Source organism: Pseudomonas spirodelae (assembly GCF_034653255.1).
In the GTDB taxonomy this organism is placed as follows: domain Bacteria; phylum Pseudomonadota; class Gammaproteobacteria; order Pseudomonadales; family Pseudomonadaceae; genus Aquipseudomonas; species Aquipseudomonas spirodelae.
Genome location: NZ_JAYEET010000057.1, coordinates 1 through 56,608 on the forward strand (window position 1 = coordinate 1; position 56,608 = coordinate 56,608).

Consider the following 56,608-nt stretch of genomic DNA (forward strand, 5'->3'; position numbering starts at 1 on the left):
CAACTGGTGACACTGTTCGCGCTGTCGAATCTGTGGATGGCGCGCAGACATTTACTGACGAATGCGGGAGAGGTGCGCCTGTAATGCGGGGAATGGCTGCCGCGAGGTGCTTGCGGCGGCTAAAAACACAGAAATAAGCGGGTGATCTGATCGCTTTTGATCGATTTGCCGCTTTCAAAATCGGCGGAGGCTGAAGTTAGCCAGAAATACATGACTACTTCAGACCATCCTTAGGTTGTTCGCGCAGCCATGCCTGGTGACAAGCTTTGCAATACAACCTATTAAATCCTCTATTCCAGGCAAGCACAGTTCTCTCGTCGTGACTGGAGACTGCACGGCATTTTGAACATGAAAATAATTTGTTTTCAGGCTGTTTCTTTCTATTTAATGAGAAAAATAAAACTACTAAAAATATTGTGCCAGGCACTAAGGAAGACTCTGGCGCACCTGTTCTTATGAATAGGCCTAGTGAGACGACAAGAAGTGCAACCAAAATAAAGTAGGCAAAATAATCTAGCGCATCCTTCGTAACGGGTTTCGTAACTATTCTTTTAGAAGTGCTTGGGTTTGCAAGTGATACACCTTCAAGTAGCACATGGGTTGCTTTGAGGCGACCTTGGGAGTCTTTGGCTGCTTCAAAAATAACCACATCACCAACTTCAGGTTTGCGCGCTGCCTTTTTGACACTTGAAATGTGGAAGAAAACTTGTTCGCTTTTACCTTCAGGAGTGATGAAGCCGAAGCCTTTGTCATCTTTCCATGAAACTATTTTCCCTTTCATTCTTGTGGTGCTCTCGTTTTTGATGGTGTTCTTAAAGTTTACTAATAGTCTTTTTTAGAGCGTCCCAGTGAGCGAAGCGAACGATTTGAAACATTTGTTATGCTTTTACTTCCCAGCGCTTACCTGTTTGGTCTATGACAAATGCCTTTGATACAGCGTATGGTTCTTCTCCGCGATTAAGAAAAATATTAAAATTTCGCTCTGACTTTGGCGGCAAAGCTTCGATATTTGAAGTCGAAGATTCTTCCATGTATTGCCCCTTAACTACATGTGCAGTTCGCTCTGTACCGGACTGAGTTACAATACCGACTTTAGCCAATGGGGCATTGATGCTGCCACTGTTTCTAACAGTCACGGTATAAAACTCAACCATGCTAGGCCCATGCCATGCTTCTTTGTTTTTGGTTTCCTCTAGAGTGCGAAGATTTTCTACTTGCTGATGGTGTGCAGCACAGGACAAAACTAAACTAATGTGTTCTTTTTTGCGGCTATGCCGATATGAAAGATAGTTGATGAGTAGAGCAAACGAGCCAGTAACAGCACCAAGTAACGCAAGCCAGTTCTGAGTGAGCCAACTTTCCACTTTACCTCCGAATGCCTAACTATTAATTAAGCGACATGCTGTCGCATAACGTCGAAAAGAGCGTCGTATAGCGCTCCCTATTTATCTGTAAATACTGCGCAGACTAACTATTTAGTCTGCACGCACGAGATTGCGATGGGTAAACGCGACATGAGTTACATGCACATTACTGGTGCGCAAGGCGTTGTGTCCACGGGTGGTGGTGCTGTGGTGGCGGGACGGCGTGCCGATATGTGCTTGACCTTGCCACAATGGCAAGGCTGAAGGTGAGGGTGAGTCAACAACCACTGCCCTTTAAGGAGCACGCGATGATTACTTTCGACGTACAAGGCATGACCTGCGGACATTGCATAAAGGCGATTACCCAAGCAGTGCTGGCCGTGGATGCAGCTGCCAAGGTGCAGGTCGACCTGCCGTCACAGCGGGTACAAATTGAGTCGGTTGCCGGCGAGGCGGAACTCAGCCAGGCCATTGTGCAGGCGGGCTATAGCCCGGTTTTATTGACTGGCGAGCCGGCCATCAGTACGCCGGCCAAGAAGGCCGGTGGCTGCTGCTGTAGCTGAGCCGGGGCAACGCCGTGCATTGATATTGATCAATACGCGCCGATGACACAGACGTAGATTTACGACCTAATCATTGGAGGTTCGCATGAACACTAAACAGCTTATCGCCACCCTGGCATTCACCTTTGTGGCCGGTGCGCAGGCCGCGACGCCTGCTATGCCGGGCCAGCAGGCGGCTGATGGCGCTGCTGCAGTTGTGGCGCCACAGTTCGACGCTGGTAAATTCGATCAGCACATCAAGGCGATGCAGGCCATACACCAACAATTTATGGCAGCCCGTACACCTGAAGAACGTGATGCGTTACGTCAAACCGGCATGGCTGCCATGCAGGATGGCATGACGATGATGAAGCAGATGCCTATGGGGGGCGACATGCCTATGGGCAAGCATATGGGTGGCATGGGCATGGCCAACGGTATGCCGATGGACTGCGCCGGCGCGGACCGGCGCACGGAGATGATGGACATGATGATGAAGCTGATGAATGACCAGCAGCTGCCGGCCAAGCAGTAAGGCCGAGCACTCAAGCATATGACTGGGCGAGGAGTGCCCAGTCAGGGGCAGGGCGGGCGAGGCTGAGCTAGAGGCCCTTGCCCAACATCTGCCCGTTGATGGTTTTGCCGTATAAGTTGACGCCGTCATTGGCGTGGTACTTGTCGCGGGTTTTCTCGACTGAACCATCGATCAAACGCGGGTCTTGCGGGCGTTCGTGGCTGTTCATAAAGGCGGCCACATGCCAGGCATCCTCATCGGACAAGGTGCCGCCTTTGCCCAGCGGCATGTTCTCTTTGATGAACGCTGCGGCGGTGTTGATCCGGTGCATACCGGCGCCCCAGTTGAACGAGTCTGCCCCCCACAGTGGGGGGAGCACGTAATCCTCGCCGGCTTTCTGCCCCTCGCCATTCTTGCCGTGACATACCGCGCACTGTGCTGCGTAAACCTTCTCGCCTTGGGCAAGGTCGAATCCGCCCTTGGGCTCTGGCACTGATGGATAGGCGCGGCCTGGCAGCTCTTGCCCGGTGGGTGCGCCGGTTGCAAGCCAATAGGAGTAGGCGGTGAGCGCGGCGATCACCGGGCCGTTGGCTTCAGGGGCTTTGCCGTTCATGCTGAATTGAAAGCAGCCCTGTAAACGCTCGGTGTAGCTGTTGACCTTGTCGTTTTTCTTACGGTACGCCGGGTACATGGTGTACGCCGCCCAAAGCGGCGCAGAGTTGGCTTTGCGGCCCTGCTCCAGGTGGCAGTTGGTGCAGGCCAAGCTATTACCTACATAGTCTGGCGCGTGTGTTTTAGTGTCGACGAAGATGGCGCGGCCTTGCTGTACCAGCTTGCCAAAGGCGTTATCTTCAAGCTGGCTTTCCAGCGGTGGCTGGAAGGCCGCGTTGCTGGCAGGAACCGCTGCGGCGGTGGTGATTTGTGATTGATCATCCATGGCGATGTCCGCTGCATGCGCTGGGGTGGCCAGTGCGATTAGCAACAAGGCGCTTGTGGGGGCGTTCATTGGCCGGCTCCTGTTTCGGTCAGGGTGGCGAAGTACTGCGACACGGCATTGACCTCGTCTTGGCTGAGGCTGCGGGCGATGTGCCCCATCAGGTCGTTGGGGTCATTCTTGCGAGTGCCTTGCTGCCAAGCGACGAGCTGCGCAGACAGGTACTGGGCGGACTGCCCGACAAGGGGCGGAAAGGTCTCGCCAACGCCTACACCGCTTGGCCCGTGGCAAGACACGCACTCAGGAATATTGCGCTCCCAGGCACCACGCAATGCAAGCACGGCGCCTAACTCTGCCGCCGGCGCGGCGCGGCTAATGCGCTCGACCTGTGGTGACGGCTTGTTGGCGAGCAGCGCCGTTACCGCGTCTGCTTCTTCGGCAGTCAAGGCGGCTGCTATCGGTTGCATGATCGGGTTGGCGCGTGCGCCGGAAGCAAAATCAGCCAGCTGTTTTTTCAGATAACCGGCGGACAGGCCAGCCAGCCGCGGGAACCCGGCAGCGGCCAGGCCTTCACCCTCGGCACCATGGCAGGTGACGCAGGCCATCGCCGCCGGGTTGCTACCGCCTTTGCTATAGACAGTGGCCGCATCGGCTGCGTGGGTAGGCAGCGCTAGCGCCAGAAGCAGCCCGGCAAAGGGCCAGTGAGCGAGGTTCATGTAGCCTCCACATGATATTCAGGTAACGGCACTGGGCTGCTTGGTCGTGGATTAACACTTCGCGCAGAGCGCCCGATAAGTGATTTCAGCGGCTTGGTGCTCGAACACCTTGCGATTGCTGCAGGGCGCTCACTCAAGCAAGCGGCGTCCGGGTTGCTTTAGGCCGTGTATTTACCTTAGACGAGATGCAGCGCCCGACTTAAGTTTGCGGGCGCCGTGTGTCGTGTCAGCAACAGCCGAGCATTGACCGTTCCTGTCACGTAGCCTCGCACAAGTGGGTCATGGGCCTGCTGCGTATTATTTGTCGCAGCGTTAACGGCAAACGCATAGGCGATATATGCGGGCGTCGGCTTGCGCTGTGATCAGCAGATCCGGACGAGAGGCGGGGGGATGTATGGCGGCGGATGTGGGGTTGCAGAATTCGGCGGCAAGATGGTGCTCGCTTATCGCCGCGAGCAAGTAGCTGTTTTGCGCCAGAGTGTTCTGGCATCTGCCTCGGTTGGTAGGCGTTGCGCCTGGTCTACAGCCGCTGCAGGCAGCGGCTATTTCAACCATTAGGGCGATACAGTATTGCTTCAGCCGTTGCTCTGATCGGTGTTCACGGACGCGTCAGCCTGTTCCTGCTTGGCGGCCTGGAACGCTTGCAGCGATGCTTCGCGGGCTTGTTCCATACGTGCGAAGGTGCGATCAGAGCCGCCTTCGGCCATGGCCAGGCTGGAGACACTTAGAGCAGCCAGTACGAGAAGGGTGTTCAGCGATTTCATTTAGGTATTCCTCATTGTTTCGGTAAGCCCCTGCTAACAGCGGGCGTTGAGTGTTGCGTTCGAAACAAGATTAACCAGGGCACCCCGTCAGTAAGCTGAAGCTGGGGTTACATTTTCGTAATCCTGCGCATGCTTGCTGAGTGCGCTCATGCAGGGGGCATTTGTCGGGTATGTATGGGCTTAGCTCGGCCAGCGTCACGGCACGCGGCCTGATAAAGACCGGGCTAATGGCGGCAGTCAGGCAGCGTTCGCGTTATCCTGAGCGGCCTTTCTTGTGTTGAAGCCTGGCCATGCTGGTTATTTCCAACAGCGTTCATCTCCCCGATGACGAAATCGAACTGACGGCCATCCGTGCCCAGGGCGCGGGCGGGCAGAACGTCAATAAGGTCTCCAGCGCGATGCATTTGCGCTTCGACAGCCAGGCGTCATCCTTACCGCCGTTCTACAAGGAGCGTTTGCTGACGCTGCGCGACAGCCGTATCACCGCCGAGGGTGTGGTGATCATCAAAGCCCAGCAGTACCGCACCCAGGAGCAGAACCGCGCCGATGCCCTGGAACGCCTCGCCGAGCTGATCCGTAACGCCGGCAAAACCGAGAAAGTCCGCCGCCCGACCAAGCCTACCCTGGGCTCGAAAAAGCGCCGCCTGGAAGGTAAAACCAAGCACGGGGCGATCAAGGCTGGTAGAGGGAAAGTCGATTTCTAAACGTTGCGCCTGAGCGGCAGGGCTTTCGTTGCATGGCACGCGGCATTGCATCTTCGGCACTGCCAGGGCCTTTGCAAGGCGAACCTCGCTGGCCGGGTGGGGTCTGCTTTAAAGGGTGGACGCTGCTGTACCTGGGCTAATCTACCTGTGACCGATGCATAACGACTGTTAACGCAAAGGAGTAAGCAGATGAAAATTCATGCCTATTTAACCTTCGATGGCCAATGCGAGGCGGCGTTTAAATTCTATGCCGATTGCCTGAACGGAAGCCTGGAGTTGATGCGTTTCGGTGAGGGCCCGGAGGCAGGCAGTGTTCCAGCGCAATTCCACGATCGGGTCATGCATGTGAGCCTCGCCGTGGGTGATCAGCTGCTGATGGCGTCCGACACCTGCCCAGGCATGGGCACGCCGTATGAGGGCATCAAGGGCTGTTCGATTTCTCTGCAGGTGGAGAACGTGCCCGAGGCCGAGCGCCTGTACGAAGCGCTGTCTGCCCAGGGCTCGGTGCAGATGGAGCTGCAGCCAACGTTTTGGGCCACGCGGTTTGCCCTGTTCACGGACCGCTTTGGCGTGTCTTGGATGATCAATTGCAACATTGATGCGCAGATGGGCTAAGCCACTAAGCCAATACGCAACAGCCCGGCCATGGGCCGGGCTGTTTGCATACAGGCTCAGTTCAAACGACTAAGCCCAGTGCGCGGTCGAGCTTTTCTTCCGGGTCGCTGACGGCCGCAAGGAACTCATCGCCCCAGCGGCGGATATCGTTATAGCTGACGATATCGAACAGTTCACGCAGGCGATCCTGGGCTTCCGCCTTGGGCATGTTGAGTGCCACATAGCAGGTTTGCACCATATCCATGGGGTCGTGCGGGTTGGTCAGTAGCGCGCCTTTGAGCTCAGCGGCCGCGCCGGCAAACTCCGACAGTACCAGTACGCCACGCCCACCGAGCAAGCCTTGGGCGGCGACGAATTCCTTGGCCACCAGGTTAAGGCCGTCGCGCAGTGGGGTAATCCACATCACATCGGCCATGGCATACCAGGCGCTGACTTCTTCGAATGGCAGGCTGCGGAAGAAGAACTGCAGCGGCGTCCAGCCGATGCGCGCGAAGCGGCCGTTAATCCGGCCCACGGCTTGCTCGATTTGTCCTTGCAGTTCGTCGTAGATGGTCATTTCTTTGGCCGCCGGGACGCAGACCGTGACCAGGGTGACTTTGCCCAGCAGCTCCGGGTTTTCTTCCAGCAAGCGCTCGTAGGCGTTGAGTTTTTCCAGGATGCCTTTGGTGTAGTCGAGGCGCTCGACCGAGAGAATCAGTTTGACTCCGCTCAGCTCGGTACGCAGGCGCTCCATCATGTCCTTGATCTTAGGTGACTCCAGGGCGCTGCTGACCCGGTTGATGTCCAAGCCCACCGGGTGCGCGCCGAGTTTGACCACCCGCGTACCGGTGTCCACGGCCGTGGTCATGCGCTCCAGGCCCACGGCGCAGCCATAGGTGATAAAGCGCGGGGCGCAGTTCTGCCGGCTGATGGTTTGCAGCGGCATCACGCCGCGCGCGGCATCGACGAAGTTCTCCACCTGACGCGGGATGTGGAAGCCGATGTAGTCGCACTGCAGCAGGCTGCCAATGATCTGCCGGCGCCACGGCAGCACGTTGAACACATCGGCCGAAGGGAAGTAAGTGTGGTGGAAAAAGGCGATGCGCAGGTCGGGACGCAGTTCGCGCAAGTAGCCCGGCACCATCCACAGGTTGTAATCATGCAGCCACACGGTAGCGCCTTCGGCAGCTTCCAGCGCGGTGCGTTCGGCAAAGGCGCGGTTGACCTTGAGGAATACTTGCCAGTCGTCTTCGCGGAACTGTGCACGCTCCCAGAAAGTGTGCAGGGTTGGCCAGAAGGCCTCTTTGGAGAAGCGTTTGTAGAAGATGTCGACTTCTTCTTTGCTCAACGCCACCCGTGCAGCGGTCAGCGTGGGGTAGCGTTCGGCATCCACGGTGGTGTGGCTTTCAAAGGTTTCGCCGCCGGCAGCGTCATGTTCGGCCCAGGCCACCCAAGAGCCCGCACGGCCATCGCCGAAAAAACTCAGCAGGGTTGGGATAATGCCGTTGGGTGAGGTCGGGCGGCGGCGTTGCAACTTGCCATCCTTGCCGCGGTACTCCTCATAGGGCAGGCGGTGGTAAACCATCACCAGATCCGCTTTGCCGGGTTCAGCGACTTGTTTGCCCTCGGCGGCGATGCCTTGTTTACCGAGAAAGCCAAAATGCACAAAGGCTTCGAGGATGCCACCGCAACCGGCGCGCTCGGCATGCAGCACGCGTGAGTACTGACGCGTGGCTTGCAGCAAGCCGTCTTCGGATTCGCCAACGCATACGCCCTTGAACTGCCCGCTGAGCATGCTCAGGTCGTTCAAGGTGTCGCCGGCGGTCAGCACCTGGTCATGGTCCAGTTCCAACCAGTCGATCAGTGCTTGCAGGCTGCTGCCCTTGTTGACGCCTTTGGGCAGGAAGTCCAGATAACGCTCGGCGGAATACAGCAGGTCGCAGCCCAGGCTTTCGGCGATTTTCAGCAGTTCCGGGTTGCCGGCTTCTTCAGGGCTGCAGAAGTAGGAGCAGCGGCGCACTTGCGGCACGTCCTGGCGCTCTAGGGCCAGGTGTTCGATGGCGCTGGCGACCTGGCTGTCGCCGGGCCAGAGCGCATCTACCGCGCTTTGCAAGGGTTGGATTGGCTGCAAGGTGTCGCCATGCACCAGGCTGGCGCCGACATCGGAGATGATGAAGTCAGGTTGCGGCAAGGTGGGGTCAGCCAGCAGGGGCAAAACCGATTCCAGGCTGCGCCCGGTGACATAGGCCAGACGAATTTCTGGGTGGGCGGCAATGGTCTGATAGAGGCTCAGACGATCCTTGGGATCGCCGCCGAGAAAGGTTCCATCGAGATCGGTGGCAAGTAACATGCGCTGTCTTCCTGTCCAGTTAAGTGGGTGCAGTGACGCGCCGACATAGGCCGACGAGCTGTGTGGGGCGAATGCGCAATGCTGCGTTCGCCTCTTCTTTTTATCCCGGCGTCTGCGGCGCCGGGTTATGCGGTTCCTCGTTAGAGTCTGTGGCATCTGTTGCTGGTGCGTCGGGCATTAGCTCAAGCACCGTATGACTGGTCCGTAGCATAGGCATGAAGTGCCCAGCGGGTGCGCTGACCAGATCGCTGACATGGCGCAGGCGGTACAGCGTGTAAGCCGCGAGCAGGCCGAGGGTTACCGCGAAATACAGCGGCAGCGCCTTGGCGCCCAGATGCTGCATCAACAGGCCCGCAAGCAGCGGCCCGCAGACCGAACCGATGCCGTTAACCATTAGCAAACTGCTGGAACCGGCGAGAACTTCATCGCTGTGCAACTGGTCGATCAGTTGCGCCACGGCAATCGGGTAGATGGCAAAGGTCAGCCCGCCCCAGATAAACATCAGCCCGAGCAGCAATGAACCTGCCGGCAACAGGCTCATCAGCAGGGCCACCACGACTGACAGCGTGACGACCCAGAGCAACACCACGCGGCGGTCGTGTTTGTCGGAGTAGATGCCAATGGGCCATTGCAGCAGTGCGCCGCCGAGAATGCTGCTACTCATCAGCAGGCCCACGCCTGTCGCATCAAAGCCATTCAAGCTGGCATACACCGGTGCCATGCCCCAGAACGCACCCAGCGCTAAGCCGGATAAGCCTGCTGCGGCGATGGCCAGCGGTGCAATGCCGACAATCTGGCGCAGGTTGGTGTGCAGGGTCTCGGGTACGCTGGGCTGGATTTGGCGGGTCAGGGTAATGGGCATCAAGGCCGCGCTGATCAGCATGGCAGCCAGCACGAACAGCACGAAGTCAGTTGGCGATGCTAGGTTCAGCAACTGCTGCGCGGCGGCGAGTGCGCCGAGGTTGACCGCCATGTACACCGCGAACACTTGGCCACGCTTGTCGTTCGGCACCTGGGCGTTAAGCCAGCTCTCGATCACCATGTACAGGCTGACCAGCGCCAGGCCGTAAAGCACGCGTAAACCCAGCCAAACCCAGGGGTCGACGATCAGTACATGCAGCAGGGCGGTGATGGCAGCCAGTGCGGCGCAAAAGGCAAACGCACGGATATGCCCAACGCGGCGAACCAGCGGAATCGCTAGCCAGGTGCCAAGGAGAAAACCGACAAAGTACCCAGACATAATCAGCCCGAGCATCGAGGTGGAGTAGCCTTCGGCGACGCCACGCAGGGTCAGTAGAGTGTTAAGCAGGCCATTGCCGAGGAGGAGTAATGCCACCCCCCCCAGCAACGAGCTGATTGGGGCAATTAAGGACCACATAGCGACCTACCCTAAGCAAAACAGCCACGCATGGCAAATCACAGGCGGCGTTTAGGAAGGTGTACTTGGTTTTTAAGTTATTGTTTTAATTGATTTTATTTTCGTATATGAGCGTGCTAATTATTTTTCAGCGGCGGTTTTCCTAGGTACTGCCAGCAACGCAACAGGTTCTTGGAGGTCGTTGTTCTGGTTAATGCGTTCGATCAACTGGTTAATGGCCTCACGCTCACGGCTGTTATGCAGGCAGTGGTCCGCGGTTTCTTGGACGCTGTGAACATGCTTGAGTAAATCTGTTTTTTGCTGCGCGCGTAGGGGATGGTAAAGCAGGTTTTTGTAAGCCTGTAGCAACCCGAACAGCACACTGGCATCTGCCCGGCCGTAGTTACGAATAGGGCCAAAAACCAGCAGCAGCAATTCATCCAGCGACAATTCGTAATGGAACAGGCGCGGCGGCTCATCATCCAGCAGCGCGAAATCCAAGTCGGGTAAAGCCAAGCGTTTGCTCAATAACACGCTGAGTAAATCGATGGCGGTGAGCGCGGTACCTGGGTCGTTGATCCCTGGACTGAGTGCCTTGACGGCGATTTCAGAGATTTGCGTGCAGCCAAACAGGTAATGGGCGTGGGCGTACTCTTCGATAAAAAAGTCGAAGCAGTCGAGCAGGGCGCTGGATATGTCCTCATCCACTTGCCGATCCAACTTGAATAGTGGGCGACCACTCGTCACGAAGAAACCATGGTGGATCATTACCGTCATGCGCAGGTCGTGTTCAATCAATAGGGTGTTGATTGCGTTGATATTGAGTTCTTTGAAGTACCCATTGCGCTGGGCGCGAACCTGTTGCCATTGCTGGTCATCGGGCCAGCTGGGGATTGTATCGACGCTGGCCAATTTGGCTTCGCGTGCGGCGAGCTTCTTCAGGGTGGTCTGGTAGAGGTTGTTGAGGATGTATTCGACTTGAATCGAGCGGGAAATCGAGTGGATAAAGTGAACAAACAGGCCAAGGCAGGCGATGCCCATGCCCAGTGCTATCAGCACCCCAAGGCTGGGCACCTGGCTGGAGTTACCTTGCTCGATGCTGGTGATCAGTAACAGCGAATAGAGAATGGTGCCGAGATAGAAACCCAGAGTTTTCTGGTGCCCCTTGTCACTGATTAGGCCCGGTAGCACACGGGGTGAGAGGGCGGCGGATGCGTTATTCAGCACCACCATAACCATGGAGAAGCTAAAAACGGTCAACGACAGGATGCCCCCTACCAGGGTGCTGAGTATCAAACGGGCATTTTCGGCGTTGCGCACCAGGCCCACATCGACGTTGCGCTTGAGAGACATCAGCCAGGGCTGATACTCGATACTCATGACTAGCAGGCACAGGCCAAAAAAGCCCACGGCGATCAGCGTTGGATAGAGTGCCAGGCTGTGCAGGGTGCGTTGGTACACGCGAAACACGATATTAGAAAGGCGGGACACAGGCATCTCGAGATGATGGGTGTGCCCCGACTATAGCAAGCCTGGGTTTGTGTGCAGTGGCTTGAGGCCGAGCGCTTTGGTTAAGGCGCTCGGTGGCGCTTTAGTCCAGGCATACGCGGGCGATGGCATTGGCCAACTGGTCGAGGCGATTGGCATCCAACCCCGCCATATTGGCCCGGCCGCTGCCGACCATGTACACACTGAATTCATCACGTAGGCGCTGCACCTGCTGGGCGCTAAGGCCAGTGTAGGAGAACATCCCGCGTTGTTGGTTGATGTGCGCGAAGCGCTCGGCCAGCCCATGGGCTTGTAATGCTTCAACCAGGCCCGCGCGCAGGCTGACAATCCGCTGCCGCATGCTGTCCAGTTCGTCCATCCACAGCGTATGCAGCTCGCTGTCGGCGAGAATGTTGGCGACCACGGCCGCGCCATGGGCGGGCGGCGTAGACCACAGGTTGCGCGCCAGAAACGCCAGTTGGCTGCGCACATCCTGCAGTTTTACCGGCGTTTCGGCGCAGACGATCAACGCGCCCGTGCGTTCGCGGTACAGGCCGAAGTTTTTCGAGCAAGAACTGGTGATTAACAGCTCAGGCAACTCAGCCGCAAACAGGCGCACAGCGAAGGCATCCTGCTCCAGGCCGTCGCCAAAGCCCTGGTAGGCGAAATCGATTAATGGCAACAGCTCGCGCGCCTTGACCACCGCCAGCACGCGCATCCAGTCGTCTGCTGTGAGGTCGAACCCGGTGGGGTTGTGGCAACAGGCATGCAGCAGCACCACATCGCCTTTCGGTACATGGCTGAGGGCGGCGAGCATGGCCTCGACATTCAGCTGGTTGTCCGCGCCCACATAGGGGTAATGGCCGACGCGTAAACCGGCGGCAGCAAAAATGCTTTCGTGGATCGGCCAGGTCGGGTCGCTCAGCCAGATGCCGCGGCCCGGCAGGCAGTGAGCAATAAACTCCGCGCTCAGGCGCAGCGCGCCAGTGCCGCCAGGGGTTTGCGTGGCCGCTGCACGGTCTTCCAGTAAGGGATTGTCTGCACCCAGCACCAGCTGGCTCAGCAGCCTGCCGAACAGTGCGTCGCCATGACCGCCGATGTAGCTTTTAGTGGCTTCGCTTTGTTGCAGCGTTAGCTCTGCCAGCTTGACCGCCTGAGGTATGGGCGTCAGGCCATGGGCATCCTTGTAGACACCCACACCCAGGTCGAGCTTGGCGGGGTTGCGGTCGGCGCGGTAGGCGTCCATCAGGCCGAGAATGGGGTCCCCCGGCACTCGGGCAATGTGCTGGAAATGGCTCACTTGCGGCCCTCGGCACTGGCGGCCAGCACATCAGTGCGCGCGGCCATAATAAAGTCGTTGCGGTGCAGGCCACGCATTTCATGGCTCCACCAGGTCACGGTGACTTTGCCCCATTCGGTGAGCAGCGCCGGGTGGTGGCCGACTTCTTCAGCAATGGCCCCTACGGCGTTGGTAAAGGCCAGGGCATGACGGAAGTTCTTGAATAGGTAAACCCGCTCCAACTCCATGTGGTCGTCGCGTACTTCGATGTTCCAATCGGGGATCTCACGGATCAGTTCGGCCAATTCGTCATCGCTGACCTTCGGCGCATCGGCACGGCAGGCTTCGCATTGGGCTTGGGCAAGGGACATGAGGTTTCTCCTGGGGCAAAGGTGGGCCGTAGGATGGGGGGGCGGCGGTCTGTTGAGCATCGCTCGACCTGCGCGGCCCGACCCATCCTACAAAGGTTAGGCAGCTCTTGGCGCAAATTTTGGGGCGTGCAAGCCCTGGCGCATGGCCTGCCGGACCATGCTCATGATGTCTTCATGGGCCAGTTCGAACAGGCGCTTGAGCTCCGGCAGGACGAAGTACACAGGCTGCAGAATGTCGATGCGATAAGGCGTGCGCATCGCCTCGATGGGGTCAAAGGCCTGTTGCTCAGGTTTATTGGACAAGCAATACACGGTTTCTTTCGGAGAGGAGAGAATACCGCCGCCGTAAATCCTGCGGCCCTGGCTGGTGTCGAGCAGGCCGAACTCGATGGTCAGCCAGTACAGCCGCGCCAGGTAGACGCGCTCTTCCTTACTGGCGGCCAGGCCGAGCTTGCCGTAGGTGTGGGTGAACTCGGCAAACCATGGGTTGGTCAGCAGCGGGCAGTGGCCAAAGATCTCGTGGAAGATGTCCGGTTCCTGCAGGTAGTCCAGCTCCTCTGGCGTGCGGATAAAGGTGGCTACCGGGAATTGCTTGCTGGCCAGTAACTCAAAAAAGGTCTGAAACGGAATCAACGCCGGCACCCGCGCCACCTGCCAGCCGGTGCTGGCGTGCAACACCTGATTGATTTCACCCAGTTGCGGGATGCGCTCATGGGGCAGGCCGAGCTGTTCGATGCCGTCCAGGTATTCCTGGCAGGCACGGTCCTCGATTACCTTGAGCTGGCGGGTGATCAGGGTATTCCACACCTGATGCTCAGCTTCCGGGTAAGCAATAAAACCACTGTCATCCGGTTCGCGCGCTGTGTAGTGCGTGCTCTTCATTGCAGTCTCCTGCTGGGGCTTTGTTGTTGTATTTGAGCTAGAAATACCGCGCTTGGTGCCCGGGCGCAGCGCTTTGGCGCGCGCGGCACGGGTTTAGGGTGATTTTCTGTAAAGAATTGATTACGTGGCTGCCGGCGTGGCGAACTATCGTCTTGCTGCTGCGCTGATCTGTCACATATTCTTGACGAACAATCCGCCGCCAGCGTTGATTCTTTTGCGCAGCGGTCTAATAAGAAGCCTGATCAGAGCCCTGCCATGCGTATCAAAGTCCATTGTCAGAACCGAATTGGCATCCTGCGCGACATCCTCAACCTGCTGGTCGAATACGGGATTAACGTCGCCCGAGGGGAGGTGGGCGGCGAGCAGGGCAATGCCATCTACCTGCACTGCCCGAACCTGATCAACCTGCAGTTCCAGTCGCTGCGGTCCAAATTTGAGGCCATTGCCGGGGTGTTTGGGGTGAAACGTGTGGGGTTGATGCCCAGCGAGCGGCGACACCTGGAGTTGAACGCCTTGCTCGGCGCGCTGGATTTTCCGGTGTTGTCCATCGACATGGGCGGCTCGATTGTCGCCGCCAACCGCAGCGCCGCGCAGCTGTTGGGCGTGCGGGTGGATGAAGTGCCGGGCATTGCGCTGTCGCGCTACGCCGAGGATTTCGACCTGCCCGAACTGGTGCGCAGCAATAAATCGCGGATCAATGGCCTGCGCGTGAAGATTAAAGGCGATGTGTTTCTCGCAGACATCGCGCCGCTGCAAACCGAGCACGATGAAAGCGACGCCCTCGCGGGTGCAGTGTTGACGTTGCACCGGGCGGACCGGGTTGGTGAGCGCATCTACAACGTGCGCAAGCAGGAGTTGCGCGGTTTCGACAGTATTTTCCAAAGCTCCAAGGTGATGGCCGCGGTGGTTCGCGAGGCGCGGCGCATGGCCCCGCTGGATGCGCCGCTGTTGATTGAGGGCGAAACCGGCACGGGTAAAGAGCTGCTGGCGCGTGCATGCCACCTGGCCAGCCCGCGTGGGCAGTCGCCCTTTATGGCGCTTAATTGCGCCGGGTTGCCGGAGTCCATGGCCGAGACTGAGCTGTTTGGCTACGGCCCCGGAGCCTTCGAAGGCGCGCGCCCAGAAGGCAAGCTCGGCCTGCTGGAACTGACGGCCGGTGGCACGCTGTTTCTCGATGGCGTGGGCGAGATGAGCCCGCGCTTGCAGGCTAAGCTGCTGCGCTTTTTGCAGGATGGCTGCTTCCGCCGGGTCGGCAGTGACGAGGAGGTTTATCTGGATGTGCGGGTGATGTGCGCCACCCAGGTTGATCTGTCAGAGCTGTGCACCAAGGGCGAATTCCGGCAGGACCTCTATCACCGGCTTAACGTACTGAGCCTGCACATTCCGCCGCTGCGCGAATGTCTGGACGGCTTGCCGCCCTTGGTTGAGCATTTTCTCGATCAGGCCAGCCGGCAAATAAGTTGCCCGCTGCCCACGCTTGCGCCTGCTGTGCTGGACAAACTCAGCCATTACCATTGGCCGGGCAATGTGCGTCAGCTGGAGAACGTGCTGTTTCAGGCCGTATCGCTGTGTGACGGCGGCATGGTCAAGGCCGAGCATATCCGCCTGCCGGACTATGGCGCGCCGCAGCCGCTGGGTGAGTTCTCAGTTGAAGGCGGGCTGGATGAGATTCTCGGGCGTTTCGAGAAGGCTGTGTTGGAGCGCTTGTTTCACGATCACCCCAGTAGCCGCCAGCTGGGTAAGCGCCTCGGTGTTTCACACACCACCATCGCCAACAAGCTGCGCCAGCATGGATTGGGGAAGGACTAGTGCGTTCAAGGCAGCGATGTGCCGCGCCAGGCTGATAGGACGCGTTGGCGCATCACCTGGCGATCTTGCAGGGTGCTGATTGCCTGTTCTGCCAAATTGATCCAGTAACTGTCCACGCGGGCTTGGTGGATTGAGGTGTGGGCCGCCAGCTCGGCCCATGCCGGCGGCAACCCTTTGCCGGTAAAACCGCCGGGCTTATCGACGGCCAGGTAACGCACACGGGGTATGCCCGCCAGCAAGATACGGCCATAGCACATTAGGCAGGGCTGCAAACTTACGTACAGCGTGAGAACGCTGCGGTCTTGCTGTGGGTGCTCGGCCTCCAGCTGGTCGAGCAGCTGCATCTCAGCATGCCCGGCACTGTTGTAATGGCCATCGACAAACACCTGGTTGCGTGCACTGCACAGCAACTCGTGCGCCTGGTTAACCAGCACGGCACCTACACCATAACAACCGTGTTCCACCGCCAGAATCGCCTGTTCGCAGCACAGTCTGGCCCAGGTGTCGGCGGGCTTTTGGCTGCGCGGGGCATGGTGCAGTAGGGCGGCATGCTGTTCGTTCATCGCGGCGTCCGTGGCATGTGCTGTGTTGGCCGTTACAGCTTAGCTGTGGCTGGTAATAGATGAGGCCAGTAGAGCGTTAGGCGCACGAAGGTTATAGGCTTTGTAAAGACTTGCTGGTGCAGAGCAACGCCAAGGCATTAGCGCTAGAGTGTGCTGACGGATCGGGTCAATGTAACTGCAGTAAGGATTGCTATGCCAAGTTTGAACCGCAGCGATGCCCAACAACGTGCCGACGATATCGGCGTGTTTAACCGTGAGTTGGCACGCCTAGAAGCTGAGCAGGTGTTATGCCTGAGCGACAGTCAGCGCGCCAACCTGCAGGAATACCAGCAGCAATTGCTTGATCGCTACCGGGCCGCTTTTGATATCGATCACGACACTCAAACCCGCCAACTGTCGCTGGGTATGCGCATTGCGTCGTTTCTGGGCGCATTAACGTTGGCGGCCAGTGTGTTTTTTCTGTTCTACCAGTTCTGGGGCTTTTTCATCACGGCGGGGCAGGTGGCGGTTCTGTTAACGGCGAGCATTGCTTCGTTTGGCTTGACGCTGTGGGTACGGCATCGTGATGGCGCCGGATATTTCAGCAAACTGGCGGCCTTGGTGGCGTTTACCTGTTTTGTGCTGAACATCGTCATGCTCGGGCAAATCTTCAATATCACCCCTTCGGCTAATGCGCTGTTGCCTTGGGCACTCTATGCGCTGTTGCTGGCGTATGCCTGTGGTACTAGCCTGTTGTTGGCTGTTGGGCTGAGTTGTTTGCTGGCATTTTTCGCCATGCGCATCGGCAGTTGGGATGGCATCTACTGGCTGGGTTTTGCTCAGCGCCCGGAGAGTTTTATTGCCCCGGCGCTGCTGATCTTTGCGCTGCCGTTGTGGCTCGATCAACGCCGTTTTGATGGTTTTGCGCTGATTTACCGGGTTATCGGCCTGCTCGGGGTGTTCCTGCCCGTATTGCTATTGGCGCATTGGGGCAACGGCAGTTACTTCGACTTTCCGCCTGAGTACATCGAGAGCGCTTACCAGTTCGCGGGTTTTATTCTGGCGGCCTTGTTTATTTGGCTGGGCGTACGCCGTGAGTGGCCGGATACGGTGAATACTGGGCTGATGTTCTTTGTGCTTTTCCTCTACAGCAAACTGTTCGACTGGTGGTGGGAGAGCATGCCCAAGTACCTGTTTTTCCTGATGCTGGGCCTGTGTGCGGTATTGATTTTGTTGGTGCTGCGGCGCTTGCGTAGTCGCCATGGCTTGTTGGGAGGTGCGCATTGAAGGGCTTTCGTCCGCGATACCTGATTGCTGGCCTGGCGTTGATTGGCCTGGTGAACGCCATCATCCTGGCGAGTGTGGCTTGGAACCGCCAACCACCGGCGCAGAGCCAATTGCTGTTATCCGAGCGCGAGTTGGGCAGCACCCACACCTATTGGCGTAAGGACAACAGCAGCCTTGCGCTGCGCCTGGATTATCGCTGGCCCAGTCAGGCCGATAATGAGCAATACGGCTTGTCGATCAGTGCTGAAAAGATGGCGGCGCTGGGTTTCCAGGTGCCCGCGCAGGTGAGTGAGGCGGCAGTAAGCCGCTATCGCCGTCAGCTGGACCGCGAGGCGCTGCTGGTGCTGGAGCTTGATGGCCCGGCCTTGCAACGCGAGGTGGAGTTAGTGCGGGCAGCACATGCTGCAGCCCTGCGTCTGCAAGCGTCCGTACCGGACAGTAAAGAGCTGCAGGATGCGGCAAAGAACGCCGGCAATGCTCTGGAATATGAGCAGCAGCGTGCCAGCCGGCTGCTGGTCGTGGACGTTGGCGCTGATCAGCAGGCGTTGCGTGCGCGTTATCCGGATCGGCAGCGATACGCCATCGTGCGTGGCATTGTCGAGGCGCGAGTCAGCAGCGTGGTCAGTGAGTGGACGGGAGAAGGCCAGGATCCGCGCCCGCAAAGCCAGCGTGTTACCTGGCTGTTGGGTGGTTCGGCAAGTACCCCGGGGCTGCACAGTCTTAACCTGCCGAGACGCTGGCATGCGACGTTCGACAGTTTGCCCCAGCAGGACGAGTTGTCTGGTATGGATTATCCGGCTGATCAGCCGCGCTTTACTGCCAGTGTCGCTTTTGGCCGGCGTCTAGAGCCTTGGTTTGTTGAGGTGAGCGTGCCTACGACCAAGGTGCAATAGCTGGGCGCGCGGTTTCGGGGGAGACTGGATGCATTCAAATTCTGCGTGATTTGAATTCAAGCGTTTCTCCATTCCTCCCCCGGAATGATTTGGGTGGCGACCTGTTTAGGTCGCTTTTTTTTGCCCGCAAAAAAGCTCCGGCCAGCCCGTGAGACTATCGTCTTAGAGCGTTAAGACCATGGTCGAATGGCCCTGCAGTGGCGTGCTGGCTACAAAATGGGGCATAGAACAACAACTACCCACCGAGGTGTTTCTAATGAGTGCTGCGTCCTTGTATCCCGTGTCCCCTGAGGCGGCGGCCCAGTCGCTGACTGACGAGGCGACTTATAAAGCCATGTACCAGCAGTCGGTGATCAACCCCGATGGTTTCTGGCGCGAGCAGGCTCAGCGCCTGGACTGGATCAAGCCGTTTACTCAAGTCAAGCAAACCTCTTTTGACGATCACCGTGTCGACATCAAGTGGTTTGCCGATGGCACCTTGAACGTTTCCTACAACTGCCTGGACCGTCATTTGGCCGAGCGCGGTGATCAGGTGGCGATTATCTGGGAAGGCGATGATCCGTCTGAAAGCCGCAACATCACCTACCGCGAGTTGCATGAAGAAGTCTGCAAACTGGCCAACGCCCTGCGCGGCCAGGATGTGCATCGCGGCGACGTGGTAACCATCTATATGCCGATGATCCCCGAAGCCGTAGTCGCCATGCTGGCCTGTACCCGCATCGGTGCCATTCACTCGGTGGTGTTCGGCGGTTTCTCTCCAGAAGCGCTGGCGGGGCGCATTATCGATTGCCAGTCCAAGGTGGTGATCACCGCTGACGAAGGCCTGCGTGGCGGCAAGAAGGTTGCACTCAAGGCCAACGTTGACGACGCCCTGACCAACCCTGAGACGCGCAGCATTCAGAAGGTCATCGTGGTCAAGCGCACCGGTTCCGAGATCAAGTGGAACCAGCATCGCGATATCTGGTACGACGACCTGATGAAAGTGGCTGGCAGCGTTTGCGCGCCCAAAGAAATGGGTGCTGAAGAAGCGCTGTTTATCCTCTATACCTCCGGCTCGACTGGTAAGCCTAAAGGCGTACTGCACACCACCGGCGGCTACCTGCTGTATGCCGCACTGACCCATGAACGGGTATTCGACTACAAGCCGGGCGACGTTTACTGGTGCACCGCCGACGTTGGCTGGGTCACGGGCCACAGCTATATCGTCTACGGCCCGCTGGCTAACGGCGCGACCACTCTGATGTTTGAAGGCATCCCGAATTATCCCGATGTGACCCGTGTGTCGAAGATCATCGACAAGCACAAGGTCAACATCCTCTACACCGCGCCGACTGCAATTCGCGCCATGATGGCCCAGGGCGATGCTGCCGTTGAGGGCGCTGATGGTTCCAGCCTGCGTCTGCTTGGCTCGGTGGGCGAGCCGATCAATCCTGAAGCGTGGCACTGGTACTACGAGAAGGTAGGCCAGTCGCGCTGCCCGATCGTTGACACCTGGTGGCAGACCGAAACGGGTGGTTTCATGATTACCCCGTTGCCGGGTGCCACAGCGCTCAAACCCGGCTCGGCGACTCGTCCGTTCTTCGGTGTGGTGCCAGCCTTGGTCGATAACTTGGGCAACATCATCGAGGGCCCGGCCGAGGGTAACTTAGTGATCCTCGATTCCTGGCCGGGTCAGTCGCGCACTTTGTATGGCGACCACGACCGCTTCGTCGATACCTACTTCAAGACCTTCAAAGGCATGTACTTCACCGGTGACGGTGCTCGTCGCGACGAAGACGGCTACTGGTGGATCACCGGCCGGGTGGATGACGTGCTCAACGTTTCCGGTCACCGCATGGGCACCGCCGAAGTGGAGAGCGCCATGGTCGCTCACCCGAAAGTCGCCGAAGCCGCAGTGGTCGGTGTGCCGCACGACATCAAGGGCCAGGGCATCTACGTTTACGTGACCTTGAACCAGGGGCAGGAGCCGTCCGAGCAGCTGCGACAAGAACTTAAGAATTGGGTGCGTAAGGAAATTGGCCCAATTGCTACACCGGACGTTATTCAGTGGGCCCCAGGCCTGCCGAAAACGCGTTCGGGTAAGATCATGCGCCGTATCCTGCGCAAGATCGCTACCGCCGAATACGATGGACTCGGCGATATCTCCACGCTGGCCGATCCTGGCGTGGTGCAGCACCTCATTGACACCCACCGCCAGATGCAGGCTGCCTAACAGCCGTTAAAGCACCTGCAAGCAACGCCCTGTTTCGGCCACAAGCCGGGCAGGGCGTTGTGCTTTCTGGTCGAAAATCAGTGCAAAGTCGCAGTGATCGATTTTCATCTGGGTAGCCGACTGTCACCCTGGCGTAACACCGCGCACTTTTATGAGGTGTGCGGGAACGTTTTGCGCCAAAATGGCGCGCCGCTACTGCGCTAGAGAAGATAAAATGTGTGGCCAGGTCGCCAAAATAAGGGCCTGAATAAAATGCGGCGCGCTAATTGCTTTACAAACAGGTTTGCTATCTTTCTGTCCCCATGTTTTTTCGGGGCTGTCAATATCCCCGCGGTGCTTGTTCGGGTCTTTTGTAATTACTTGTCGCATTGAAGAAATATCGACTTTCGAGCTGTCGCTAGAATGCCGCTCACTCGGCTGAGGCCGTCTGAGCACTGTGCACTGCGCAGCTTGACGCCGACTCACTACAATTTATGCAGCCTGAATGCGCCACAACAGGCACGGTCAATGTCCGGCCTGCTGTTTGATACCCCTTAAAGCCATACCCATTCGAAGGAGTCATAAGATGAAGAAGATTGCACTTCTCGGCGCACTGGCGCTGTCCATGCTGTCGCCGCTGGCCATGGCTGAAGAGGCTAAGCCTCTGCGTATTGGTATCGAAGCGGCTTACCCGCCGTTTGCTTTCAAAACTCCAGAAGGTGCCATTAGCGGTTTTGACTACGACATCGGCGTCGCCCTGTGCGAAGAGATGAAAGTTGAATGCAAGTGGATCGAGCAGGAGTTCGACGGCCTGATCCCGGCACTGAAAGTGCGCAAGTTTGATGCCGTGCTGTCGTCCATGTCGATTACTGACGATCGCAAGAAGTCCGTAGATTTCACCGGTAAGTACTACGCCACTCCGGCCAAGCTGGCGATGAAAGCCGGTACCGAGATGAAAGACCCTGCGGTAGATCTCAAAGGCAAGAAGATTGGCGTGCAGCGCTCCTCTGTTTACGACCGTTTTGCCACGGATGTATTTGCGGCGGCAGGTGCCGAGATCGTGCGTTACAGCTCGCAGAACGAAATCTTCCTCGATCTGAACTCTGGCCGCCTGGATGCCACCCTGGCTGACTCGGTGAATATCGACGACGGCTTCCTGAAAACTGACGCCGGTAAAGGCTTTGCGTTTGTTGGCCCGGATTTCACCGACGTCAAATACTTCGGCGAAGGTCAGGGCATTGCCGTGCGCAAGGGCGACAAAGCACTGGCTGACAAGATCAGCGCTGCCATTCTGGCCATCCGTGCCAACGGCAAGTACAAGGAAATGCAGGACAAGTACTTTGACTTCAACGTCTACGGCGACTGATTGAGTTCGCTCGGTCGTCTTCACTGAAAGTGGCGTAAACCCGCCTTTATTTGAGGTTTACGCCACTTTTTCGTTGTACTCCCAGGCGCCGCCCGGCGTTTGCATGAGGTATTCAGAGCATGCTCAACGGCTACGGCTCGACCATTTTAGAGGGTGCCTGGCTCACCCTGATTCTGGCGCTGACGTCGATGGCGGTGGCCATCGTGTTGGGCTTGCTGGGTGCGGCGTTTCGCCTGTCGCCCATCAAGTGGCTGGCGCTACTGGGGGAAACCTACGCTACGGTGATTCGCGGTATTCCTGATTTGGTGCTGATCCTGCTGATCTTTTATGGCGGTCAGGACATGGTGAACCGTCTGGCGCCGATGCTTGGTCACGACGATTACATCGACATCAACCCGTTTATTGCCGGCGTGTTCACCATGGGCTTTATCTTTGGTGCTTACCTGTCGGAGACTTTCCGTGGGGCCTTTATGGCCATTCCCAAAGGTCAGGCCGAAGCCGGTGCCGCGTACGGCATGAGTGGCATGCAGGTGTTCTTCCGCATTCTGGTGCCGCAGATGATTCGCTTCGCCATCCCCGGGTTCACCAACAACTGGCTGGTGTTGACCAAGGCTACTGCGCTGATCTCCGTGGTTGGCCTGCAAGACATGATGTTCAAGGCGAAAAGTGCCGCCGATGCCACCCGCGAGCCCTTCACCTTTTACCTGGCGGTTGCCGCCCTGTATCTGGTGCTGACCAGCGTGTCGCTGCTGGCTTTGCGTTACCTGGAAAAACGTTACTCGGTCGGCATCAAAGCCGCTGATCTGTAAGCGGGGGAGCGCAGCGATGATTTTTGACTACAACGTAATCCTGGAAAACCTGCCGCTGTACTTGGGCGGTGTACTGGTCACCCTGAAAATTCTGCTGATTTCCCTGGCATGTGGTCTGGCTGTGGCCACTCCCCTGGGGCTGATGCGTGTTTCAAAATCGCCATGGGTTAATTTCCCGGCCTGGCTCTACACCTATGTGATTCGCGGCACCCCGATGCTGGTGCAGCTGTTTCTCATCTATTACGGCTTGGCCCAGTTCGAAGCGATACGTGAGAGTTTCCTCTGGCCATATTTCTCCAGCGCGACCTTCTGTGCCTGCCTGGCGTTCGCCATCAACACCAGCGCTTACAGCGCAGAGATTCTCGCGGGCAGCCTCAAGGCCACGCCGCATGGTGAGATTGAAGCGGCGAAAGCCATGGGCATGTCGCGTTTCAAGCTGTACCGGCGGATCCTCCTGCCTTCGGCGTTGCGTCGTGCGCTGCCGCAGTACAGCAACGAAGTAATCATGATGCTGCACACCACCTCGCTAGCCTCGATCGTCACCCTGATCGACATCACTGGCGCGGCACGCACCGTTAGCTCGCAGTATTACCTGCCGTTTGAGGCGTTTATCACCGCCGGTCTGTTCTACCTGTGCCTGACCTTTATCCTCGTCCGTCTGTTCAAGTTGGCCGAGCGCCGCTGGTTGGCCTACCTGGCGCCGCGCAAAGCCTGAGGAACAAGCCATGCAGCGTATTGATCATCCACTGCCCTGGGGTTGCCCCGGAACCGAACGCCGCTTGAGCGTGTTTCGTTTCGGCCATGGCCCATGCAAGGCCTATATCCAAGCCTCCTTGCATGCCGATGAGCTGCCAGGAATGCGTGTGGCGGTTGAGCTCAAGCGCCGCTTGCGTGAGTTGGAAGCCCAGGGTCGTTTGGCCGGGGTGATCGAGCTGGTGCCCGTGGCCAACCCGATTGGTTTGGGGCAGATGTTTCAGGCAACCCATCAGGGCCGTTTCGAGCTGGGCAGCGGCAAGAACTTCAACCGCGATTTCTTTGATCTGGCTGCTGCCATCGCGCCAGCGCTGGAAGACTGTCTGGGCAGTGATGGCCCGAGCAATGTGAGGCTGATTCGCGCCGCCATGCAGGCCGCGCTGGAGGCCTTGCCGCCAGCCAGCTCAGAGCTGCAAGGCATGCAGCGCCTGCTGCTCAAGCATGCCTGCGATGCCGATGTAGTACTCGATCTGCACTGTGATTTTGATGCGGCGGTGCATCTGTACCTGCTGCCGCAGCAGTGGCCGCAATTACGTTCGCTGGCCGCACGGTTGCAGGCCGGTGCGGCACTGACCGTTGAGGATTCCGGTGGCAGCTCCTTCGATGAGGCCTGCGCCTTGCCCTGGGTGCAGCTGGCGCGGCAGTTTCCTCAGGCCGCTGTGCCATTGGCCTGCCTGGCGGTGACCGTCGAGTTGGGCGGCATGGCCGATACTGGCAAACCTGATGCCCAAGCCAGTGCCGAAAGCATTTTGGCGTTTCTCGCTGAACAAGGGCTGATTGCCGGTGATTGGCCGCATGCGCCCGCTGAAAGCTGCGCCGCCACACCGTTTAACGGTGCGCAATATGCCTATGCGCCGCACGCTGGAGTGGTGAGTTTTCTGCAACCCGTGGGGGCAACCGTTAAAACCGGCGATCCATTGTTTGAAGTAATCGACCCTCTGGATGATCGCCACACCACCGTCTGTGCGGTCACCGAGGGTGTGCTCTATGCGCGTGAGCGGTTGCGTTTTGCCCAGCCCGGTTTGTGGTTGGCCAAGGTGGCCGGTCGTACCCCTATTCGCCAGGGTCGCTTGCTCAGCGACTGATTCAAGAGAGTGGAAACCATGTACAAACTTGAAGTTCAGGATCTGCACAAGCGCTACGGCAGCCATGAAGTATTGAAGGGCGTGTCGCTGGCCGCCAAGGCCGGCGATGTGATCAGCATCATTGGCTCCAGTGGCTCGGGCAAGAGTACCTTCCTGCGTTGCATCAACCTGCTGGAACAGCCACACAGCGGCAAGATTCTTCTCAACAACGAAGAGCTGAAGTTAGTCGCCAACAAGGACGGTGGCCTCAAGGCCGGTGACCCCAAGCAACTGCAGCGCATGCGCTCACGGCTGTCGATGGTGTTCCAGCACTTCAACCTGTGGTCGCACATGAGCGCCTTGGAAAACGTGATGGAAGCCCCGGTGCACGTGCTCGGCATGAGCAAGAAGGACGCCCTCGAAAAAGCCGAGCACTACCTGAACAAGGTCGGTGTGGCGCATCGCAAAGACGCCTATCCCGCGCACATGAGTGGTGGTGAGCAGCAGCGTGTGGCGATTGCCCGCGCCTTGGCGATGGAGCCTGAGGTGATGCTGTTCGACGAGCCGACGTCGGCCCTTGACCCGGAATTGGTTGGCGAAGTTCTCAAGGTAATGCAGGACTTAGCCCAGGAAGGCCGTACCATGGTGGTGGTGACTCACGAAATGGGCTTTGCCCGCGAAGTGTCCAACCAGTTGGTGTTCCTTCACAAAGGCGTGGTGGAAGAGCGCGGTTGCCCGCGTGAGGTGTTGGCCAATCCACAATCCGAGCGTTTGCAGCAGTTCCTCTCGGGCAGTCTCAAATAACCAGTGGCAACTGCTGTAGCCATTTCTGCTATGCCCATAATTGCCAACTGAGCCTAAACTGCCCCTCATGAACTCCCACCGAATTGGCTTTCTGCTTTGGCCCTCCACCAAGCCGTTGACCCTGGCCTTGGCCGAAGAAGCGCTGCGTGTCGCTCAGCGCGTCCACCCCGAGGTGGTCTACGAGCTGGTGTTTCTGCAGGCTGAAGCGCCCCTTGCAGGGGCCTGGCAACTGCCGGGTGAGTCTTGGGTGGGCAAGCTTGAAGGTTGCCAGAAGCTTTTCCTGCTGGCGGATGAGCCGCCTGGGCCGATACCGGTGGCGTTATCCGCAGCGCTCAAACACGTGGTACGCGGCGGCTGTGTGGTCGGGGCGATCGCCGCTGGCGTCTATCCCCTGGCGCAACTGGGGCTGCTTGATGGTTACCGCGCGTCGGTGCACTGGCGTTGGCAGGATGATTTCAGTGAGCGCTTCCCCAAGGTAATTGCCACCAGCCACTTGTTTGACTGGGACCGTGATCGCTTGAGTGCCTGTGGTGGCTTGGCGGTCCTCGACTTACTGCTGGCCTTGTTGGCCCGCGACCATGGCGCTGAGCTGGCGGGCGCGGTGTCGGAAGAGTTAGTGGTTGAGCGTATCCGCGAAGGCGGCGAACGTCAGCGCATCCCCCTGCAAAACCGTCTGGGCTCCAGCCACCCCAAGCTGACTCAAGCCGTGCTGTTGATGGAAGCCAATATCGAAGAGCCGCTGACCACCGACGAAATCGCTCAACACGTCTGTGTGTCGCGGCGTCAGCTGGAGCGCATTTTCAAGCAATACCTCAACCGCGTGCCAAGCCAGTATTACCTGGAGTTGCGCCTGAACAAGGCGCGGCAGCTGCTGATGCAAACCAGCAAGTCGATCATCCAGATTGGCTTATCCTGTGGGTTTTCTTCCGGGCCGCACTTCTCCAGCGCCTACCGTAATTTCTTCGGCGCCACCCCGCGTGAAGACCGCAACCAGCGGCGCAGCAACAGTCCGTTCGAGCTGACTTCAAGCGCCGCTGAGCGCGGTTGAAGGTCGCCGCCAGGCAATAAAAAACCGCAGTTCGCTGCGGTTTTTTATTGCCTGAGTGTTGCTCAGCTTTGCTCGGTGGTGCGTGTGTACAAGGGGTTACCGCAACGGCTACAGAAGGAGGCGCCCTGTTCGTGGAGGTTTTTCGCGCAGCTGGGGCAGTCGTGTCTCAGTTGGTCGCCGTCGCGCATGGCGCTGGCCAGTTCGGCGGTGAAGATGCCGGTGGGCACGGCAATGATCGAGTAGCCGGTGATCATCACCAGGGTTGAGAGCGCCTGACCCAGCGGAGTTTTCGGCACGATATCGCCGAAACCCACCGTGGTCAGGGTGACCACAGCCCAGTAGATGCCTTTGGGAATGCTGGTAAAGCCATGGGCAGGGCCTTCGATCACGTACATCAGGGTGCCGAACACCGTGACCAGGGTGGCAATGCAGGCGAAGAACACGATGATCTTCTGCTTACTGCCGCGCAGGGCGGTCAGTAGAAAGTTGGCCTGGCGCAGGTAGGGGCTGAGTTTTAGTACGCGGAACACCCGCAACATGCGGATCACGCGGATGATCATCAGGTACTGCGCGTCGCCATAAAACAGCGCCAAGATGCCCGGCAGGATGGCCAGCAGATCAATCAGGCCGAAGAAACTAAAGGCGTAGCGCAGTGGCTTCGGTGAGCAGTACAACCGCACGGCGTATTCGATGGCGAACAGCAGGGTAAACGCCCACTCAATCCCGGTCAGCAGCGGTTGATACTGGCTGCGAATCGTATCGATGCTGTCGAGCATCACCACGACCAGGCTGGCCAAAATGGCCAGCAGCAGGTAGCGGTCGAAGCGCTGCCCGGCTGGCGTGTCAGTAAAGAAAATGATGCGGTATAGCTGCTGACGCAGGGTGTGCGGCGTGTCCATGGTGTTCTGGCTGCTCCGTTGACGTCGCCCCTATATCAAGCGCACGACTGAGCGTGCAGCCTAGGGAGTTTTATCCTGACGATGCAAGCTTTTGCCCTTACGCGGCGGCAGTGGTGTGCAGTCGTCTGCGGCTTTACGCAGTAGTCGTTGGCTGGCGCTCACCAGCCAGCAGGTGAGGATAAAGGGCATGGTCAAGGCGGGCAGCCCCAGTGCGCTGAAGCCAGGTTGCAGCGCCAACGCCAGCACGATGCCCAATGCGGGCAGCCAAACCTGTCGGTTCACCTGGTTTAGGGCTATAGCGGCCAGCGCAGCGTTGTAGCCATACAGGCCGATAAGCGCGCTTTGTTGTCCCAGACCTTGGTTCAGCGCCAGGGCCAAGCCGCCGGCGGAGCCCAAGAGCGCCCAGCAGGCGGCGCGCCGATCAGCCAACAGCAGGCCAAATAATATGCAGGCGCCGGCCAGGGGTTGATCGAGGAAAATCACCTGGCCCAAACCGCGTGCCATCGCCAGCACACTGGCCAGCCAATCGAGCGGCAGTAGCTGGCTCGGTGCCGGCTGTTGCAGCTGCAATTGCAGGGCCGGGGCCAGCCATAGCACCAGCCAGCTTAGGGTCACAAAGGGCAAGGTGAAGGCCGGCAGCCACTGCTGCTGACGCATGCGCCGCATCCAGGGTTCCAGCAACAGGCTGGACAGCCCGGCAATGGCGATGATCAACAGCGGCAGTAATAGCGACCAGGTGAACTGCAGGCTGATCAGCATGCCCAGCAATATGCCGTTGTAGCCATACAGGCCCAGTTCGATATCTGCGCTGGCAAAGCCGCGGCGCTGCGCCGTCAACGTGCTGCTGAAGCCACCGAGCAGTGCGCCGGCCAGTAACTGCGGTGCGCCAACGGCGATGGCCAGCACCACCAGCAGGCCGCACCCGGGGTGAGTTTGCAGGAAAATCTGGCTGAAACCGTTGAGCAAGACGCGCAAGCCTTGCCGGGTGCTGATGGGGAGCGGGAGTGACGACATGCAAACGAACCTGAATAAAATGACAGGGCTCTTTTAAACGCCATGCAGCGACGGCCCAAGCGGTGTCCGCCTGGGGCGCGGGCCATAAAAAAGAAGCACCCACTGCGGGAACAGAGGGTGCCTTAAAACTGGCAAAGCCAGGGGGAGCACTTATGCAGCGGGCCTAGAAACCGCTGCAGTCATGACTCAGTGGAGAATTTCGATACGCAGGCTGTTGGTGCTGCCAGGCTGGCCGAACGGCTCGCCAGCGGTAATCACCACGGTGTCGCCGGTCTTGGCTAAGCCTGTGCTACGGGCTGTTTCCAGGGCCGTCCGGGTAACGTCTTCAACCTTGCTCAAGCGCGCGTTGACCACCGAATACACGCCCCAGGCCACGCTCAGGCGACGGGCCGTGTTGAGGCTTGGGGTCAGGCTGAGGATCGGCACGGCAGGGCGCTCGCGTGAGGCCCGGAGGCTGGAACTGCCCGACTCGGTGTAATTGACCAGCGCGGCGACCGGCAGAATGGTGCTGATGCGGCGGATCGCGCAGCTGATGGCGTCGGAGGAGGTGGCTTCGGCGACCGGACGGCTAACGTCGAGCTGGGCCTGGAAGTCCGGGCCGCTTTCCACCTGGCGAATGATCTTGCTCATCATCTGCACGGCTTCTTGCGGGTAATCACCGGAAGCGGTTTCCGCCGAGAGCATGACCGCATCGGCGCCTTCGGCCACGGCGTTGGCCACGTCGGTGACTTCGGCCCGCGTCGGTGCTGGCGAGAAGCGCATGGATTCAAGCATCTGCGTGGCCACTACCACCGGCTTACCCAGTTGGCGGCAGGTACGGATGATGTCTTTCTGAATGCGCGGTACGTTTTCAGCCGGCACTTCCACGCCCAGGTCGCCACGGGCAACCATGATGGCGTCGCACAGTTTGGCAATTTCTTCCAGGTGCACCACGGCCGAGGGCTTCTCGATCTTGGCCATCAGCAAGGCTTTGCCCTGGATCAGCTCGCGCGCTTCGACGATGTCTTCTGGGCGCTGCACGAACGACAGTGCGACCCAGTCCACACCCAGCTCCAGGCCAAAGGACAGGTCGCGGCGGTCTTTCTCGGTCAGCGGGCTGAGTTGCAGCACAGCTTCCGGTACGTTAACGCCTTTGCGGTCGGACAGTTCGCCACCGGCGATCACTTGGGTGTCGACGGCATCGCTGTGTTTGGCGGTGACTTGCAGGCGCAGGCGGCCATCGTCGAGCAGCAAGCTCATGCCCGGCTGCAGCGCTTCGATGATCTCTGGGTGCGGCAGGTTGACCCGCTCGCTGTTGCCAGGGGTCTTGTCCAGATCCAGGCGCAGGCTTTGCCCGCGTTCGAGCATGACCTTGCCCTCGGCAAATTTGCCGACGCGCAGTTTTGGGCCTTGCAGGTCCATGAGGATGCCGATCGGTGTATTTAGCTGTTTTTCAACTTCACGCACCCAGTTGTAACGCTCAGCGTGATCGGCGTGCTCACCGTGGCTGAAATTCAGACGGAACAGGTTGGCGCCGTTTTCCACCAGCTGACGGATGTCGTCGATGGTTTTAATGGCAGGGCCAAGGGTGGCGAGGATTTTTACTTTTTTATCGGCGTTCATTGGGCAGAACCTTCGAGAATAAGAATGGCGCGAAAATCGTTGACGTTGGTGCGCGTCGGCCCGGTGATAATCAGTTGGTCAAGGGCGGCGAAGTAGCCATAGCCGTTGTTGTTGTCCAGCTCATCACTGCTGCTTAAGCCCAGTGCGGCGGCGCGGGCGTGGCTCTCGGGGGTCATGATCGCCCCGGCGTTTTCTTCGGAACCGTCGATGCCGTCGGTGTCACCGGCCAGGGCATACACGCCCGGCAAGCCCTTGAGGCTGTCGGTCAGGCTGAGGAGGAATTCGGCATTGCGCCCGCCACGGCCGTTGCCGCGCACGGTCACGGTGGTTTCGCCACCGGAGAGGATCACGCAGGGCGCCTTGATCGGCTGGCCATGCAACACCACCTGTTTGGCGATGCCAGCGTGGACCTTGGCCACCTCGCGCGACTCGCCTTCCAGGTCGCCGAGAATCAGCACCGGCAAGCCAGCGGAGAGCACCACCGCCGCAGCAGCATCCAGCGACTTCTGTGGGCGGGCGATCAGCTGGAAGTGGCTGCGCGCTAGGCACGGGTCGCCGGGTTTAATCGTTTCCGACTCGGGGCTTTGCAGCCAGCTGCATACGTTGGCGGGGATCTCTATTTGATAGCGGGTGAGAATCGCCAGGGCTTCGGCCGAGGTGGTGGGGTCGGCCACGGTCGGGCCGGAGGCAATCACTGTCGCTTCATCACCGGGCACATCAGAAATCGCATAGGTGTAGACGCTGGCCGGCCAGCTGGCCTTGGCCAAACGACCACCCTTGATCGCCGAGAGGTGTTTGCGCACGCAGTTCATCTCACCAATGGTGGCGCCGGATTTCAGCAGCGCCTTGTTGATTGCCTGCTTATCAGCGAGCGAGATGCCCGCCGCGGGCAGGGCGAGCAGGGACGAACCGCCGCCGGAGAGCAGGAAGATCACCCGGTCGCTTTCGCTGAGGTTACTCACCAGCTCCAGTACTCGGCGGGCGACACGCTCACCGGCATCATCGGGAACTGGATGCGCTGCTTCGACGACTTCGATTTTCTGGCAATTGGCACCGTGCTCGTAGCGGGTCACCACTAAGCCTGAGACCTCACCGTGCCATTCCTGCTCGATCACTTCGGCCATGGCCGCGGCGGCCTTGCCGGCGCCAATGACGATGACGCGGCCGCTGCGGTCTGCGGGGAGGTAATTTGCCAAAACCTGGCGCGGGTGGGCGGCGTCGATGGCGCTGGCGAACAAGTCGCGTAGCAGGCGTTGCGGATCGATGGACATGGCGATCTCTCTAGGTCTGGACCAACTTCAATTCTAGTGCGCAGGGTCTTCTGGGAAGGCCCTCTGCACTAGAATCGATCCACCCGGCAAACAGGCCGTGACACCGTTTTACCGGGCAGATCGAAAGGGGCGTTCTGAGGCGGCTGACCCCGACTCAGAACTGTAATCGTCCCCACGCTCCAGCGTGGGGGCAGCGTTTGCGCTGCTGCATCATAACGTTTGACGCTGGAGCGTCATAAGCACCGCACCCCGTGTTGCGTGTGGGTGCGTTCAGGTTGAGCCAACCTACCTTGGTTCAACCCGCTGATGCAGTGATCAACGCTGCGGGGGCTTACTCGCCGCGGATGTTGAAATTGGCCATGTGTTCCAGGCCTTTAATCAACGCCGAGTGGTCCCAGTTGCTGCCGCCGATGGCCGAGCAGGTGCTGAACACTTGCTGGGCGTTGGCGGTGTTAGGCAGGTTAAGGCCTAGCTCACGGGCGCCGGCGAGGGCGAGGTTGAGGTCCTTCTGGTGCAGGCTGATACGGAAGCCCGGATCAAAGGTGCCTTTGATCATGCGCGCGCCGTGCACTTCAAGGATTTTCGAACCGGCGAAGCCGCCCATCAGAGCCTCACGCACCTTGGCTGGATCGGCGCCGTTCTTGGCGGCGAACAGCAGGGCTTCAGCGACAGCCTGAATGTTCAGGGCGACGATGATCTGGTTGGCCACCTTAGCGGTCTGGCCGTCACCACTGCCACCGACGTGGGTGATGTTCTTGCCCATGGCCTGGAACAGCGGCAGCGCGCGGTCGAAGGCTTTCGGGCAACCGCCGACCATGATCGACAGGGTGGCGGCTTTAGCGCCCACTTCACCACCGGAAACCGGCGCGTCAAGGTACGCAGCGCCTGTGGCTTTGATCTTGTCGGCGAACACCTTGGTGGCGGTCGGCGAGATCGAGCTCATGTCGATCACGATTTTGCCAGCGCCAGCGCCTTCAACCACACCGCCTTTGCTGAACAGGACGTCTTCAACCTGCGGGGTGTCCGGCACCATGATGATGATGAATTCGGCTTCCTGCGCCACTTCACGCGGGCTGGCCAGGGCGATAGCGCCCTCGGCCACCAGATCAGCCGGGGCCTTGTCGTGGTGTTCGGAGAGGAAGAGGGTGTGACCTGCTTTTTGCAGGTTTTGCGCCATGGGTTTACCCATGATGCCCGTGCCGATAAATCCGATTTTAGCCATGTGAGAGATCCTCCGATTAGATGGTGTTGTGAGCTTTCATCCAGCCAAGGCCGGCAGCGGTGGTGGTGGCTGGCTTGTATTCACAGCCAATCCAGCCCTGGTAACCAATGCGATCCAGGTGCTCAAAGAGGAAGCGGTAATTGATCTCGCCCGTGCCCGGCTCGTTGCGGCCTGGATTGTCGGCCAGCTGCACGTGGTTGATCACAGCCAGGTTGGCCTCGACGGTACGCGCCAGGTCACCTTCCATGATTTGCATGTGGTAGATGTCGTATTGCAGGAACAGGTTGGCGCTGGCGACCTTGTCGCGAATGGCCAGGGCCTGCACGGTAGTGTTCAGGTAGAAGCCTGGGATGTCGCGGGTGTTGATCATCTCCATCACCAGCTTGATCCCGGCGGCTTGCAGCTGCTCGGCGGCAAACGTGAGGTTATCAACGAAGGTCTGCTCAATCGTTGCGCAGTCGTAGCCTTGCGGACGGATACCGGCCAGGCAGTTGATCTGTGTATTGCCCAGCACCTTGGCGTAGGCGATAGCCTGGTCGACGCCGGCACGGAACTCCTCGACGCGATCAGGGTGGCAGGCGATACCGCGCTCGCCCTTGGCCCAATCGCCGGCTGGCAGGTTGAACAACACCTGCTCAAGCTGGTTGGTCTCAAGACGAGCCTTGATCACCTCGGCTGGGAAATCGTAGGGGAACAGGTATTCGACACCGCTGAAGCCAGCGGCAGCGGCGGCGTCAAAACGCTCTAGAAAGTCCACTTCAGTGAACAGCATGGACAGATTAGCGGCAAAACGGGGCATGGTAGGCTCCTTTATTTGGTGCGTAGGGTGGATGGCCACCCCGTGGAAAACGCATAGCGTTTTCCATCTTGAAACGGTGGATTTGCTTCGTCACATCCACCGTACGATTGCATCAATCCAACAATAAAATCGCGCTTGGTGCGTCGGCACCGCGCTCGGCGAGTTCTTCGAACTCGTTGATAGCGTTGATTTCCACACCCATGGAGATGTTGGTAACGCGCTCCAGGATGATTTCCACCATTACCGGTACACGGAACTCTTCCATCAGCGCTTTGGCCTTGGCCAGTGCAGCCTGGATGTCGTTCGGCTCGAACACACGGACGGCTTTGCAACCCAGACCTTCAACCACGGCTACGTGGTCGACACCGTAACCGTTGAGCTCCGGCGCGTTGATGTTCTCGAAGGCCAACTGCACGCAGTAGTCCATCTCAAAACCGCGCTGCGACTGACGGATCAGGCCTAGGTAGGAGTTGTTCACCACGACGTGGATATACGGCAGGTTGAACTGCGCGCCGACTGCCAGTTCTTCGATCATGAACTGGAAGTCATAGTCGCCGGACAGCGCCACGACATTGCGGCTCGGGTCGGCCTTAACCACGCCGAGCGCTGCTGGAATGGTCCAGCCGAGCGGACCGGCCTGACCACAGTTGATCCAGTGGCGCGGCTTGTAGACGTGGAGGAACTGCGCGCCGGCGATCTGCGACAGACCGATGGTGCTGACGTAGCAGGTGTCCTTGCCAAAGAACTCGTTCATCTCTTCGTACACGCGCTGCGGCTTGACCGGCACGTTGTCGAAGTGAGTCTTGCGCTGCAGGGTGCGCTTGCGCTCCTGACAGGATTCCAGCCAGGCGCTGCGGTTTTTCAGCTTGCCAGCGGCTTTCCATTCCTTGGCCACGGCGATAAAGGCATCCAGTGCGGCGCCTGCGTCGGAAACGATGCCCAGGTCCGGGTTGAATACACGGCCGATCTGGGTCGGCTCGATGTCGACATGGATGAACTTGCGGCCTTCGGTGTAGACCTCGATGCTGCCGGTGTGGCGGTTGGCCCAGCGGTTGCCGATGCCGAACACCAAGTCGGAGGCCAGCAGGGTGGCGTTGCCGTAACGGTGCGACGTCTGCAGGCCCACCATGCCGACCATCAACTTATGGTCGTCCGGAATTGCGCCCCAGCCCATCAGGGTTGGGATGACCGGTACGCCGGTCAGTTCGGCGAACTCGACCAGCTTGTCGGCCGCGTCGGCGTTGAAGATACCGCCACCGGCGACCAGCAATGGACGCTCGGCGTCATTCAGCATGGCCAGGGCTTTCTCGGCCTGCACCCGGTTGGCCGCTGGCTTGGCCAGTGGCAGTGGTTGGTAGGCGTCGATGTCGAATTCGATTTCAGCCATCTGCACGTCGAACGGCAGGTCGATCAGCACGGGGCCTGGACGGCCGCTGCGCATTTCGAAGAAGGCTTTCTGGAAGGCGCGCGGCACCTGACCCGGCTCCATTACGGTGGTCGCCCACTTGGTCACCGGCTTGACGATGCTGGTGATGTCGACCGCCTGGAAGTCTTCCTTGTGCATGCGTGCACGCGGCGCTTGGCCGGTGATGCACAGAATCGGGATGGAGTCGGCGGAAGCCGAGTACAGGCCGGTGACCATGTCGGTGCCGGCCGGACCCGAGGTGCCGATGCACACGCCGATGTTACCGGCATTGGTGCGGGTGTAACCCTCGGCCATGTGCGAGGCGCCTTCGACGTGGCGCGCCAGGACGTGGTCGATGCCGCCGATTTTTTGCAGGGCCGCGTACAGCGGATTGATCGCCGCGCCGGGAATCCCGAACGCCGTGTCAACGCCCTCGCGGCGCATCACCAGTACTGCAGCTTCGATTGCTCTCATACGCGCCATGAAAAACTCCTCCAGGATTTAGTCGATATTATTTCTACATGCCTAGAGCATGGAGGTAGGGTGTAATGGAGTAAATTGCAGGAATTTGCATTTCTGTCGGTATCAGGAGTATCGAATGGATCGTTATACGGCTTTGCACAGTTTTGTTCTGGTGGCCGATCAGGGCAGCTTCGCCGCTGCCTCCTTGGTTGAAGGAGTGACCCCGGTGGTGATGGGCCGGCGACTCGACATGCTCGAACGGCACCTGGGGGTCAAGTTGATGCATCGCTCGACCCGTGGCCTGTCGCTGACCGATCTGGGCGAGCAATACCTGGAGCGGGCACGCGGTTTGCTGCGCGATTTCGCCGAGGCCGATGCCAGCATCACCCACGGCAGCCATTCGGTGAGCGGGCACCTGGTGGTGTCGGCACCTGCGGCGTTCGGCCGTCGGCATATCGCGCCACATGCGCCGGCGTTCCAGGCGCGTTATCCGGAGCTGAACCTGTCGTTCAACCTGACCGATAGCGTGGTTGATCTGGTTCGTCAGGGCTACGACATGGGCATCCGCATCGGCGAGGTGACAGATCCCAACTACGTGGCTGTCAAGCTGTTCCCCAATCGTCGGGTGGTCTGCGGTTCGCCGGACTATTTTGAGCGCCATCCCGCCCCCAAGGCCCTCGAGGATCTGGCCGAACACAACTGCCTGGCGTTCAACCTGCAGGGTGGCCAGCAGCGCGGCTGGACCTTCCTGCGCGATGGAAAACAGGTGGTGGTCAAGGTTTCCGGCAATCTCGATTGCAATGACGGCGAGCTCCTCTACAACTGGGTCAAACAGGGCCTGGGCATCGGCTGGCGCTCGACCTGGGAGATTCAGGCTGAACTCAAGCGCGGGCAGTTGGTTACGGTGCTCGACGAGTTCGCCGTGCCGGCTTACGACATTCAGGCGGTCTATCCGCAGCAGCGTTATTTGCCCGCCAAGGTGCGTTTTTTCATCGACTACCTGAAAACGATCTACAGCAGCCCGGGGTATTGGGAAGGATGAAAGGCGGCTAAATTGTATACAGGTACTAATTTTATATGTGCTGGAAATATTATTTATTGTGTACTATTTATGTGTGGGCTTGTCCCGCCTGTTCGCTCCGGGCGATGACGTCGTGCGTGCAGGCCCTGTTCCCATCCATTTTCCGAGAGGGCTCTACATATGAGCGCTATGAACCTGCACACCGCGACTACCATCAGCAACCAAGCCCTGGCGCTTGGCCGGGAGCTGTCCGCGGCACCGTTGACTGTTGCCGTGCTGGATGCCGGCGGCCACCTGATCAGCCTGCAGCGTGAGGACGGCGCGAGCCTGCTACGCCCGCAGATAGCCATCGGCAAGGCTTGGGGCGCGGTGGCGCTGGGCAAGGGCTCGCGTGCCATCGCGGCAGACGCGCTGCAGCGGCCGGCCTTTATCGGTGCGCTGAATAACCTGGTCGACGGCAAGCTGGTGCCGGCGGCGGGTGGTGTATTAATCCGTGACGAGCAGGGCGAAGTGATCGGCGCCATCGGTATCACCGGCGATACCTCGGACATCGACGAGCAGTGTGCGATTGGCGCGGTGGAGTCGGTGGGGCTGACCGCCGATGCCGGGGGCGCGGCCTGATCCATTGGGAGGGGCTTTAGCCACGACGAGAGTTCTAACAGTTCGCCGCTAAAGCCCCTCCCACTGAGCCCACGGGCAGTGACCTAAGCCAAGGGTAGGGCGCACAACCAGGCTCAGGCGCGGGTGACTTGCTCGGAGGCACTGGGTTGGTTTTCGTCAATCTCACAGCCCTTGATCACCAGGCGGATGATGGTCTGCGCGGCGGCTTCGTAGTCGGCGTCGTCCAGATTGGCTTTGCCGGTGACGGTGGCGATCTGCCAGTCGAAGTCGGCGTAGGTCTGGGTCGCGGCCCAGATGCTGAACATCAGGTGATGCGGGTCAACCTTGGCCATCAGGCCCTGGTCGACCCAGCCTTGGATGCACGCAATATTGTGTTTGGCTTGAGTATTCAGTTGCGCGGTTTGATCGGCGGACAGGTGCGGCGCACCGTGCATGATTTCGCTGGCGAACACCTTGGAGGCCGATGGCAGTTCGCGGGAGATACGGATCTTCGAGCGGATGTAGGCGCGCAGCACGTCAGCCGGTTGGCCCGGCTGATTGAAGGGGGCAGATGCCTCCAATAGCGGTTCGATAATACTTTCCAGTACTTCGCGGTAGAGATTTTCTTTTGACTTGAAATAGTAATAGACGTTGGGCTTGGGCACCCCGGCCTTGGCAGCGATATCGCTGGTTTTACTGGCGGCAAAGCCTTTGTCGGCGAACTCCTCACTGGCTGCGCGTAAAATCAGCGCGGTGTTACGTTCGCGAATACTGGTCATAGGCCTCGTTGCTTCTTTCGATCGCCCGGCGCTGGGCAGCGGCGGGCATGGTAGCACCGGCTTTGCGCGGCGCTCAAGGCGAGTGGCGGGGCTCGATCGGGCTTTCTGACTTTCTGGTCAGGTCGTTGTATACAGAATTCAACTTATCTGTTTTGATCGGGTTAAATGCATTCATAACAAAAGTCTCGGCTCGTTGAGCTCTAGGAGACCTGCAGTGAACAATCAACTGGTTGACCCCTTCGGTCGACGCATCACCTACTTGCGTTTGTCGGTTACTGATCGATGCGACTTTCGTTGCACCTACTGCATGAGCGAGGACATGGTCTTCGCTGCGCGCGAGCAGATTCTCAGCCTTGAAGAACTGTATAACGTGGCGGACGCGTTTATCGGGCTTGGGGTAAAACGCATCCGCATCACCGGAGGTGAGCCACTGGTGCGCAAGAATGTGTTGAGCCTGCTGACCCGCCTAGGCCAGCGTCCTGAGCTGGAGGACTTGGCCATCACCACCAACGGCTCACAACTGACCGAATTGGCGCCGCAGTTGCAGGCCGCTGGGGTCAAACGTCTGAATGTCAGCCTGGACTCACTCCAGCGCGAACGGTTTGCTGTCTTTACCCGCCGCGACAAACTCGAACAAGTATTAGCAGGCATCGATACAGCGCGGGCTGCTGGCTTTAGCAAAATAAAACTCAACACCGTGGTGCAGAAAGGCCGTAACGACGATGAAGTGCTCGATCTTGTCGAGTTCGCCATGGCCCGTGGTTTGGACATCAGCTTTATCGAGGAAATGCCCCTAGGCAGTATTACCAGCCACCAGCGCGAGCAGACGTTTTGTTCCAGTGATGAGGTGCGCGAACGTATCGAACAACGCCACGCCTTGGTGCGTAGCAGCAAGCTGACTGGCGGCCCGTCGCGTTATTGGCAGGTGGTAGGCAGCGACAGCCAAATAGGTTTTATTTCCCCCCATAGCCACAACTTTTGCGGTGACTGCAATCGCGTACGCGTGACCGCTGAAGGCAAGTTAGTACTTTGCCTGGGTCATGAAAATGCCCTGGATCTTAAAAGTCTGATGCGCGCTCACCCTGGTGACAGCGAACGACTGCGCGATGCCTTGCAGCAGGCCTTACAGCTTAAACCCGAACGCCATCACTTCGAGACTGATGCTCAGGTGCAGGTGGTGCGTTTTATGAGCATGACGGGCGGCTAGCATCGCGCTGCCTTTGCTGGGCTTTGCGCGGCTTTATTGATTCCCATATCACGATTCAACAGGAGGTCTGCTGTGAAACCCTCGCACGTCTGCAGTTTGTTCGTCGTTGTCTGTTCCAGCGCGGTCAGTGCTGAGCGTTATGTGATCGGTGTCGAGAAATTGGCCTTTGCGCCGCACTACAGCATCGATGCACAAGGCCAGTATCAGGGCTTTGCCCGTGACCTGTTTGGCCTGTTTGGGGAAAAGAGCGGTGTCGAATTGAGCTACAAGGTATTGCCTGTTGAGCAGCTACTGCCAGCACTGCTTAGCGCTCAAGTGGATTTCAAGTACCCCGACAGCGAGACCTGGGCGCAGGTGCAAAAGGCCGGCCATACACTTACCTACAGTCAGGACGTGGTTGAGTATGTGGACGGCGTGCTGGTGGCGCCGCAGCGCCTTGGACGACCTCTCGAACAGCTTAAACGCCTAGCCATGGTCAATGGCTGGACGCCGTGGGGCTATCAGCAGCGCATCGATGCCGGGCTGATTGAGCTGACCTACAGCGATGATTTGCGCCAAATGATCCGCCAGGCTATGAAGAGGGACACCGATGGCGCGTACTTCAACGTGGCGGTCGCCACTCATTACCTGGATAACATTCGCGCGCGTCCCGGAGCGCTGATATTCGACCCCAAACTGCCGTATAACCGCGGCACTTTTAAACTGTCGAGCATCAAGCATGCTGACGTTATCAAGCGTTTCGATCGTTTTTTGATCGATTATCAAAGCGAAATTGCGGCGCTCAAAAGTCAGTATAAAGTCGAAGCCAATCTGGATGCTGAGCGTGTCGGCGTGGAACAGTGGAAGCTCGACTTCCTCGAGCGTAAGAAGCTCAAGGAGGCTCAAACACGTTAATGCGTTGGGGGTAATAAAGATGGTTTCGTATGATTCGGACCTAGGGATAGGCCTGGTGAGTCAACCCCGATAACTGTATCGGCGCCGGGGTTGATTTTTTGTGATCCAAACTCACGTAGTAACGCTTATTCGTCGGCTAAGTGCTTATAGCACTAGGCTTTTGATGGCCGGTGGTTTAGCGGTATTCGCAGAGGTAGGCGGTGTCGGTGACGACCTTGAGCTGGAACGTGCTGTTAGCCGGCACAGTGAACTGGCTACCGCTGATGAAGGTTTCCCAGCTTTCGCTGTCAGGCAGTTTGACGGTCAGGGCGCCGGCGACTACATGCATGACTTCCAGCTGGTTGGTACCGAATTCGTATTCGCCAGCAGCCATCACGCCAATGGTGGCAGGGCCTTCAGCCATGCCGAAGGCAATGGATTTAACGGTGCCATCGAAGTACTCATTGACCTTAAACATCTGCAATTCCTCGGAGGAGTATTAAAAGGCAATCCTGCCTTCAATGGCAGGCCATAGAAAGGCCTGCAAGTATGCACAAGCGCTTTTTCTGCGTCATCTGAAACTGCAAGCCAGGCTGGTTTAGAGCCGCCTTTAGGCTGCAGAGGTATTCAGCTGGTGGTTTTGGCGATGCAGTCTTTCCATTGACACGGCGAATTTTGGGCAAGCGCTCTATTCGTGCCGCACGTATTAAAACCGTTGCGGCGATGGATAACCCCTGCCGGCGGGCGCGACCATACAGTTTTGTCCTAAGGCTGTACTGGCGCTTGCTTGATGTGGCGGGCATGCTTGCAGCCAATAGGTGTCTGCGCAGTCGTCGTAGGTGCATTGTTAAGCAAGGCTGTGCAGGTCTTGGGCGGCAGGCCTTAAGTGAAGAAAATAAGGGGCGTATATGGCAAAGCTGGCGTTTATCGGGCTGGGCGTGATGGGTTATCCAATGGCCGGGCATCTGGCTCGTGCCGGGCACCAGGTGTGTGTGTACAACCGCACTGCAGCCAAGGCGGCGCAGTGGGTCGGCGAATACGCCGGCAGCCATGCACCGACCCCGCGTGAAGCGGCAGCAGATGCTGAGTTTGTGATGGTTTGCGTCGGTAATGACGATGATCTTCGAGGCGTTGTGCTGGGAGAGCAGGGCGCTTTTGCTGGCATGCAGCCGGGCGCCGTATTGATTGATCACACCACGGCGTCGGCGCAAGTGGCACGCGAATTGGCCGAGCAGGCAGCGGTGCTGCAGTTGGGCTTTCTCGATGCGCCGGTGTCTGGCGGTCAGGCCGGTGCAGAGAACGGCGCTTTAACCATCATGGTTGGTGGTGAGGTGGCGACCTATGCCAGGGCCGAGCCGGTTATCCAGGCTTATGCGCGTATGGCGCGGCTGATGGGTGAGGCCGGTAGCGGTCAGCTGACTAAAATGGTTAATCAGATCTGCATCGCCGGACTGGTTCAGGGGTTGTCCGAAGCGCTGCATTTCGCTCAGTGCGCGGGGCTCGACGCGCAGGGGGCGATGGAAGTGATCAGCAAGGGCGCGGCGCAGTCCTGGCAGCTAGAGAATCGTCACAAAACCATGCTCGCCGGTGAGTTCGAGCATGGCTTTGCCGTGGACTGGATGCGTAAGGATCTGTCGATCCTGTTAGCCGAAGCCCGAAGCAATGGCGCGCAGCTGCCGGTCACCGCGCTGGTTGATCAGTTTTATGCCGACGTTCAGAACATGGGCGGTGGCCGCTGGGACACGTCAAGTCTTTTGGCTCGCCTCCAGGGCCGTAAGCAGAGTTAGGTGTGATGCCTAGGGTATAAGGTCTGCGGCTGACTTATGTGCCGAGCAGTTGCCTCAGCTCTTTAGTTGATGGTGCTAAGGCGCGTCTACGGCGCTTTGTTTTCGTCTGAATCTTTAAGCCCTGGATACAGAACTCAGAAAAGGCGGCGTAGAATCCGCTGCTTTTACAGTTTTGCGGGTCTCGAGGTTTGCCATTGATGAATTGTCGTGCTGGCTGCGGTGCTTGTTGCATTGCCCCTTCGATCAGCTCTCCGATCCCAGGTATGCCCGACGGCAAGCCGGCGGGGGTGCGTTGCGTGCAGCTGGATGTGGATAACCACTGTTTAATCTTCGGTCTGCCCGAGCGGCCAGCAGTGTGTTCGGCGTTTCAGGCTGCTGAGTATGTGTGCGGCGATACTAATGCGCAGGCTTTGCAGTTGCTGGGCTGGCTGGAACAAAGTACCGCGATTACCGTCTGAGGCTGTGGCGGAGGGGCGGCTCGGTTGCCGGCAGCATGATGGTGAGTCGTAAAGTTTGTGCAGCAGTGCCCACTCGCTAACCAATTGACTGAGCAACTCTAAAATGTGAAGCGCAGATGCAAAAAAAGGCTGCCCAATGGCAGCCTTTTTTGTGCGGCGGGAGCTGAGTTATTTCTTCAGGTCACGCTGCGGGTAGCCGGTGTACAGCTGGCGTGGACGGCCAATCTTGTAAGGGCTAGAAAGCATTTCTTTCCAGTGCGAAATCCAGCCGACAGTCCGCGCCAGAGCGAAGATTACAGTGAACATGCTAGTCGGAATGCCGATCGCTTTGAGGATAATGCCCGAGTAGAAGTCTACGTTGGGATATAGCGAGCGCTCGATGAAGTAGGGGTCGGTTAGGGCGATTTCTTCAAGACGCATCGCCAGTTCCAACTGCGGGTCATTCTTAATGCCCAGCTCTTTCAACACTTCGTCGCAGGTTTGCTTCATCACCGTGGCACGCGGGTCGCGGTTTTTGTAAACGCGGTGGCCGAAACCCATCAGTTTGAATGGGTCATCCTTGTCCTTGGCCTTGGCGATGTAGGTATCGATATTGTCGACACTGCCAATCTCGTCAAGCATGGCGAGAACAGCTTCATTAGCGCCACCATGGGCCGGGCCCCAAAGTGCTGCGATACCGGCAGCGATACAGGCAAACGGATTGGCGCCCGAAGAACCTGCCAAGCGCACAGTAGAAGTAGAGGCGTTCTGCTCATGGTCGGCGTGCAGGATAAAGATCTTATCCATGGCCTTGGCCAGTACCGGGCTGATCGGTTTGATCTCGCACGGGGTGTTAAACATCATGTGCAGGAAGTTTTCCGCGTAGTTCAAGTCATTACGCGGGTACATCATCGGCTGACCCATGGAGTACTTGTAGGTCATAGCCGCGATGGTTGGCATCTTAGCGATCAGGCGCATGGCCGAGACTTCGCGGTGATGCGGGTTCTTGATGTCCAGCGAGTCGTGATAGAAGGCCGACAGAGCACCCACTACGCCGCACATGATAGCCATCGGGTGAGCATCGCGCCGGAAGCCGTTATAAAAGGTCTTCAGTTGCTCGTGAACCATAGTGTGGTTCTTGATGGTGCTAACAAAGGTCGCTTTTTCTTCTGCGTTCGGCAGTTCGCCGTTCAGCAGCAGGTAGCAGGTCTCGAGATAATCTGATTGCTCTGCCAGTTGTTCAATGGGATAGCCGCGGTGCAGCAGGATGCCCTGATCACCATCAATATAGGTAATCTTCGACTCGCACGAAGCGGTGGACATAAAGCCAGGATCAAAAGTGAAACGGCCCGTGGCGGTTAAGCCCCGTACGTCAATTACATCGGGACCAACGGTGCCGGATAAAACGGGCAGCTCGACGGGGGCTGCGCCCTCGATGATCAACTGCGCTTTTTTGTCAGCCATGTTTGGCCTCCTAGTTATGCTTGAAATCATCTGACTGCCCCCCACGCAGGGCCCGCACCACTATAGTGAGATAAATTCGAATGTCAATTTGCGAAAAGCCAGGCGGCAGAAGGGTTTGCGGGTGTTTTAGAGGTTTTAAAAATCGCTCTTACGCCATTTATTAAAGCGGCGCAATGCGCTTTTAGGTAAGGGGCTTTGCGTTGTCATTAGTAACCTAACTGTCTATACTCTGGGCCCAACTACCAAGGGCTTTACGCCAGTATTTTGGTGGTTGTCACTCCTTGGGTGATGGGTACCTGACCAGTGCACCTCCCGACAACTTTGCCCTGATAGTTAGGGGCTCTCAGTGTGATAAAAAAGCCGTGAATAGCCAAAGACCTGTAAACCTAGACCTTAGGACTATCAAACTCCCAATCACTGCTTACACGTCCATCCTTCACCGTATCTCCGGTGTCATCCTCTTTGTTGGTATTGCCATCCTGCTCTATGGCCTCGACAAGTCGCTGACCTCCGCAGAGGGCTTTGCCCAGGTGCAAGAATGTTTGACCAGCCCGCTGGCCAAGTTCGTGATTTGGGGGCTGTTGTCCGCTTTGCTGTACCACCTGGTGGCCGGTGTACGCCACTTGATCATGGATATGGGCATCGGTGAGACGCTGGAAGGCGGCAAGCTGGGTTCGAAAATCGTTCTCGTCGTATCAGCGATCGTGATCGTGCTGCTGGGGGTGTGGATATGGTAACCAACGTCACGAATTTCTCGCGTTCGGGTCTTTATGACTGGATGGCGCAGCGTGTTTCTGCTGTCGTCCTCGCGGCTTATGTGCTGTTTCTGCTCGGCTTTATCCTGTGTAACCCAGGTTTGGGTTATGCCGAGTGGCAGGCGCTGTTCTCCAATAACGCAATGCGCATCTTTAGCCTGTTGACTCTGGTGGCGCTCAGCGTTCACGCCTGGGTTGGCATGTGGACAATTTCCACCGACTACCTGACGCCGATGGCGCTGGGTAAGTGGGCTACTGCCGTGCGTTTTCTGTTCCAGGCTGCGTGTGGCGTTGCCATGTTCGCGTTCTTCGCCTGGGGCGTGCAGATTTTTTGGGGTAATTGATCCATGACAAGCATTCGCACTCTTTCATATGACGCCATCATCATCGGCGGCGGCGGCGCGGGCATGCGCGCGGCGTTGCAATTGGCTCAGGGTGGTCACAAGACCGCTGTAGTTACCAAGGTTTTCCCGACGCGTTCACACACTGTGTCTGCTCAGGGCGGCATTACCTGCGCCATCGCTTCGGCTGATCCGAACGATGATTGGCGCTGGCACATGTACGATACCGTCAAGGGCTCCGACTATATCGGCGACCAAGACGCAATCGAGTACATGTGTTCCGTAGGCCCAGAAGCCGTATTCGAACTCGAGCACATGGGCTTGCCGTTCTCCCGTACCGAGCAAGGCCGCATTTATCAGCGCCCGTTCGGTGGTCAGTCCAAGGGGCCGGATAACCCGACCCAGGCAGCCCGCACCTGCGCTGCAGCTGACCGTACTGGTCACGCGCTGCTGCACACCCTGTACCAGGCCAACTTAAAAGCGGGCACTTCGTTCTTGAACGAGTGGTATGCGGTCGATCTGGTGAAGAATCAAGATGGTGCTGTAGTCGGCACGATCGCCATTTGCATCGAAACTGGCGAAACCGTCTACATCCGCTCCAAGGCCACTGTACTGGCTACTGGCGGTGCTGGCCGTATCTACGCGTCCACTACTAACGCCCTGATCAATACGGGTGATGGTATTGGTATGGCCCTGCGTGCCGGCGTGCCGGTGCAGGACATCGAAATGTGGCAGTTCCACCCGACGGGTATCGCCGGTGCCGGTACGTTGGTAACTGAAGGTTGCCGTGGTGAAGGTGGTTACCTGATCAACAAGCACGGCGAGCGTTTCATGGAGCGTTATGCGCCAAATGCCAAAGACCTCGCCGGTCGCGACGTAGTCGCGCGCTCGATGGTCAAGGAAATCATCGCCGGTAACGGTTGTGGTCCAGATGGCGATCATGTGATGTTGAAACTCGATCACCTGGGTGAGGACGTGCTACACAGCCGCCTGCCGGGTATCTGCGAGCTGTCGAAGACCTTTGCTCACGTCGATCCGGTTGTGGCGCCAATCCCGGTAGTACCGACCTGCCACTACATGATGGGCGGCGTGCCGACCAATATTCATGGTCAGGCGATTACTCAGGATGCTAATGGCAACGACAAGATCATCGACGGCCTGTTTGCTGTAGGTGAAGTGGCCTGCGTATCGGTTCACGGTGCCAACCGTCTGGGCGGCAACTCGCTGCTCGATCTGGTGGTATTCGGCCGTGCGGCTGGCATCCACTTGGAGAAAGCGCTGAAAGAAGGCGTTGAAGTACGTGGTGCATCCGAGACTGACATTGAGCTGTCGCTTAAACGTCTGGCTGGCGTCAACGAGCGTACTACCGGCGAAGACGTTGCGCCGCTGCGTAAAGAACTGCAGAACTGCATGCAAAACTACTTCGGTGTATTCCGCACCGGTGAGTACATGCAGAAGGGCATACAACAACTGACCGACCTGCGTGAGCGTATCTCGAACGTTAAGATCGCAGATAAGAGTCAGGCGTTTAACACTGCGCGCATTGAGGCGCTGGAACTGCAAAACCTTCTCGAAGTTGCCGAGGCAACTGCGGTGGCAGCTGAGGTCCGTAAGGAGTCTCGTGGTGCTCACGCTCGTGAAGACTTTGAAGAGCGTGACGACGAAAACTGGCTGTGCCACTCCCTGTATTTCCCAGGTGAGAAGCGCGTCAGCAAGCGTGCTGTTAACTTCACGCCGAAGACAGTGCCAGCGTTTGAACCCAAGATTCGTACTTACTAAGGGTGGCCGATATGTCGCAAGCCAATCTGTTGCAAGTAAGCGTTTATCGTTATAACCCGGAGCAGGATACTGCCCCGTTTATGCAGGAATTCCAGGTCGATACCGGCGGCAAGGACGTTATGGTCCTTGACGTACTTGCGTTGATCAAGGAACAGGATCAAGGCTTTTCTTATCGTCGTTCCTGCCGCGAGGGCGTATGTGGCTCCGACGGTATGAATATAAACGGTAAGAATGGCCTAGCCTGCATCACACCGCTTTCGGCTACTGGGCTTACCGGTGGCAAGCTAGTGATTCGTCCTCTGCCTGGCCTGCCGGTCATTCGTGACTTAGTGGTTGATATGAGCATCTTCTACAAGCAGTACGAGAAGGTGCAGCCGTTTTTGCAGAACGATACGCCGGCTCCGGCCATCGAGCGTCTGCAGACTCCGGAAGAGCGCGAGAAGCTGGACGGTCTGTATGAGTGCATCCTGTGCGCCTGCTGCTCAACCAGCTGCCCGTCCTTCTGGTGGAATCCAGACAAGTTCCTCGGTCCAGCTGCGTTGCTGCAAGCTTATCGTTTCTTGGCGGACAGCCGTGATACCAAGACCGAAGAGCGTCTGGCATCGTTGGATGATCCGTTTAGTGTGTTCCGCTGCCGCGGCATCATGAACTGTGTGAATGTCTGCCCTAAGGGTCTCAACCCGACAAAGGCAATTGGCCACGTACGCAATATGCTGTTGCAGAGCGGTACCTGATTCACGATTGTTTGCTAGACCTGTAACACCTGCGGCGCTGGTTTCTATCCAGCGCCGTGGTTTTAGCCAGAACTGCTGCTCACAAAGCGGTGGTTCTACCTTGAAAAATATGACGACCAGCAGGGGCATCCGGGCTGGTGCCCGGACTATCTGCGGGATCCGTGGTGGCTTACCAGTCGCTGCTTCAGGACTGACAGCCATACGGTTTCTTCGCCGGTGGTGTCCCCTTACCGAGGGTGACCAAGCATGCAAGAAAGCGTGATGCAGCGCATGTGGGACAGTGCCCACCTATCCGGTGGTAACGCTGCCTATGTGGAAGAGCTCTATGAGCTTTACCTGCACGATCCCAACGCTGTGCCAGAAGAGTGGCGCACTTACTTCCAGAAGTTGCCGACTGACGGCAGCGCCGCTACAGACGTATCGCACTCAACGATTCGCGATCATTTCGTCTTGCTCGCTAAAAATCAGCGCCGCGCCCAACCGGTGTCCGCTGGTAGCGTCAGCAGTGAGCACGAGAAGAAGCAAGTCGAAGTGCTGCGCCTGATTCAGGCTTATCGCATGCGCGGCCATCAGGCTGCTCAGCTCGATCCGCTTGGCCTCTGGCAACGTCCTGCTCCGGATGATCTGGTGATCAATCACTATGGTTTGACGGATGCTGATCTCGACACCACATTCCGCACCGGCGGGCTTCACCTTGGTAAGGAAGAAGCCACTCTGCGCGAAATTCGTGATGCGTTGCAGCAGACATATTGCCGCACCATCGGTGCCGAGTTCACCCATATCGTCGATTCCGAGCAGCGCAGCTGGTTCCAGCAGCGTCTGGAAAGCGTGCGTAGCCGTCCGCAATATTCGGTCGACGTGCAGAGCCATCTGCTGGAGCGCCTGACTGCCGCCGAAGGTTTGGAGAAGTACCTGGGCACTAAATACCCGGGCACCAAGCGCTTTGGTCTGGAAGGTGGCGAGAGCCTGATCCCGCTGCTCGATGAACTGATTCAGCGCTCTGGTTCTTACGGCACCAAGGAAGTCGTTATCGGCATGGCCCACCGTGGCCGCCTCAACGTACTGGTTAACACCTTCGGTAAGAACCCGCGTGATTTGTTCGACGAGTTCGAAGGCAAAAAAACCGCCGGCTTGTCTTCTGGTGACGTGAAATACCACCAGGGTTTCTCCTCCAACGTGATGACCGCTGGCGGCGAAGTGCACCTGGCGATGGCGTTTAACCCTTCGCACCTGGAGATCGTTTCTCCGGTGGTCGAGGGTTCCGTGCGTGCTCGTCAGGATCGTCGTAACGATGCATCCGGTGAGAAGGTTCTTCCTGTTTCCCTACATGGTGACGCGGCATTTGCCGGTCAGGGTGTGGTCATGGAAACCTTCCAGATGTCGCAGACCCGTGGCTTCAAAACGGGCGGCACCATCCATATCGTCATCAATAATCAGGTTGGCTTTACCATCAGCAACCCGCTGGACTCGCGTTCCACCGAGTACTGCACCGATGTGGCGAAGATGATTCAAGCGCCGATCCTGCACGTAAACGGTGACGATCCAGAAGCTGTGTTGTTTGTAACGCAGCTGGCCGTCGATTACCGCATGCAGTACAAGCGTGACGTGGTCATTGACCTGGTTTGCTACCGCCGTCGCGGTCACAACGAGGCCGACGAGCCGAGCGGCACTCAGCCGATCATGTATCAGCAGATCAGCAAGCAGCGCACCACCCGTGAGCTGTATGCCGACGCGCTGACCGCTGCACAGCGTCAGACGACTGAAGAGGTGCAGGCTAAGATCGACGAGTACCGCACTGCGCTGGATAACGGCCAGCATGTGGTCAAGAGTCTGGTCAAAGAGCCGAACAAGGAGCTTTTCGTCGATTGGCGTCCGTATCTGGGGCATACCTGGACCGCACGGCACGACACACGTTTCGAGTTGAAAACCCTGCAAGAACTCTCGAACAAGCTGCTGGAAATCCCAGAAGGTGTGGTTGTCCAGCGCCAGGTGGCGAAGATTCTGGAAGACCGGCAGAAAATGGGTGCGGGTGCGCTGTCGATCAACTGGGGTTACGCCGAAACAATGGCGTACGCGACCCTGTTGTTTGAAGGCCATCCTATCCGCATGACCGGCCAGGACATCGGCCGTGGTACGTTCTCGCACCGCCATGCGGTACTGCATAACCAGAAAGATGCCAGTGCCTATGTGCCACTGAAGAACCTATATGGCGGCCAGCCAGCCTTTGACCTGTATGACTCCTTCCTCTCGGAAGAAGCAGTACTGGCCTTTGAATATGGCTACGCCACCACTCAGCCAAATGCGCTGGTTATTTGGGAAGCCCAGTTTGGTGACTTTGCCAACGGTGCCCAGGTGGTATTCGACCAGTTCATCTCCAGTGGTGAGCACAAGTGGGGTCGCCTGTGCGGTCTGACCATGTTGCTGCCGCACGGTTATGAAGGGCAGGGGCCAGAGCACAGCTCAGCGCGTCTGGAGCGCTACCTGCAACTGTGCGCTGAGCACAACATGCAAGTGGCAGTACCGACCACCCCAGCACAGATCTACCACTTGCTGCGTCGTCAGGTGATCCGTCCGCTGCGCAAACCACTGGTCGTATTGACGCCGAAGTCGCTGTTGCGCCACAAACTGGCCATCTCGACGCTCGAAGATCTCGCCGAGGGTTCGTTCCAGACCGTGATCCCAGAAAACGATGCAATCGACCCGAAAAAAGTCGAGCGCTTGGTCCTGTGCAGCGGCAAGGTTTACTACGATCTCCTGGAAAAACGCCGCAACGAAGGCCGCGAAGACATCGCTATTGTGCGTATCGAGCAGCTCTATCCGTTCCCGGAAGATGATTTGACCGAGACCTTGTCTGCGTACAAGAACCTCAAACACATCGTCTGGTGTCAGGAAGAGCCGATGAACCAGGGCGCCTGGTACTGTAGCCAGCATCACATGCGTCGCGTGGCAACAGCGCACAAAAAATCGCTGTTCCTCGAGTACGCCGGTCGTGATGCGTCTGCCGCTCCAGCCTGTGGTTATGCATCGATGCACGCCGAACAGCAGGAAAAACTCCTGCAAGACGCCTTTACTGTTTAACGCCTTCGTGCAGCAGGCGGCCGAATGGGTCGCCTGCTAGAAGAAACCGAATTTAAGGAACCACACACAATGGCTATCGAGATCAAAGCCCCTACTTTCCCCGAATCGGTTGCCGACGGCACCGTGGCCACTTGGCACAAGAAACCGGGCGATGCGGTCAAGCGCGACGAGCTGATCGTCGACATTGAAACCGACAAAGTGGTGATCGAAGTGCTGGCCGAGGCCGATGGTGTCCTCGCGCAAATCATCAAAAATGAAGGCGATACCGTCCTCAGTAACGAAGTGCTGGGTTCGCTGGGTGAGGGTGGCGCTGCTGCTCCGGCCCCGGCTGCCGCCGCTCAGGCTGCTGCGCCTGCAGCTGCTCCAGCGGTTGCCGCTGGTGATGACCAGATCCTTTCGCCGGCTGCGCGCAAAATCGCCGAAGAAAATGGCATCGATCCGAACAGCATCGCGGGCACCGGCAAAGGTGGTCGGGTGACTAAAGAAGACGTCGTGGCCGCCGTTGACGCGAAGAAGAACGCCCCTGCAACCCCAGCTGCCAAGCCAGCTGCTCCTGCTGCTGCAGCGCCAGTCTTCGCTTCGGGTGATCGTACCGAGAAGCGCGTACCGATGACCCGCGTACGTGCCACCGTGGCCCGCCGCCTGGTTGAGGCGCAGTCGAACATGGCTATGCTGACCACTTTCAACGAAGTCGACATGACCGAAGTCATGGCGCTGCGTTCGAAGTACAAGGACCTGTTTGAGAAGTCCCATAACGGCGTGCGCCTGGGCTTTATGTCGTTCTTCGTCAAAGCCGCTACTGAAGCACTGAAGCGCTTCCCAGCGGTCAACGCTTCGATTGATGGCGCCGACATTGTTTACCACGGCTACGCGGACGTAGGCGTCGCAGTATCCAGCGATCGTGGGCTGGTGGTACCGGTACTGCGTAATGCGGAACTGATGAGCCTGGCTGAAATCGAAAACGGTATTGCTACTTTCGGTAAGAAGGCCCGTGACGGTAAATTGTCGATCGATGAAATGACCGGCGGTACCTTCACCATTACTAATGGCGGCACCTTCGGCTCGATGATGTCGACGCCGATTGTCAACCCACCGCAAGCTGCGATCCTGGGGATGCACAATATCCTGCAGCGCCCGATGGCAATCAACGGCCAAGTGGTGATCCGTCCAATGATGTACCTGGCGTTGTCTTACGACCATCGCCTGATTGATGGTAAGGAAGCCGTGACCTTCCTGGTAACCATCAAAAACTTGCTGGAAGACCCGGCGCGTCTGCTGCTGGATATCTAACAGCCAGTTTCTCCCACGGCGGCCCTGCAAATGGGGCCGTCCGGTTTATTCGAGAAGGAATACGTTATGACCCAAAAATTCGACGTGGTAGTCATCGGTGCCGGCCCTGGCGGTTATGTAGCCGCGATCAAAGCCGCTCAGCTTGGTCTGAAAACAGCGTGCATTGAGAAGTATCAGGATAAGGAGGGTAAGACTGCCCTCGGTGGTACTTGCCTGAACGTCGGCTGTATTCCGTCTAAGGCACTGCTGGACAGCTCCTGGAAATACTACGAAGCGAAGGACCATTTCGCCATTCACGGTATCGAAGCCAAGGGCGTTACCATCGACGTACCGGCAATGATTGGCCGTAAAGCCAACATCGTGAAAAACCTTACCGGTGGCGTCGCTACTCTGTTCAAGGCCAACGGCGTAACCCTGCTCGAAGGTCACGGCAAGCTGCTGGCGGGTAAGCAGGTTGAAGTCACCGGTTCTGATGGCAAGACGCAGATCGTTGAAGCTGAGAACGTGATTCTGGCCTCCGGCTCCAAGCCGATTGACATCCCACCGGCTCCAGTTGATCAAGATGTGATCGTCGACTCCACTGGCGCTCTGGAATTCCAGAGCGTACCGAAGAAGCTGGGCGTGATTGGCGCCGGTGTCATCGGTCTGGAGCTGGGTTCGGTCTGGGCGCGTCTTGGTGCTGAAGTCACAGTGCTGGAAGCTTTGGACAAGTTCCTCCCGGCTGCCGACGAGCAGATCGCCAAAGAAGCACTGAAGACCTTCACCAAGCAAGGCTTGAAAATCCGTCTGGGCGCACGCGTTACCGGTTCGGAAGTGAAGAAGAAGCAGGTTACTGTTAACTTCACCGACGCTGAAGGCGAGCAGAGCATCGTTTTCGACAAGTTGATCGTTGCTGTCGGCCGTCGCCCAGTGACCACTGACCTGTTGGCCGCTGATAGCGGTGTCGACATGGACGAGCGTGGCTTCATCTTTGTTGACGACCAGTGCGCCACCAGTGTCCCAGGTGTTTATGCCATTGGTGACGTGGTGCGTGGTGCGATGCTGGCTCACAAAGCCTCGGAAGAAGGCATCATGGTTGCTGAGCGCATCGCCGGTCACAAAGCCCAGATGAACTACGACCTGATCCCGTCCGTTATCTACACCCACCCGGAAATCGCATGGGTCGGTAAGACCGAGCAGCAGCTGAAGACCGAAGGTGTGGCCGTTAACGTTGGCACCTTCCCGTTCGCAGCTAGCGGTCGTGCCATGGCGGCTAACGACACCGGCGGCCTGGTTAAAGTAATTGCTGATGCCACTACCGACCGTGTTCTGGGTGTCCACGTGATTGGTCCGAGCGCTGCCGAGCTGGTCCAGCAGGGCGCAATCGGTATGGAATTCGGCACCAGCGCCGAGGATCTGGGGATGATGGTCTTCTCCCACCCGACGCTGTCCGAAGCACTGCACGAAGCTGCATTGGCAGTGAATGGCCAGGCCATTCACATCGCCAACCGTAAGAAGCGTTAAATCGTTGTTGGTTTGAATGGTGGCCTGCGCCGGCGTTGTGTACCGGCGCAGTCCACCGCTCAAACAGGAAGAACCACGGCAGATGACCCGCGTTCAGCTTCTTAAGCTGCTGCGCGGAATATCAGCCGGATTGCCCTAGAAGCAGTCACAGGTGGTGCGGCACCACAAGTGCAGCACCGTATGCGCAATACCTAAACGAAGACGGTAGACAAGCATGAATCTCCACGAGTATCAGGGTAAGCAGCTGTTCGCTGAATACGGCCTGCCCGTATCCAAGGGCTTCGCGGTAAACACCCCAGAAGAAGCCGCAGCAGCTTGCGACAAAATTGGCGGTACCGAGTGGGTCGTTAAGGCTCAGGTCCACGCCGGTGGTCGCGGTAAAGCGGGCGGCGTGAAGCTGGTTAAGAGCAAAGAAGACGCTAAGGCCTTTGCCGCTAACTGGCTGGGCAAGCGTCTGGTGACTTACCAGACAGATGCTAGCGGTCAGCCGGTCAACCAGATTCTGGTCGAATCCTGTACCGACATCGCCAAGGAACTGTACCTGGGCGCCGTTGTTGATCGTTCCAGCCGTCGTATCGTGTTCATGGCGTCCACTGAAGGTGGCGTGGACATCGAGAAGATCGCTCACGACACTCCTGAGAAGATCCTCAAAGCTACCATCGATCCACTGGTCGGCGCTCAGCCGTTCCAGGGTCGCGACCTGGCTTTCCAGCTGGGCCTGCAAGGTGATCAGATCAAGCAGTTCACCCAAATCTTCGTTGGTTTGGCCAAGCTGTTCCAGGACTACGACCTGGCGCTGCTGGAAGTAAACCCGCTGGTGATCAAGGCTGACGGCAATCTGCATTGCCTCGATGCCAAGATCAACATCGACGCCAACGCCCTGTACCGTCAGCCTAAGCTGCGCGCTATGCACGATCCGTCCCAGGACGATCCACGCGAAGCCCACGCTGCCAAGTTCGAACTGAACTACGTTGCGCTGGAAGGCAACATCGGCTGCATGGTCAACGGTGCTGGCCTGGCCATGGGCACCATGGACATTGTCAACCTGCACGGCGGCAAGCCAGCCAACTTCCTCGACGTAGGTGGCGGCGCAACCAAAGAGCGCGTGACCGAAGCCTTCAAGATCATCCTGTCCGACAGCAACGTAGCTGCCGTACTGGTAAACATCTTCGGCGGTATCGTTCGTTGCGACATGATTGCTGAAGGCATCATCGGCGCAGTGAAAGAAGTCGGCGTGACAATTCCGGTTGTCGTTCGCTTGGAAGGTAACAACGCTGAGCTGGGCGCCAAAGTTCTGGCTGAAAGCGGCCTGAATATCATCGCGGCAACCAGCCTGACCGACGCTGCTCAGCAAGTCGTCAAAGCTGCGGAGGGCAAATAATGAGCGTCCTGATCAATAAAGACACCAAAGTTATCTGCCAGGGCTTCACCGGCTCGCAGGGCACTTTCCACTCCGAACAAGCCATCGCTTACGGCACCAAGATGGTTGGCGGCGTGACCCCAGGTAAAGGCGGCACCACTCACCTGAATCTGCCGGTGTTCAACACCGTGCGTGAAGCGGTTGAGCAGACTGGCGCCACTGCCAGCGTGATCTACGTTCCAGCTCCGTTCTGCAAGGACTCGATCCTTGAAGCGGCCATGGGCGGCATCAAGCTGATCGTTTGCATCACCGAAGGCATCGCGACCATCGACATGCTCGAAGCCAAGGTTAAGTGCGACGAGCTGGGCGTGGTCCTGATCGGCCCGAACTGCCCAGGCGTTATCACACCGGGCGAGTGCAAGATCGGCATCATGCCAGGTCACATCCACTTGCCAGGCAAAGTAGGTATCGTGTCGCGTTCCGGCACCCTGACTTACGAAGCTGTTAAGCAGACCACTGACGCCGGTTTCGGTCAGTCCACCTGTGTTGGTATCGGCGGTGACCCGATCCCAGGCTCCAACTTCATCGACATCCTGAAGCTGTTCCAGGAAGACCCGAAGACCGAAGCGATCGTGATGATCGGTGAGATCGGTGGTTCGGCTGAAGAAGAAGCGGCTGCCTACATAAAGGCCAACGTGACCAAGCCTGTAGTTTCTTACATCGCTGGTGTAACCGCTCCGGCGGGCAAGCGTATGGGCCATGCCGGTGCAATCATCTCCGGCGGCAAAGGCACTGCAGACGAGAAGTTCGCAGCCCTGCAAGACGCCGGCGTGAAAACCGTGCGTTCCCTGGCTGACATCGGCAAAGCCCTGGCTGAGCTGACAGGTTGGGAAGTTAAAAAAGCCTAAGGCTTTTTAACTTAAGAAAAGCCACCTTCGGGTGGCTTTTTTTATTTGGGCCATAGGTGAAGTGTCGTTGAGGCGACAGCTTTTTTCATCAGCCCGACAGCCCGACCTACGCCAGTGCCGCTGGCTGAACAAATTCGTTAGGCTTGCAACTAATTAGCGCCTGTTTCGCCACAAGCGGTTCAAGGTGCTGCAGTGGCTCCGCTTAACCGGCGGGGTGACGTTTCCCCGATCCATCGGGAAACCCTCGGAACTTTAACTTTCTGCCTGTGGTATTCCCTTCTATGACACGTTTGAAAGGCTCGGATGTCCTGGCCCTCGGTTTTATGACGTTTGCGTTGTTTCTTGGCGCGGGCAACATTATTTTTCCACCCAGTGCCGGCATGGCAGCGGGTGAGAACATTGTTCCTGCAGCGCTGGGTTTTCTGCTCACGGGCGTCGGCTTGCCGTTGCTGACTATCGTTGCACTGGCGCGCGTGGGCGGCGGTATGGCACTGCTGACTGCACCGCTGGGCAAGCGTGCAGGCATTCTGTTTGCGGTGGCGGTTTACCTGGCTATAGGTCCATTGTTCGCCACGCCACGAACGGCAGTGGTGTCGTTTGAAATGGGCATCGCGCCTTTTAGTGGCGATAACAGCACCGCGTTGCTGCTCTACACCCTGGCTTACTTTGCAGCTGTGCTGTTCTTGTCTCTGAATCCAGGGCAGTTGGTCGACCGCATCGGCAAGTTCATCACTCCTGTTCTACTGGCGGCCTTGCTGGTATTGGGCGGCGCGGCGTTGCTCATCCCCGCTGGTGAGATTGGCCAAGTGTCGGCAGATTACCAGCGTGCGCCATTTGTGCAGGGCTTCCTGCAGGGGTACCTGACCATGGATACCCTGGGTGCGCTGGTGTTCGGGATTGTGATTGCTACCGCGATCCGTGACCAGGGCGTAACCGATAGCAAGCTGGTGACCCGTTACTCGGTGATTGCTGGCTTGATCGCTGCCGTTGGTCTGTCGCTGGTGTACTTGGCGCTGTTCTACCTTGGCGCAACCAGCCAGGGGATTGCCGGTGAAGCGCAGAATGGCGTGCAGGTGCTGACCGCTTATGTGCAGCACACCTTTGGTATTACTGGCAGCCTGTTGTTGGCACTCGTGATCACCCTGGCGTGTTTAACCACCGCTGTGGGCTTGCTGACCGCTTGTGGCGAGTTTTTCAGCAGCCTGTTGCCGGTTTCATATCGAACCGTGGTAATCGCGCTCGGGCTGTTCAGCTTGCTAGTCGCCAACCAAGGGTTGACCCAGTTGATCAGCTTCTCGATTCCGGTTCTCGTAGGGCTGTACCCGCTGGCAATCGTGCTCGTAGCACTGAGTCTGCTGGATGACCTGTGGTGTTCCTCGGCGCGGGTATTCCGCCCGGTTATGGCGGTAACCTTGATTTTTGGTTTGGTTGACGGTGTTGCCGCCGCTGGCGGTAAGGCCCTAATTCCGGATTTCTTCAGCGAATTGCCGCTGGCCGATCAAAGCCTTGGCTGGCTGTTGCCGGTGCTGGTTACGTTGGTGCTGGCCGTGGTGATAGACCGTGCGCTGGGTGCGCCTAAAGCAGCCTCCGTCT

At 58.2% G+C, this 56,608-nt stretch carries 53 protein-coding genes (1 of these 53 cut by a window edge); 31 read left to right on the forward strand and 22 right to left on the reverse strand.

Going from position 1 to position 56,608, the window contains the following annotated elements:
* Nucleotides 1-214: 214 nt before the first annotated feature.
* Both SOP97_RS19010 and SOP97_RS19015 read right to left on the reverse strand, forming a co-directional pair.
* Nucleotides 215-781 carry a cold shock domain-containing protein gene (locus SOP97_RS19010; RefSeq protein WP_322950482.1) on the reverse strand — a complete coding sequence of 189 codons (567 nt, stop codon included), beginning with the start codon at nt 779-781 and terminating at the stop codon, nt 215-217.
* A gap of 97 nt (nt 782-878) precedes the next feature.
* Nucleotides 879-1,364: a hypothetical protein gene (locus SOP97_RS19015; protein ID WP_322950483.1), complete on the reverse strand. Its 486-nt coding sequence runs from the start codon at nt 1,362-1,364 to the stop codon at nt 879-881.
* A 135-nt stretch (nt 1,365-1,499) separates the two neighbouring features.
* On the opposite strand from SOP97_RS19015, the gene SOP97_RS19020 reads away from it, so the two are divergent.
* The 3 genes from SOP97_RS19020 to SOP97_RS19030 all read left to right on the forward strand — a co-directional run bounded on the left by SOP97_RS19020 (nt 1,500) and on the right by SOP97_RS19030 (nt 2,441).
* A complete protein-coding gene (locus SOP97_RS19020) occupies nt 1,500-1,628 on the forward strand; it encodes a hypothetical protein (RefSeq protein WP_322950484.1) in 129 nt (42 codons plus the stop codon).
* 44 nt (nt 1,629-1,672) lie between these two features.
* Nucleotides 1,673-1,927, forward strand: a complete 255-nt coding sequence (locus tag SOP97_RS19025; protein WP_322950485.1) for a heavy-metal-associated domain-containing protein — start codon at nt 1,673-1,675, stop codon at nt 1,925-1,927.
* Nucleotides 1,928-2,012: 85 nt separating this feature from the next.
* The gene (locus tag SOP97_RS19030) at nt 2,013-2,441 is read left to right on the forward strand and encodes a hypothetical protein (protein ID WP_274088884.1); all 429 of its coding nucleotides are present in this window, start codon (nt 2,013-2,015) and stop codon (nt 2,439-2,441) included.
* Between the two features lie 67 nt (nt 2,442-2,508).
* On the opposite strand, the gene SOP97_RS19035 is transcribed toward SOP97_RS19030, so the two are convergent.
* The 3 genes from SOP97_RS19035 to SOP97_RS19045 all read right to left on the reverse strand — a co-directional run bounded on the left by SOP97_RS19035 (nt 2,509) and on the right by SOP97_RS19045 (nt 4,834).
* Nucleotides 2,509-3,426 carry a c-type cytochrome gene (locus SOP97_RS19035; RefSeq protein ID WP_322950486.1) on the reverse strand — a complete coding sequence of 306 codons (918 nt, stop codon included), beginning with the start codon at nt 3,424-3,426 and terminating at the stop codon, nt 2,509-2,511.
* Nucleotides 3,423-4,070 carry a c-type cytochrome gene (locus tag SOP97_RS19040; RefSeq protein ID WP_274088886.1) on the reverse strand — a complete coding sequence of 216 codons (648 nt, stop codon included), beginning with the start codon at nt 4,068-4,070 and terminating at the stop codon, nt 3,423-3,425. Before SOP97_RS19040 ends, SOP97_RS19035 begins: the two co-directional genes overlap by 4 nt.
* A gap of 575 nt (nt 4,071-4,645) precedes the next feature.
* Entirely contained in the window at nt 4,646-4,834 is a 189-nt protein-coding gene (locus SOP97_RS19045; RefSeq protein ID WP_274088887.1) for a co-regulatory protein PtrA N-terminal domain-containing protein, read from the reverse strand.
* 290 nt (nt 4,835-5,124) lie between these two features.
* Here SOP97_RS19045 and arfB point away from each other — a divergent pair, with 290 nt between their 5' ends.
* Together arfB and SOP97_RS19055 are read left to right on the forward strand one after the other, a co-directional pair.
* The gene (gene arfB / locus SOP97_RS19050) at nt 5,125-5,538 is read left to right on the forward strand and encodes an alternative ribosome rescue aminoacyl-tRNA hydrolase ArfB (RefSeq protein WP_274088888.1); all 414 of its coding nucleotides are present in this window, start codon (nt 5,125-5,127) and stop codon (nt 5,536-5,538) included.
* Nucleotides 5,539-5,727: 189 nt separating this feature from the next.
* On the forward strand, nt 5,728-6,153 hold the full coding sequence (locus tag SOP97_RS19055) for a VOC family protein (RefSeq protein ID WP_274088889.1): 426 nt from the start codon (nt 5,728-5,730) through the stop codon (nt 6,151-6,153).
* 61 nt (nt 6,154-6,214) lie between these two features.
* Here the strand turns inward: SOP97_RS19055 and ggpS are convergent, their stop codons facing one another.
* The 6 genes from ggpS to phhA form a co-directional block, all read right to left on the reverse strand.
* Nucleotides 6,215-8,482 carry a glucosylglycerol-phosphate synthase gene (gene ggpS / locus SOP97_RS19060; protein ID WP_274088890.1) on the reverse strand — a complete coding sequence of 756 codons (2,268 nt, stop codon included), beginning with the start codon at nt 8,480-8,482 and terminating at the stop codon, nt 6,215-6,217.
* A gap of 100 nt (nt 8,483-8,582) precedes the next feature.
* On the reverse strand, nt 8,583-9,860 hold the full coding sequence (locus SOP97_RS19065; protein ID WP_274088891.1) for an MFS transporter: 1,278 nt from the start codon (nt 9,858-9,860) through the stop codon (nt 8,583-8,585).
* 120 nt (nt 9,861-9,980) lie between these two features.
* Nucleotides 9,981-11,330, reverse strand: coding sequence for a DUF2254 domain-containing protein (locus SOP97_RS19070; protein ID WP_274088892.1), 1,350 nt, complete (start codon nt 11,328-11,330; stop codon nt 9,981-9,983).
* 100 nt (nt 11,331-11,430) lie between these two features.
* The gene (locus tag SOP97_RS19075) at nt 11,431-12,627 is read right to left on the reverse strand and encodes an amino acid aminotransferase (RefSeq protein WP_322950487.1); all 1,197 of its coding nucleotides are present in this window, start codon (nt 12,625-12,627) and stop codon (nt 11,431-11,433) included.
* Nucleotides 12,624-12,977, reverse strand: coding sequence for a 4a-hydroxytetrahydrobiopterin dehydratase (locus SOP97_RS19080; protein ID WP_322950488.1), 354 nt, complete (start codon nt 12,975-12,977; stop codon nt 12,624-12,626). The genes SOP97_RS19075 and SOP97_RS19080 overlap by 4 nt, the downstream gene beginning before the upstream one ends.
* A gap of 96 nt (nt 12,978-13,073) precedes the next feature.
* On the reverse strand, nt 13,074-13,859 hold the full coding sequence (gene phhA, locus SOP97_RS19085) for a phenylalanine 4-monooxygenase (RefSeq protein WP_322950489.1): 786 nt from the start codon (nt 13,857-13,859) through the stop codon (nt 13,074-13,076).
* A 255-nt stretch (nt 13,860-14,114) separates the two neighbouring features.
* Here phhA and SOP97_RS19090 point away from each other — a divergent pair, with 255 nt between their 5' ends.
* The gene (locus SOP97_RS19090; RefSeq protein WP_322950490.1) at nt 14,115-15,668 is read left to right on the forward strand and encodes a sigma-54-dependent transcriptional regulator; all 1,554 of its coding nucleotides are present in this window, start codon (nt 14,115-14,117) and stop codon (nt 15,666-15,668) included.
* A 5-nt stretch (nt 15,669-15,673) separates the two neighbouring features.
* On the opposite strand, the gene SOP97_RS19095 is transcribed toward SOP97_RS19090, so the two are convergent.
* Nucleotides 15,674-16,231 (reverse strand): nucleoside deaminase, encoded by a 558-nt coding sequence (locus SOP97_RS19095; RefSeq protein WP_322950491.1) that lies wholly within the window; start codon nt 16,229-16,231, stop codon nt 15,674-15,676.
* A 192-nt stretch (nt 16,232-16,423) separates the two neighbouring features.
* Between SOP97_RS19095 and SOP97_RS19100 the strand changes: the two genes are divergently transcribed.
* From SOP97_RS19100 to SOP97_RS19140, 9 genes are all read left to right on the forward strand, one after another.
* Entirely contained in the window at nt 16,424-17,497 is a 1,074-nt protein-coding gene (locus SOP97_RS19100; RefSeq protein ID WP_322950492.1) for a DUF2157 domain-containing protein, read from the forward strand.
* Nucleotides 17,494-18,390, forward strand: coding sequence for a DUF4824 family protein (locus tag SOP97_RS19105; protein WP_322950493.1), 897 nt, complete (start codon nt 17,494-17,496; stop codon nt 18,388-18,390). The genes SOP97_RS19100 and SOP97_RS19105 overlap by 4 nt, the downstream gene beginning before the upstream one ends.
* Before the next feature lie 256 nt (nt 18,391-18,646).
* A complete protein-coding gene (gene acs / locus SOP97_RS19110; RefSeq protein ID WP_322950494.1) occupies nt 18,647-20,602 on the forward strand; it encodes an acetate--CoA ligase in 1,956 nt (651 codons plus the stop codon).
* A 565-nt stretch (nt 20,603-21,167) separates the two neighbouring features.
* Nucleotides 21,168-21,947 (forward strand): ABC transporter substrate-binding protein, encoded by a 780-nt coding sequence (locus tag SOP97_RS19115; RefSeq protein WP_274088901.1) that lies wholly within the window; start codon nt 21,168-21,170, stop codon nt 21,945-21,947.
* Between the two features lie 119 nt (nt 21,948-22,066).
* Nucleotides 22,067-22,756 carry an ABC transporter permease gene (locus SOP97_RS19120; protein ID WP_274088902.1) on the forward strand — a complete coding sequence of 230 codons (690 nt, stop codon included), beginning with the start codon at nt 22,067-22,069 and terminating at the stop codon, nt 22,754-22,756.
* Between the two features lie 16 nt (nt 22,757-22,772).
* Complete coding sequence (locus SOP97_RS19125) at nt 22,773-23,471, forward strand: ABC transporter permease (RefSeq protein ID WP_274088903.1); 699 nt, start codon at nt 22,773-22,775, stop codon at nt 23,469-23,471.
* A gap of 10 nt (nt 23,472-23,481) precedes the next feature.
* On the forward strand, nt 23,482-24,594 hold the full coding sequence (locus SOP97_RS19130) for a succinylglutamate desuccinylase/aspartoacylase family protein (RefSeq protein WP_322950495.1): 1,113 nt from the start codon (nt 23,482-23,484) through the stop codon (nt 24,592-24,594).
* Between the two features lie 18 nt (nt 24,595-24,612).
* Nucleotides 24,613-25,377, forward strand: a complete 765-nt coding sequence (locus SOP97_RS19135) for an ABC transporter ATP-binding protein (RefSeq protein WP_274088905.1) — start codon at nt 24,613-24,615, stop codon at nt 25,375-25,377.
* A gap of 67 nt (nt 25,378-25,444) precedes the next feature.
* Complete coding sequence (locus tag SOP97_RS19140) at nt 25,445-26,425, forward strand: GlxA family transcriptional regulator (protein ID WP_274088906.1); 981 nt, start codon at nt 25,445-25,447, stop codon at nt 26,423-26,425.
* Nucleotides 26,426-26,487: 62 nt separating this feature from the next.
* On the opposite strand, the gene SOP97_RS19145 is transcribed toward SOP97_RS19140, so the two are convergent.
* The 7 genes from SOP97_RS19145 to gcl form a co-directional block, all read right to left on the reverse strand.
* On the reverse strand, nt 26,488-27,324 hold the full coding sequence (locus SOP97_RS19145) for an ion transporter (RefSeq protein WP_274088907.1): 837 nt from the start codon (nt 27,322-27,324) through the stop codon (nt 26,488-26,490).
* Nucleotides 27,325-27,384: 60 nt separating this feature from the next.
* Nucleotides 27,385-28,338, reverse strand: a complete 954-nt coding sequence (locus SOP97_RS19150; protein WP_322950496.1) for an urea transporter — start codon at nt 28,336-28,338, stop codon at nt 27,385-27,387.
* Nucleotides 28,339-28,524: 186 nt separating this feature from the next.
* The gene (gene pyk / locus SOP97_RS19155; protein WP_322950497.1) at nt 28,525-29,940 is read right to left on the reverse strand and encodes a pyruvate kinase; all 1,416 of its coding nucleotides are present in this window, start codon (nt 29,938-29,940) and stop codon (nt 28,525-28,527) included.
* Nucleotides 29,937-31,211, reverse strand: a complete 1,275-nt coding sequence (locus SOP97_RS19160) for a glycerate kinase type-2 family protein (RefSeq protein WP_322950498.1) — start codon at nt 31,209-31,211, stop codon at nt 29,937-29,939. Before SOP97_RS19160 ends, pyk begins: the two co-directional genes overlap by 4 nt.
* Before the next feature lie 331 nt (nt 31,212-31,542).
* Nucleotides 31,543-32,433 (reverse strand): 2-hydroxy-3-oxopropionate reductase, encoded by an 891-nt coding sequence (locus SOP97_RS19165; RefSeq protein ID WP_322950499.1) that lies wholly within the window; start codon nt 32,431-32,433, stop codon nt 31,543-31,545.
* Between the two features lie 16 nt (nt 32,434-32,449).
* Complete coding sequence (gene hyi / locus SOP97_RS19170) at nt 32,450-33,232, reverse strand: hydroxypyruvate isomerase (protein ID WP_322950500.1); 783 nt, start codon at nt 33,230-33,232, stop codon at nt 32,450-32,452.
* Nucleotides 33,233-33,344: 112 nt separating this feature from the next.
* On the reverse strand, nt 33,345-35,120 hold the full coding sequence (gene gcl / locus SOP97_RS19175; RefSeq protein WP_322950501.1) for a glyoxylate carboligase: 1,776 nt from the start codon (nt 35,118-35,120) through the stop codon (nt 33,345-33,347).
* 115 nt (nt 35,121-35,235) lie between these two features.
* On the opposite strand from gcl, the gene SOP97_RS19180 reads away from it, so the two are divergent.
* Complete coding sequence (locus tag SOP97_RS19180) at nt 35,236-36,141, forward strand: LysR family transcriptional regulator (RefSeq protein WP_090242072.1); 906 nt, start codon at nt 35,236-35,238, stop codon at nt 36,139-36,141.
* Nucleotides 36,142-36,300: 159 nt separating this feature from the next.
* Nucleotides 36,301-36,741 (forward strand): GlcG/HbpS family heme-binding protein, encoded by a 441-nt coding sequence (locus SOP97_RS19185; RefSeq protein WP_090242071.1) that lies wholly within the window; start codon nt 36,301-36,303, stop codon nt 36,739-36,741.
* Nucleotides 36,742-36,854: 113 nt separating this feature from the next.
* On the opposite strand, the gene SOP97_RS19190 is transcribed toward SOP97_RS19185, so the two are convergent.
* The gene (locus tag SOP97_RS19190) at nt 36,855-37,499 is read right to left on the reverse strand and encodes a TetR/AcrR family transcriptional regulator (protein WP_090242070.1); all 645 of its coding nucleotides are present in this window, start codon (nt 37,497-37,499) and stop codon (nt 36,855-36,857) included.
* Between the two features lie 214 nt (nt 37,500-37,713).
* Here SOP97_RS19190 and moaA point away from each other — a divergent pair, with 214 nt between their 5' ends.
* The gene (gene moaA / locus SOP97_RS19195) at nt 37,714-38,706 is read left to right on the forward strand and encodes a GTP 3',8-cyclase MoaA (protein WP_322950503.1); all 993 of its coding nucleotides are present in this window, start codon (nt 37,714-37,716) and stop codon (nt 38,704-38,706) included.
* Between the two features lie 72 nt (nt 38,707-38,778).
* Nucleotides 38,779-39,600, forward strand: coding sequence for a transporter substrate-binding domain-containing protein (locus tag SOP97_RS19200; protein WP_322950504.1), 822 nt, complete (start codon nt 38,779-38,781; stop codon nt 39,598-39,600).
* Between the two features lie 175 nt (nt 39,601-39,775).
* Here SOP97_RS19200 and ppnP read toward each other — a convergent pair whose 3' ends face one another.
* Nucleotides 39,776-40,057 carry a pyrimidine/purine nucleoside phosphorylase gene (gene ppnP, locus SOP97_RS19205; protein ID WP_322950505.1) on the reverse strand — a complete coding sequence of 94 codons (282 nt, stop codon included), beginning with the start codon at nt 40,055-40,057 and terminating at the stop codon, nt 39,776-39,778.
* 430 nt (nt 40,058-40,487) lie between these two features.
* On the opposite strand from ppnP, the gene SOP97_RS19210 reads away from it, so the two are divergent.
* Both SOP97_RS19210 and SOP97_RS19215 read left to right on the forward strand, forming a co-directional pair.
* Nucleotides 40,488-41,366 carry an NAD(P)-dependent oxidoreductase gene (locus SOP97_RS19210; protein ID WP_322950506.1) on the forward strand — a complete coding sequence of 293 codons (879 nt, stop codon included), beginning with the start codon at nt 40,488-40,490 and terminating at the stop codon, nt 41,364-41,366.
* A 197-nt stretch (nt 41,367-41,563) separates the two neighbouring features.
* Nucleotides 41,564-41,824: a YkgJ family cysteine cluster protein gene (locus SOP97_RS19215; RefSeq protein ID WP_322950507.1), complete on the forward strand. Its 261-nt coding sequence runs from the start codon at nt 41,564-41,566 to the stop codon at nt 41,822-41,824.
* 168 nt (nt 41,825-41,992) lie between these two features.
* Here SOP97_RS19215 and gltA read toward each other — a convergent pair whose 3' ends face one another.
* A complete protein-coding gene (gltA, locus tag SOP97_RS19220; RefSeq protein ID WP_090242065.1) occupies nt 41,993-43,267 on the reverse strand; it encodes a citrate synthase in 1,275 nt (424 codons plus the stop codon).
* 362 nt (nt 43,268-43,629) lie between these two features.
* Between gltA and sdhC the strand changes: the two genes are divergently transcribed.
* The 10 genes from sdhC to brnQ form a co-directional block, all read left to right on the forward strand.
* A complete protein-coding gene (sdhC, locus tag SOP97_RS19225) occupies nt 43,630-44,004 on the forward strand; it encodes a succinate dehydrogenase, cytochrome b556 subunit (RefSeq protein ID WP_090242064.1) in 375 nt (124 codons plus the stop codon).
* Nucleotides 43,998-44,366, forward strand: coding sequence for a succinate dehydrogenase, hydrophobic membrane anchor protein (sdhD, locus tag SOP97_RS19230; RefSeq protein WP_090242063.1), 369 nt, complete (start codon nt 43,998-44,000; stop codon nt 44,364-44,366). Before sdhC ends, sdhD begins: the two co-directional genes overlap by 7 nt.
* A 3-nt stretch (nt 44,367-44,369) precedes the next feature.
* Entirely contained in the window at nt 44,370-46,142 is a 1,773-nt protein-coding gene (gene sdhA, locus SOP97_RS19235; protein WP_090242062.1) for a succinate dehydrogenase flavoprotein subunit, read from the forward strand.
* 26 nt (nt 46,143-46,168) lie between these two features.
* Nucleotides 46,169-46,876, forward strand: coding sequence for a succinate dehydrogenase iron-sulfur subunit (locus SOP97_RS19240; protein WP_090242116.1), 708 nt, complete (start codon nt 46,169-46,171; stop codon nt 46,874-46,876).
* Between the two features lie 246 nt (nt 46,877-47,122).
* Nucleotides 47,123-49,954: a 2-oxoglutarate dehydrogenase E1 component gene (locus SOP97_RS19245; RefSeq protein WP_274088925.1), complete on the forward strand. Its 2,832-nt coding sequence runs from the start codon at nt 47,123-47,125 to the stop codon at nt 49,952-49,954.
* 69 nt (nt 49,955-50,023) lie between these two features.
* Nucleotides 50,024-51,244: a 2-oxoglutarate dehydrogenase complex dihydrolipoyllysine-residue succinyltransferase gene (gene odhB / locus SOP97_RS19250; RefSeq protein ID WP_274088926.1), complete on the forward strand. Its 1,221-nt coding sequence runs from the start codon at nt 50,024-50,026 to the stop codon at nt 51,242-51,244.
* Between the two features lie 66 nt (nt 51,245-51,310).
* On the forward strand, nt 51,311-52,747 hold the full coding sequence (gene lpdA, locus SOP97_RS19255; protein ID WP_274088927.1) for a dihydrolipoyl dehydrogenase: 1,437 nt from the start codon (nt 51,311-51,313) through the stop codon (nt 52,745-52,747).
* Between the two features lie 214 nt (nt 52,748-52,961).
* The gene (sucC, locus tag SOP97_RS19260; protein ID WP_274088928.1) at nt 52,962-54,128 is read left to right on the forward strand and encodes an ADP-forming succinate--CoA ligase subunit beta; all 1,167 of its coding nucleotides are present in this window, start codon (nt 52,962-52,964) and stop codon (nt 54,126-54,128) included.
* Nucleotides 54,128-55,015: a succinate--CoA ligase subunit alpha gene (gene sucD, locus SOP97_RS19265; RefSeq protein WP_090242057.1), complete on the forward strand. Its 888-nt coding sequence runs from the start codon at nt 54,128-54,130 to the stop codon at nt 55,013-55,015. The genes sucC and sucD overlap by 1 nt, the downstream gene beginning before the upstream one ends.
* Before the next feature lie 281 nt (nt 55,016-55,296).
* On the forward strand, nt 55,297-56,608 hold the 5' portion of the coding sequence (gene brnQ, locus SOP97_RS19270; RefSeq protein ID WP_274089372.1) for a branched-chain amino acid transport system II carrier protein. It continues 2 nt past the right edge of the window; 1,312 of the gene's 1,314 nt are visible here — the first part of the coding sequence; it begins with the start codon at nt 55,297-55,299; only part of the stop codon is in view: it crosses the right edge, with 1 base visible at nt 56,608.

What these genes read in the sequence shown, in the direction of transcription:
- SOP97_RS19045 (WP_274088887.1), bottom strand. Translation starts at nt 4,834, where the DNA reads ATGAAATCGCTGAACACCCTTCTCGTACTGGCTGCTCTAAGTGTCTCC.
- SOP97_RS19055 (WP_274088889.1), top strand. Translation starts at nt 5,728, where the DNA reads ATGAAAATTCATGCCTATTTAACCTTCGATGGCCAATGCGAGGCGGCG.
- sdhA (WP_090242062.1), top strand. Translation starts at nt 44,370, where the DNA reads ATGACAAGCATTCGCACTCTTTCATATGACGCCATCATCATCGGCGGC.
- SOP97_RS19010 (WP_322950482.1), bottom strand. Translation starts at nt 781, where the DNA reads ATGAAAGGGAAAATAGTTTCATGGAAAGATGACAAAGGCTTCGGCTTC.
- ppnP (WP_322950505.1), bottom strand. Translation starts at nt 40,057, where the DNA reads ATGTTTAAGGTCAATGAGTACTTCGATGGCACCGTTAAATCCATTGCC.
- SOP97_RS19125 (WP_274088903.1), top strand. Translation starts at nt 22,773, where the DNA reads ATGATTTTTGACTACAACGTAATCCTGGAAAACCTGCCGCTGTACTTG.
- SOP97_RS19165 (WP_322950499.1), bottom strand. Translation starts at nt 32,433, where the DNA reads ATGGCTAAAATCGGATTTATCGGCACGGGCATCATGGGTAAACCCATG.
- SOP97_RS19040 (WP_274088886.1), bottom strand. Translation starts at nt 4,070, where the DNA reads ATGAACCTCGCTCACTGGCCCTTTGCCGGGCTGCTTCTGGCGCTAGCG.
- phhA (WP_322950489.1), bottom strand. Translation starts at nt 13,859, where the DNA reads ATGAAGAGCACGCACTACACAGCGCGCGAACCGGATGACAGTGGTTTT.
- sdhD (WP_090242063.1), top strand. Translation starts at nt 43,998, where the DNA reads ATGGTAACCAACGTCACGAATTTCTCGCGTTCGGGTCTTTATGACTGG.
- SOP97_RS19100 (WP_322950492.1), top strand. Translation starts at nt 16,424, where the DNA reads ATGCCAAGTTTGAACCGCAGCGATGCCCAACAACGTGCCGACGATATC.
- SOP97_RS19150 (WP_322950496.1), bottom strand. Translation starts at nt 28,338, where the DNA reads ATGTCGTCACTCCCGCTCCCCATCAGCACCCGGCAAGGCTTGCGCGTC.
- SOP97_RS19185 (WP_090242071.1), top strand. Translation starts at nt 36,301, where the DNA reads ATGAGCGCTATGAACCTGCACACCGCGACTACCATCAGCAACCAAGCC.
- SOP97_RS19135 (WP_274088905.1), top strand. Translation starts at nt 24,613, where the DNA reads ATGTACAAACTTGAAGTTCAGGATCTGCACAAGCGCTACGGCAGCCAT.
- SOP97_RS19145 (WP_274088907.1), bottom strand. Translation starts at nt 27,324, where the DNA reads ATGGACACGCCGCACACCCTGCGTCAGCAGCTATACCGCATCATTTTC.
- ggpS (WP_274088890.1), bottom strand. Translation starts at nt 8,482, where the DNA reads ATGTTACTTGCCACCGATCTCGATGGAACCTTTCTCGGCGGCGATCCC.
- SOP97_RS19120 (WP_274088902.1), top strand. Translation starts at nt 22,067, where the DNA reads ATGCTCAACGGCTACGGCTCGACCATTTTAGAGGGTGCCTGGCTCACC.
- SOP97_RS19030 (WP_274088884.1), top strand. Translation starts at nt 2,013, where the DNA reads ATGAACACTAAACAGCTTATCGCCACCCTGGCATTCACCTTTGTGGCC.
- SOP97_RS19215 (WP_322950507.1), top strand. Translation starts at nt 41,564, where the DNA reads ATGAATTGTCGTGCTGGCTGCGGTGCTTGTTGCATTGCCCCTTCGATC.
- odhB (WP_274088926.1), top strand. Translation starts at nt 50,024, where the DNA reads ATGGCTATCGAGATCAAAGCCCCTACTTTCCCCGAATCGGTTGCCGAC.
- SOP97_RS19115 (WP_274088901.1), top strand. Translation starts at nt 21,168, where the DNA reads ATGAAGAAGATTGCACTTCTCGGCGCACTGGCGCTGTCCATGCTGTCG.
- SOP97_RS19090 (WP_322950490.1), top strand. Translation starts at nt 14,115, where the DNA reads ATGCGTATCAAAGTCCATTGTCAGAACCGAATTGGCATCCTGCGCGAC.
- sucD (WP_090242057.1), top strand. Translation starts at nt 54,128, where the DNA reads ATGAGCGTCCTGATCAATAAAGACACCAAAGTTATCTGCCAGGGCTTC.
- acs (WP_322950494.1), top strand. Translation starts at nt 18,647, where the DNA reads ATGAGTGCTGCGTCCTTGTATCCCGTGTCCCCTGAGGCGGCGGCCCAG.
- pyk (WP_322950497.1), bottom strand. Translation starts at nt 29,940, where the DNA reads ATGAACGCCGATAAAAAAGTAAAAATCCTCGCCACCCTTGGCCCTGCC.
- SOP97_RS19190 (WP_090242070.1), bottom strand. Translation starts at nt 37,499, where the DNA reads ATGACCAGTATTCGCGAACGTAACACCGCGCTGATTTTACGCGCAGCC.
- SOP97_RS19210 (WP_322950506.1), top strand. Translation starts at nt 40,488, where the DNA reads ATGGCAAAGCTGGCGTTTATCGGGCTGGGCGTGATGGGTTATCCAATG.
- SOP97_RS19095 (WP_322950491.1), bottom strand. Translation starts at nt 16,231, where the DNA reads ATGAACGAACAGCATGCCGCCCTACTGCACCATGCCCCGCGCAGCCAA.
- hyi (WP_322950500.1), bottom strand. Translation starts at nt 33,232, where the DNA reads ATGCCCCGTTTTGCCGCTAATCTGTCCATGCTGTTCACTGAAGTGGAC.
- gcl (WP_322950501.1), bottom strand. Translation starts at nt 35,120, where the DNA reads ATGGCGCGTATGAGAGCAATCGAAGCTGCAGTACTGGTGATGCGCCGC.
- lpdA (WP_274088927.1), top strand. Translation starts at nt 51,311, where the DNA reads ATGACCCAAAAATTCGACGTGGTAGTCATCGGTGCCGGCCCTGGCGGT.
- SOP97_RS19025 (WP_322950485.1), top strand. Translation starts at nt 1,673, where the DNA reads ATGATTACTTTCGACGTACAAGGCATGACCTGCGGACATTGCATAAAG.
- SOP97_RS19180 (WP_090242072.1), top strand. Translation starts at nt 35,236, where the DNA reads ATGGATCGTTATACGGCTTTGCACAGTTTTGTTCTGGTGGCCGATCAG.
- SOP97_RS19130 (WP_322950495.1), top strand. Translation starts at nt 23,482, where the DNA reads ATGCAGCGTATTGATCATCCACTGCCCTGGGGTTGCCCCGGAACCGAA.
- sucC (WP_274088928.1), top strand. Translation starts at nt 52,962, where the DNA reads ATGAATCTCCACGAGTATCAGGGTAAGCAGCTGTTCGCTGAATACGGC.
- SOP97_RS19140 (WP_274088906.1), top strand. Translation starts at nt 25,445, where the DNA reads ATGAACTCCCACCGAATTGGCTTTCTGCTTTGGCCCTCCACCAAGCCG.
- SOP97_RS19160 (WP_322950498.1), bottom strand. Translation starts at nt 31,211, where the DNA reads ATGTCCATCGATCCGCAACGCCTGCTACGCGACTTGTTCGCCAGCGCC.
- SOP97_RS19020 (WP_322950484.1), top strand. Translation starts at nt 1,500, where the DNA reads ATGGGTAAACGCGACATGAGTTACATGCACATTACTGGTGCGCAAGGC.
- gltA (WP_090242065.1), bottom strand. Translation starts at nt 43,267, where the DNA reads ATGGCTGACAAAAAAGCGCAGTTGATCATCGAGGGCGCAGCCCCCGTC.
- SOP97_RS19245 (WP_274088925.1), top strand. Translation starts at nt 47,123, where the DNA reads ATGCAAGAAAGCGTGATGCAGCGCATGTGGGACAGTGCCCACCTATCC.
- SOP97_RS19065 (WP_274088891.1), bottom strand. Translation starts at nt 9,860, where the DNA reads ATGTGGTCCTTAATTGCCCCAATCAGCTCGTTGCTGGGGGGGGTGGCA.
- SOP97_RS19080 (WP_322950488.1), bottom strand. Translation starts at nt 12,977, where the DNA reads ATGTCCCTTGCCCAAGCCCAATGCGAAGCCTGCCGTGCCGATGCGCCG.
- arfB (WP_274088888.1), top strand. Translation starts at nt 5,125, where the DNA reads ATGCTGGTTATTTCCAACAGCGTTCATCTCCCCGATGACGAAATCGAA.
- SOP97_RS19035 (WP_322950486.1), bottom strand. Translation starts at nt 3,426, where the DNA reads ATGAACGCCCCCACAAGCGCCTTGTTGCTAATCGCACTGGCCACCCCA.